45 protein-coding genes (1 of these 45 cut by a window edge) are annotated in these 57,671 nt (G+C 36.0%); 23 read left to right on the top strand and 22 right to left on the bottom strand.

Translation table 11 applies throughout. From position 1 onward, the window contains the following. Positions 1–9: 9 nt before the first annotated feature. From ftsY to ACFIJL_RS00760, 5 genes are all read left to right on the top strand, one after another. The gene (ftsY, locus tag ACFIJL_RS00780; RefSeq protein WP_375622066.1) at positions 10–1,263 is read left to right on the top strand and encodes a signal recognition particle-docking protein FtsY; all 1,254 of its coding nucleotides are present in this window, start codon (positions 10–12) and stop codon (positions 1,261–1,263) included. After that, positions 1,260–1,946, top strand: a complete 687-nt coding sequence (locus ACFIJL_RS00775) for a septation protein A (protein ID WP_375622065.1) — start codon at positions 1,260–1,262, stop codon at positions 1,944–1,946. Before ftsY ends, ACFIJL_RS00775 begins: the two co-directional genes overlap by 4 nt. A 62-nt stretch (positions 1,947–2,008) precedes the next feature. Beyond that, positions 2,009–2,770: a hydroxyacylglutathione hydrolase gene (gene gloB / locus ACFIJL_RS00770; RefSeq protein WP_375622064.1), complete on the top strand. Its 762-nt coding sequence runs from the start codon at positions 2,009–2,011 to the stop codon at positions 2,768–2,770. A gap of 2 nt (positions 2,771–2,772) precedes the next feature. Next, the gene (locus tag ACFIJL_RS00765; protein ID WP_375622063.1) at positions 2,773–3,270 is read left to right on the top strand and encodes a hypothetical protein; all 498 of its coding nucleotides are present in this window, start codon (positions 2,773–2,775) and stop codon (positions 3,268–3,270) included. Positions 3,271–3,466: 196 nt separating this feature from the next. After that, a complete protein-coding gene (locus ACFIJL_RS00760; RefSeq protein WP_375622062.1) occupies positions 3,467–3,934 on the top strand; it encodes a hypothetical protein in 468 nt (155 codons plus the stop codon). A gap of 23 nt (positions 3,935–3,957) precedes the next feature. Here ACFIJL_RS00760 and ACFIJL_RS00755 read toward each other — a convergent pair whose 3' ends face one another. The 6 genes from ACFIJL_RS00755 to rho all read right to left on the bottom strand — a co-directional run bounded on the left by ACFIJL_RS00755 (position 3,958) and on the right by rho (position 10,924). Beyond that, entirely contained in the window at positions 3,958–4,854 is an 897-nt protein-coding gene (locus ACFIJL_RS00755) for a ParB/RepB/Spo0J family partition protein (protein ID WP_375622061.1), read from the bottom strand. Positions 4,855–4,893: 39 nt separating this feature from the next. Then, complete coding sequence (locus tag ACFIJL_RS00750; RefSeq protein WP_375622060.1) at positions 4,894–5,691, bottom strand: ParA family protein; 798 nt, start codon at positions 5,689–5,691, stop codon at positions 4,894–4,896. Between the two features lie 6 nt (positions 5,692–5,697). Next, positions 5,698–6,345 carry a 16S rRNA (guanine(527)-N(7))-methyltransferase RsmG gene (gene rsmG / locus ACFIJL_RS00745; protein WP_375622059.1) on the bottom strand — a complete coding sequence of 216 codons (648 nt, stop codon included), beginning with the start codon at positions 6,343–6,345 and terminating at the stop codon, positions 5,698–5,700. Beyond that, positions 6,345–8,213: a tRNA uridine-5-carboxymethylaminomethyl(34) synthesis enzyme MnmG gene (gene mnmG, locus ACFIJL_RS00740; protein ID WP_375622058.1), complete on the bottom strand. Its 1,869-nt coding sequence runs from the start codon at positions 8,211–8,213 to the stop codon at positions 6,345–6,347. Before mnmG ends, rsmG begins: the two co-directional genes overlap by 1 nt. A gap of 106 nt (positions 8,214–8,319) precedes the next feature. Beyond that, positions 8,320–9,627, bottom strand: coding sequence for a tRNA uridine-5-carboxymethylaminomethyl(34) synthesis GTPase MnmE (mnmE, locus tag ACFIJL_RS00735; RefSeq protein ID WP_375622057.1), 1,308 nt, complete (start codon positions 9,625–9,627; stop codon positions 8,320–8,322). 31 nt (positions 9,628–9,658) lie between these two features. Then, on the bottom strand, positions 9,659–10,924 hold the full coding sequence (gene rho / locus ACFIJL_RS00730; protein ID WP_012232634.1) for a transcription termination factor Rho: 1,266 nt from the start codon (positions 10,922–10,924) through the stop codon (positions 9,659–9,661). Between the two features lie 551 nt (positions 10,925–11,475). On the opposite strand from rho, the gene ACFIJL_RS00725 reads away from it, so the two are divergent. The 6 genes from ACFIJL_RS00725 to polA all read left to right on the top strand — a co-directional run bounded on the left by ACFIJL_RS00725 (position 11,476) and on the right by polA (position 18,274). Beyond that, positions 11,476–12,315: a pyruvate, water dikinase regulatory protein gene (locus ACFIJL_RS00725; RefSeq protein WP_375622056.1), complete on the top strand. Its 840-nt coding sequence runs from the start codon at positions 11,476–11,478 to the stop codon at positions 12,313–12,315. Beyond that, positions 12,312–12,908, top strand: coding sequence for a Maf family nucleotide pyrophosphatase (locus ACFIJL_RS00720; RefSeq protein WP_375622055.1), 597 nt, complete (start codon positions 12,312–12,314; stop codon positions 12,906–12,908). The genes ACFIJL_RS00725 and ACFIJL_RS00720 overlap by 4 nt, the downstream gene beginning before the upstream one ends. After that, positions 12,901–13,773 (top strand): shikimate dehydrogenase, encoded by an 873-nt coding sequence (locus tag ACFIJL_RS00715; protein ID WP_375622054.1) that lies wholly within the window; start codon positions 12,901–12,903, stop codon positions 13,771–13,773. Before ACFIJL_RS00720 ends, ACFIJL_RS00715 begins: the two co-directional genes overlap by 8 nt. Next, positions 13,770–14,357 carry a dephospho-CoA kinase gene (gene coaE / locus ACFIJL_RS00710; protein ID WP_375622053.1) on the top strand — a complete coding sequence of 196 codons (588 nt, stop codon included), beginning with the start codon at positions 13,770–13,772 and terminating at the stop codon, positions 14,355–14,357. The genes ACFIJL_RS00715 and coaE overlap by 4 nt, the downstream gene beginning before the upstream one ends. 4 nt (positions 14,358–14,361) lie before the next feature. Continuing rightward, positions 14,362–15,069, top strand: coding sequence for a DNA polymerase III subunit epsilon (gene dnaQ, locus ACFIJL_RS00705; protein WP_375622052.1), 708 nt, complete (start codon positions 14,362–14,364; stop codon positions 15,067–15,069). Positions 15,070–15,367: 298 nt separating this feature from the next. After that, a complete protein-coding gene (gene polA, locus ACFIJL_RS00700) occupies positions 15,368–18,274 on the top strand; it encodes a DNA polymerase I (RefSeq protein WP_375622051.1) in 2,907 nt (968 codons plus the stop codon). A 5-nt stretch (positions 18,275–18,279) separates the two neighbouring features. Here polA and ACFIJL_RS00695 read toward each other — a convergent pair whose 3' ends face one another. The 7 genes from ACFIJL_RS00695 to ihfB all read right to left on the bottom strand — a co-directional run bounded on the left by ACFIJL_RS00695 (position 18,280) and on the right by ihfB (position 23,930). Next, positions 18,280–19,143: an endonuclease/exonuclease/phosphatase family protein gene (locus ACFIJL_RS00695; protein ID WP_375622050.1), complete on the bottom strand. Its 864-nt coding sequence runs from the start codon at positions 19,141–19,143 to the stop codon at positions 18,280–18,282. 112 nt (positions 19,144–19,255) lie between these two features. Further along, positions 19,256–20,029, bottom strand: a complete 774-nt coding sequence (locus ACFIJL_RS00690) for a Bax inhibitor-1/YccA family protein (RefSeq protein ID WP_375622049.1) — start codon at positions 20,027–20,029, stop codon at positions 19,256–19,258. 862 nt (positions 20,030–20,891) lie between these two features. Beyond that, positions 20,892–21,395, bottom strand: coding sequence for a signal peptidase II (gene lspA / locus ACFIJL_RS00685; protein WP_375622048.1), 504 nt, complete (start codon positions 21,393–21,395; stop codon positions 20,892–20,894). Further along, complete coding sequence (locus ACFIJL_RS00680) at positions 21,392–22,240, bottom strand: TrmH family RNA methyltransferase (protein WP_375622047.1); 849 nt, start codon at positions 22,238–22,240, stop codon at positions 21,392–21,394. The genes lspA and ACFIJL_RS00680 overlap by 4 nt, the downstream gene beginning before the upstream one ends. Positions 22,241–22,242: 2 nt before the next feature. Further along, positions 22,243–23,175, bottom strand: a complete 933-nt coding sequence (locus ACFIJL_RS00675) for a class I SAM-dependent methyltransferase (protein ID WP_375622046.1) — start codon at positions 23,173–23,175, stop codon at positions 22,243–22,245. Positions 23,176–23,347: 172 nt separating this feature from the next. Then, positions 23,348–23,644 carry a LapA family protein gene (locus ACFIJL_RS00670; protein WP_375622045.1) on the bottom strand — a complete coding sequence of 99 codons (297 nt, stop codon included), beginning with the start codon at positions 23,642–23,644 and terminating at the stop codon, positions 23,348–23,350. A 7-nt stretch (positions 23,645–23,651) separates the two neighbouring features. Next, complete coding sequence (ihfB, locus tag ACFIJL_RS00665) at positions 23,652–23,930, bottom strand: integration host factor subunit beta (RefSeq protein WP_273790186.1); 279 nt, start codon at positions 23,928–23,930, stop codon at positions 23,652–23,654. A gap of 184 nt (positions 23,931–24,114) precedes the next feature. On the opposite strand from ihfB, the gene lptC reads away from it, so the two are divergent. The 6 genes from lptC (at position 24,115) to rlmN (ending at position 31,223) form a co-directional block, all read left to right on the top strand. Then, positions 24,115–24,759 carry an LPS export ABC transporter periplasmic protein LptC gene (gene lptC, locus ACFIJL_RS00660; RefSeq protein WP_375622044.1) on the top strand — a complete coding sequence of 215 codons (645 nt, stop codon included), beginning with the start codon at positions 24,115–24,117 and terminating at the stop codon, positions 24,757–24,759. 71 nt (positions 24,760–24,830) lie between these two features. Then, a complete protein-coding gene (locus tag ACFIJL_RS00655; RefSeq protein ID WP_375622043.1) occupies positions 24,831–25,430 on the top strand; it encodes an LptA/OstA family protein in 600 nt (199 codons plus the stop codon). 6 nt (positions 25,431–25,436) lie between these two features. Next, positions 25,437–26,231 carry an LPS export ABC transporter ATP-binding protein gene (gene lptB, locus ACFIJL_RS00650; RefSeq protein ID WP_375622042.1) on the top strand — a complete coding sequence of 265 codons (795 nt, stop codon included), beginning with the start codon at positions 25,437–25,439 and terminating at the stop codon, positions 26,229–26,231. A gap of 914 nt (positions 26,232–27,145) precedes the next feature. Then, a complete protein-coding gene (gene ptsN, locus ACFIJL_RS00645; protein WP_375622041.1) occupies positions 27,146–27,610 on the top strand; it encodes a PTS IIA-like nitrogen regulatory protein PtsN in 465 nt (154 codons plus the stop codon). A 1,840-nt stretch (positions 27,611–29,450) separates the two neighbouring features. After that, positions 29,451–29,954: an invasion associated locus B family protein gene (locus ACFIJL_RS00640; protein ID WP_375622040.1), complete on the top strand. Its 504-nt coding sequence runs from the start codon at positions 29,451–29,453 to the stop codon at positions 29,952–29,954. Between the two features lie 42 nt (positions 29,955–29,996). After that, on the top strand, positions 29,997–31,223 hold the full coding sequence (rlmN, locus tag ACFIJL_RS00635; protein WP_375622039.1) for a 23S rRNA (adenine(2503)-C(2))-methyltransferase RlmN: 1,227 nt from the start codon (positions 29,997–29,999) through the stop codon (positions 31,221–31,223). Between the two features lie 786 nt (positions 31,224–32,009). Here the strand turns inward: rlmN and ACFIJL_RS00630 are convergent. Then, the gene (locus ACFIJL_RS00630; RefSeq protein WP_375622038.1) at positions 32,010–32,651 is read right to left on the bottom strand and encodes a LysE family translocator; all 642 of its coding nucleotides are present in this window, start codon (positions 32,649–32,651) and stop codon (positions 32,010–32,012) included. 171 nt (positions 32,652–32,822) lie between these two features. Here ACFIJL_RS00630 and ACFIJL_RS00625 point away from each other — a divergent pair, with 171 nt between their 5' ends. The 6 genes from ACFIJL_RS00625 (at position 32,823) to trxA (ending at position 45,149) form a co-directional block, all read left to right on the top strand. Next, positions 32,823–34,058, top strand: coding sequence for an argininosuccinate synthase (locus tag ACFIJL_RS00625; protein ID WP_375622037.1), 1,236 nt, complete (start codon positions 32,823–32,825; stop codon positions 34,056–34,058). 373 nt (positions 34,059–34,431) lie between these two features. Beyond that, the gene (locus tag ACFIJL_RS00620; protein WP_375622036.1) at positions 34,432–36,093 is read left to right on the top strand and encodes a lysine--tRNA ligase; all 1,662 of its coding nucleotides are present in this window, start codon (positions 34,432–34,434) and stop codon (positions 36,091–36,093) included. Further along, the gene (locus ACFIJL_RS00615) at positions 36,093–37,667 is read left to right on the top strand and encodes a peptide chain release factor 3 (RefSeq protein ID WP_375622035.1); all 1,575 of its coding nucleotides are present in this window, start codon (positions 36,093–36,095) and stop codon (positions 37,665–37,667) included. Before ACFIJL_RS00620 ends, ACFIJL_RS00615 begins: the two co-directional genes overlap by 1 nt. Before the next feature lie 385 nt (positions 37,668–38,052). After that, positions 38,053–41,175, top strand: coding sequence for a double-strand break repair protein AddB (addB, locus tag ACFIJL_RS00610; protein WP_375622034.1), 3,123 nt, complete (start codon positions 38,053–38,055; stop codon positions 41,173–41,175). Continuing rightward, a complete protein-coding gene (addA, locus tag ACFIJL_RS00605) occupies positions 41,172–44,648 on the top strand; it encodes a double-strand break repair helicase AddA (RefSeq protein ID WP_375612786.1) in 3,477 nt (1,158 codons plus the stop codon). Before addB ends, addA begins: the two co-directional genes overlap by 4 nt. 177 nt (positions 44,649–44,825) lie before the next feature. Next, positions 44,826–45,149 carry a thioredoxin gene (gene trxA / locus ACFIJL_RS00600; protein ID WP_273790200.1) on the top strand — a complete coding sequence of 108 codons (324 nt, stop codon included), beginning with the start codon at positions 44,826–44,828 and terminating at the stop codon, positions 45,147–45,149. A gap of 680 nt (positions 45,150–45,829) precedes the next feature. Here trxA and tsaE read toward each other — a convergent pair. From tsaE to coaBC, 8 genes are all read right to left on the bottom strand, one after another. Beyond that, on the bottom strand, positions 45,830–46,300 hold the full coding sequence (tsaE, locus tag ACFIJL_RS00595) for a tRNA (adenosine(37)-N6)-threonylcarbamoyltransferase complex ATPase subunit type 1 TsaE (protein ID WP_375612787.1): 471 nt from the start codon (positions 46,298–46,300) through the stop codon (positions 45,830–45,832). 51 nt (positions 46,301–46,351) lie between these two features. Next, positions 46,352–48,817 (bottom strand): PAS-domain containing protein, encoded by a 2,466-nt coding sequence (locus ACFIJL_RS00590; protein WP_375612788.1) that lies wholly within the window; start codon positions 48,815–48,817, stop codon positions 46,352–46,354. Positions 48,818–48,851: 34 nt separating this feature from the next. Next, a complete protein-coding gene (gene ahcY / locus ACFIJL_RS00585) occupies positions 48,852–50,249 on the bottom strand; it encodes an adenosylhomocysteinase (RefSeq protein ID WP_375622033.1) in 1,398 nt (465 codons plus the stop codon). 713 nt (positions 50,250–50,962) lie between these two features. Beyond that, positions 50,963–51,961, bottom strand: coding sequence for a complex I NDUFA9 subunit family protein (locus tag ACFIJL_RS00580; RefSeq protein ID WP_375622032.1), 999 nt, complete (start codon positions 51,959–51,961; stop codon positions 50,963–50,965). Between the two features lie 43 nt (positions 51,962–52,004). Next, positions 52,005–53,324: a bifunctional folylpolyglutamate synthase/dihydrofolate synthase gene (locus ACFIJL_RS00575; RefSeq protein ID WP_375622031.1), complete on the bottom strand. Its 1,320-nt coding sequence runs from the start codon at positions 53,322–53,324 to the stop codon at positions 52,005–52,007. Between the two features lie 4 nt (positions 53,325–53,328). Beyond that, positions 53,329–54,249: an acetyl-CoA carboxylase, carboxyltransferase subunit beta gene (accD, locus tag ACFIJL_RS00570; protein ID WP_375622030.1), complete on the bottom strand. Its 921-nt coding sequence runs from the start codon at positions 54,247–54,249 to the stop codon at positions 53,329–53,331. 985 nt (positions 54,250–55,234) lie between these two features. Beyond that, positions 55,235–55,954: a sulfate transporter family protein gene (locus ACFIJL_RS00565; protein WP_375622029.1), complete on the bottom strand. Its 720-nt coding sequence runs from the start codon at positions 55,952–55,954 to the stop codon at positions 55,235–55,237. A gap of 1,590 nt (positions 55,955–57,544) precedes the next feature. After that, positions 57,545–57,671 carry the end of a bifunctional phosphopantothenoylcysteine decarboxylase/phosphopantothenate--cysteine ligase CoaBC gene (coaBC, locus tag ACFIJL_RS00560; protein ID WP_375622028.1) on the bottom strand. Its footprint extends 1,295 nt past the window's final position, so the window shows 127 of its 1,422 coding nt (coding positions 1,296–1,422); its start codon lies off the right edge, out of view; it ends in the stop codon at positions 57,545–57,547.

Below are 57,671 nucleotides of genomic sequence, written 5' to 3'. Positions count from 1 at the left end.
AAAATTCTTATGACGAAATCTTTTATAAAAAAAATATTCTCTTTTAACAAATCTCAAGAGCAAGAAATTGAACAACAGATTTCTATTCCTGATAAAAGCGATATAATAGAAGAAAATAAAGACAAAAATGAAAAGACAAAAAATAACCAAGTTTCTATAGACACAGAAAAAGAAGAACAAACAAAAAATCCAGAGTCAATACTTACAAAATATGATGAAAAATCCTCATCTTTAGAAGCCCATTCTGATAAAATTCCCCTTTCTGGTAAAATTATTGTCACAGACAACATCCGTGAAAAAAAGAATGAAGAAATTTTATATGAACCTTCTGTTGAACAAAAAAAGGTAGCGTGGTTTGGGCGCCTAAAAAAAGGTCTATCCCTTTCTTCACAACGCTTAAGCGGATCAATTGGCGATCTCTTTGTTAAAAGAAAACTTGATGAAGATACATTGCAAGAGCTCGAAGATATTCTTATCCAAGCTGACATAGGTGTAGAGACGGCAACACGCATCACAAATACTTTATCTTCCAGCCGTTATGGAAAAGACCTCTCTCCAAATGACATTCATACTATTGTAGCTGATGAGATAAAAAAAGTTCTAGAACCTGTTGCAATACCATTAGAACTTGATCTTAGCCATAAGCCTCATGTTATTTTGCTGGTAGGTGTAAATGGCACTGGAAAAACGACAACTATTGGAAAACTTGCAGCCAAATTAACAGCAGGGGGATTAAAAGTTATGCTTGCAGCTGGTGATACTTTCCGAGCCGCTGCTATTGAGCAACTGCATATTTGGGGTGAGCGCACCGGTTCTCCTGTCATTTCGACAAAATTGGGTGCAGATGCCGCAAGTTTAGCTTTTGATGCTTTTGAGAAAGCAAAAAAAGCAAACAGTGATATATTAATTATTGATACAGCAGGACGTTTACAAAATAAATCTGAATTAATGGATGAGTTGGCAAAAATTATTCGTGTTTTAAAAAAACACACCCCCCAAGCACCCCATACAATCCTTCAAACGCTTGATGCAACAACCGGACAAAATGCACTCAACCAAGTGGATATTTTCCGCGATATTGCTGGTGTTAATGGTTTAGTCATGACAAAGCTAGATGGGACTGCACGAGGAGGAATTCTTGTCGCTATCGCAGCAAAATATAAATTACCCGTTTATTTTATCGGCATAGGAGAAGATATTGAAGATCTTCAACCCTTTTCTGCTTCTGACTTTGCCGAAACTATCGCAGGAAAACACGCATGAAACAGCCTTTGTCTAATCCTAATTCACACAATAATTCTGAAAAAAATATGAATAATAATAAGAAAGTTTCTCTCTCACCCAAATTTAAGTTTTTCTTGGAAATGGGTCCATTAGTTGCCTTCTTTTTTGCCAATTACAAAGGAGAATGGTTAATAAAAAACATTGGATTTTTTCAAAATTTTAACAAACCTATTTTCCCTGCAACAGCTATTTTCATGGGAGCGATTATTATTTCTCTAAGCTTATCATGGATACTTGTAAGACAAATTCCTATTATGCCTCTTATTTCGGGAATATTTGTTTTAGTTTTTGGCTTTTTAACTCTCTGGCTTCATAATGAAACTTTCATAAAAATGAAACCAACAATCATTAATATCTTATTTGCTTTTATACTTTTTGGTGGGATGTTTTTTAAAAAACCACTTTTACGTTATGCTTTTGATTCTACCTTAAAACTTGATGATTTAGGTTGGCAAAAACTGACCTATCGTTGGGCGTTTTTTTTCGTTTTTCTTGCTATTTTGAATGAAATCATTTGGCGCAATTTTAGCGATAATTTCTGGACTAATTTCAAAGTATTTGGTGTCATGCCTATAACAGTCCTTTTCATGCTTACCCAAATGCCTATCATTATAAAACATTCAGAAGGACTTTTTACAGAAGAGGACAAATCTGATTCTTAAAAAATTCACCACTACCGATTATTTTATAGATTCATCGCTAAACACTGTTCAGGAGAAAAAATATGTTGATTGAACAGTTTATCTGTCGAAAAGATAATTTCGGTGTACTCGTTCATGATGAAAAAAGTGGTATGACAGCTGCAATAGATGCTCCTGAAAGTAAAGCGATTCACAATGCTTTAAAGCGCCACAATTGGACACTTAACACTATTTTTGTAACCCATCATCATCACGACCATGTAGAAGCCCTATCAGAATTAAAACAAGTTTACAACGCTACGGTTATCGGGCCAGAAGCAGAAAAAGAAAAAATCAATCATCTTGATCAAACACTTCAGCCTGATGAAAGTTTTTTCTTTGGCACACACCTGCTTTTAGCTCTTTCAACACCTGGTCATACTTTAGGCGCATTATCTTACTATTTTCCTGAAAAGAGTTTACTCTTTGCTGGAGATACACTTTTTTCATTGGGCTGTGGACGTCTTTTCGAAGGAACACCAGCACAAATGCTGAATTCTTTAAAAAAACTTCGTAAACTTCCTGATAAAACACTTCTCTATTGTGGACATGAATATACAAAAAATAATGCTCTTTTCGCACTAACAATTGACCCACATAATAAAAAACTCCACCAAAGAATAGAGGAAGTTTTTTTGCTACGTGCAAAAAACGCTATGACTTTACCTGTTACTTTAGGGCAAGAAAAATCCACCAATCCCTTTCTCCGCTGGGATGATAGTGTGTTGCGAAGAAACCTTGGAATGGAAGAAGAAACAGATGAAGAAGTTTTTGCTGAAGTTCGAAGAAGAAAGGATAATTTTTAACCATGCTTAAGTTCGTATTACGTTTGTTCCTCCTTTTTCTTTTCGTGATACATATTCAACAAACAAAGGCAGAGGAAAATGAAACAGATAATTCTTCTCTTATACCATCTCTCATTGCAAATTATCCCTTAACAGAAGATTTTCTTTTAAAGCTGGAAAAAATTGAAAAAGAATGTAAAAATTTACTCCCAGAAACAAAAAATCATCTTATCACTTATGATTCTAGTATCCACTCTAGTATTGAAAACTACACTACCTATATTTCTAGTAAACCAAAACTTGTGAATATTTTAAAAGAAAATAATATCACACCGAAAGATTTTGCTGCTGGAACCTTAGCACTTAAAGAAATATCAACGCTTCTTATATTTGTACCTGAAAAGGAATATTCTACTGAGAAAAATACTATATTTCTAAACAATCTTGAATTTGTTAAAAAACATTTTTACAAAGCTACAATTCTTTTAGAGAGCTGTGAAGAACTCATTTTGAGAAACTAATCAGTTATGAGACGTTAGAAAATATCATCCCATTAATCTAATAAAAAAGTCCGTGCATTAAAAAATCACCGTGTTTTTATCATTCCTAATAATTGTTTTTATTTCGATTATATTTACAAATGTTTTTCTAACAATAAGGAATAATAGACGAGAAAATATTTATTGAAATCCAAAAAAGAAAGGATAATTTTTAGTCATGTTTAAAATTCTATTGTGCTTTTTCTGCATTTTTCCTTTTGTATCATACGCTCAAGAAAAAAAACAAGAAATAGATGATCTTTCTTTTATACCGCCTTTCATTGCAAATTATCCCTTAACAGAAGATCTTCTTTTAAAGCTGGAAAAAATCAAAGCAGAATGTAAAAATTTATCTTCAGAACCAGAACAAACAAATACAAAAAGTGATCTCAATACTTATAATGATAATATTGAAAAATACACTGCCTATATTTCTAGTAAACCAAAACTTGTAAATATTTTAACAGAAAATAATATAACACCGAAAGAATTTGTTGTGGCTCACTTCGCACTTCAAGCGACATTATATATACTTACTGATAAAGAAAATCCTACTTATGAAAAAAACTTTTTACCTTCAAGTAATATAGAATTTGCTAAAGAGCATATGTATAGAATAATAAAAATTTTAAAAGATAACTGTTAAAAAAATCTTTTTAGAACAATTGGTTAACTTTGTAAACGTCGACAAATTTCATCTAATTGTTCTAATGAAGAGTAATGTATTTTTAAATCGCCACCTTTTTTACCATGTCTAATAATAACTTTCATTCCAATCACATCTGCAAGTAATTTTTCTAAAGATTTTGTTTCAGCATCTTTCTCCATATTGGTACGTTTTTTAGTTTTAGGATTAGCTTGCTCATATGCAAGTATTTCTGTTTGACGTACAGAAAGCCCTTCACGAATAATTTTCTCAGCTAAATCTTGTGGATTATCAACGGTTATAAGACAACGTGCATGACCTGCGGAAAGTTGCCCATCAGTTAAGAATTGTTGTACCTTTTCTGGAAGTTTTAACAAACGAAGTGTATTTGCAACATGACTACGACTTTTTCCTATAACTTGTGCTAAATCTACTTGCGTATAACCGTGTTCATTTATAAGCATCTCATATCCCTTTGCTTCTTCGATAGGATTAAGATCTGCACGCTGAACATTTTCAATAATAGCCAATTCCAAAGCAGTTTTATCATCTACATCACGAACAATAACAGGTAATTGACTTAAATTTGCACGTTGTGCAGCACGCCAACGCCGTTCACCAGCGATCAATTCAAACCGATGAGGATAATCTCTTAAAGGTCTGACAATAACAGGTTGAACCACACCGTGCTGACGAATTGATTGTGCCAAATTATCAAGTTCTGTTTCAGTAAAATGACGCCGTGGATTATGAGGATTACATGAAATAGATTCAAGAGGGATAAACTGTTCAGAAATGCTACCGGATTCGGTTAATTTATCAAAACTTGGTGAACGTGCAAAATTGTTGTTTAAATTGATATCTCCAATCAATGCTGCTAATCCACGGCCTAGTCTTTTTTTTGATAGATCATCATTCATAATTTTGCTCTTTGAATTTTTAGATTATTTTTTATATTTCTAAGCAGCAGCGCGTGCTTGTTTTTCACGTTGAATCATTTCAGATGCTAGACGTAAATAAGCTTGGCTACCAGCACATTTGAGATCGTAAAGCAATACAGGTTTACCAAAAGAAGGCGCTTCTGATACTCTTACATTTCGTGGAATAACAGTACGATAAACTTTATCTCCCATAAAAGAGCGTACATCTTCAACAACTTGATTTGAAAGATTATTACGTCCATCATACATTGTTAGAACGATACCTTGAATTTCTAAAGAGGGATTAAGTACGGATCGCACTTGTTTTACTGTTTCAAGTAATTGACTTAAACCTTCAAGTGCTAAAAATTCACATTGCATAGGCACTAAAACAGAATCTGCAGCTCCCATAGCATTAAGAGTAAGAAGATTAAGCGATGGTGGACAATCAATTAAAATATAATTGAATTTTTTTTCCATTTCCGGATCATCATAGAGAGCTTTACGTAAGCGTTGTATGCGATCTTTTGATGAAGAAATTTCCATTTCCACACCTAAGAGATCAAGTGTAGAGGGAACTATATAAAGATTGGGTACGGCTGTTTTTAAAGCGGCTTGTGTAATTGAAACACCTGAAACCAAAACATCATAAGAAGATAAAGGACGGTTATTACGATCAATCCCTAAACCTGTACTAGCATTACCTTGTGGATCAACATCCATAATAAGGACATTTTCACCAATAGCCGCTAAAGCTGTAGCAAGATTAATAGCTGTGGTTGTTTTTCCGACTCCACCCTTTTGGTTTGCAATAGCGATAATTCGTGTTTCGCTCATTTTGCTCTACCCTCTATATGATCGAATATGAGAAATTTCCAAAATAACAGAATTTTCATCAACTTTACTTTTATGTTTTAACAGATCAAAGTGCCAATTGGCAGAGGCATTTTTTATTTCTGTAGCGTAATCCCGACCTTTTTGCAAAAGAGCTACGGTTTTTTCTGTTGATAAAGGAAAAATAAGTTGTAAAAGAACATTGAGTGGCGCTAATCCTCGTGCCGTTATAATATCAGATATAGGAATTTTTTGATATATATCTTCAATCCTAGCGTGATAAACTGTTGCTGGAAGATTAAGTTGAGCAATAACTGTTCGCAAAAAAGCAACTTTTTTTCCATTACTCTCAACAAGATGAATATGCCCTGCTTTTTTTTCTTTCAGAAAAATAGCAATCACAATTGCAGGAAAACCTCCTCCTGATCCTAAATCACACCAATGTAAAGAATGAGCATACAAAGGAAAAATTTGTGCTGAATCTAAAATATGTCGTGTCCATAGATCTGGTATTGTCGCAGCAGATATTAAATTAATATGCGCATTCCATTGAATGATTAAAGACTCAAACTGAATCAAATTTTCCATCGTTTCACGTGAAACAGAAGGAATAATATTTAATAGTTGTTGATATTTTTGTTCTGTAGAAAAATCCATTAAGCTGTTTTAGCCTTTTCACGTCGTTGACGTTGAATATATGTAATAATAAGTGACAAAGCAGCGGGTGTCATACCATCAATTTTTTGTGCATCAGCAATTGAACGCGGCGATATTTCTTGAATTTTTGATTTAAGTTCATTTGAAAGACCTGAAATTGCCTGAATATCAAGAGAAGAAGGAATTTCTAAACGTTCATCTCTCTGAAGAGAGGCAATATCTTGTGCTTGTTTATCTAAATAAACCGCATATTGCGCTTCAATTTCTAAAGATTCTGCTGTTTTAGAATCAATTGTTTGTAATTGTGGCCAAAAATCTGCAAGACGCTCTAAAGTCATATGAGGATAAGCAAGAAAATCATAAGCTGAACGACGAATCCCATCATGATTAACATGTAATCCACGAGCAGAAGCTTCATTAGGTGTTAAAAAGAGATTTTGACACATTGATCGTGCTTGATCAAGTCGCTGTTGTTTTTCCCGATAACAATCCCAACGTACTTTACTCACAATACCCCATTCTTGTGCCAAAGGTGTTAAACGCGTATCAGCATTATCAGATCGTAAAGATAAACGAAATTCAGCACGTGATGTAAACATTCTATAAGGTTCACAAACACCACGTGAAACCAAATCATCAACCATAACACCAATATAAGCCGTAGAACGACTTATAAGTATTTCATCTAATTTACCTACTTTACGCGCAGCATTCAATCCAGCCAAAAGACCTTGTGCAGCTGCTTCTTCATATCCTGTTGTGCCATTTATTTGTCCCGCTAAAAACAAACCCGATAAAGAACGTAATTCTAAGCTTCTTGTTAATTGTTGTGGATTAACAAAATCATATTCAATAGCATAACCAGGTTGCAAAACTTTAGCATTTTCTAATCCTTCAATGGTTTTCAATAGAGAAATTTGCACATCTTCAGGAAGAGAAGTAGAAAGACCATTCGGATAAACGGTATCATCATTTAATCCTTCTGGTTCTAAAAAAATCTGATGTCCATCACGTTCCCCAAATTTAACAATTTTATCTTCAACAGAAGGACAATAACGTGGTCCTAATCCTTCAATATTTCCAGAATATAAAGCAGAACGATAAATATTATCGCGAATAATTTGATGTGTTTTCTCATTTGTACGTGTTATTGCACATTCAATTTGTGGTTGTTCAATTTTCTCTGTTAAAAGAGAAAAGGGTATGGGATTTTCATCTGCTTGTTGTTTTTGGAGAGCTTCCCAAGCAATTGTTTTTTTACTCAAACGAGCAGGGGTTCCTGTTTTTAATCGTCCAAGTTTTATATGATATTTTTTCAAATGTTCAGCAAGTTTTACACTTGACTGATCTCCCATACGACCAGCGGCCCATGTTTTATTACCAATATGAATAAAGCCATTTAAAAACGTACCTGTTGTTAAAACAACAGCACTAGAAAAAATTGTTCCTTGTTTTTTTAAAATAACACCAGATACACAATTATCTTTAACAATCAAATCAAGTACTTCATCTTCAATAAGAGTAAGACTTTCTTGTTCTTTTAAGAGTTTTTGAATTGCTTCCTTATAGAGTTGTCTATCTGCCTGTGTCCGTGGTCCTCTTACTGCCGGTCCTTTACGTCTATTAAGGAGTCTAAACTGAATTCCAGCAGCATCTGCTGCCCTTCCCATGAGACCATCCAACGCATCTATTTCACGAACCAGATGCCCTTTTCCAAGACCACCAATAGCAGGATTACATGACATTGTTCCCAATGCGGATATTTTATGTGTAACAAGCGCTGTTTTTGCTCCTACACGTGCTGAAGCTGAAGCCGCTTCACAGCCAGCATGACCACCACCAACAATAACAACATCATATGATTGCATTTAATTCATTCCGTAGAAAATATTCTAAGGTTTCACGTGAAACAAGATATAAATTACATAATCTTTATAATCTGTCTATGAAATAATCAATGTTTCACGTGAATCATTATTTACCAACACAAAATTCTGAAAAAATAATATCAAGCAAATCTTCAACATCAATATCTCCCGTAATTTTTCCAAGAAAATCACTTGCACGTCGGAGATGTTCTGCACGTAAACTGAGATCAAGAGAATGATAATTGAGAGAATGTTCAATCTCTTTAACAGCTTCCTTTAGTAGTTGAAGTTGCCTTTTACGTGCTGGAACAAGATTTCCAACTTCAGAAGCACGATGATGGCAAAATGATTCAAGTTCTTTGATAAAACAATCAAAATTTAAACCAGTTAATGCAGAAAATTGTATAGACCAACGTTGATCATTTTTTTCATAAAGATCAAGTTTATTGCCAACACACCATATTTCAGCCGATGTTTCTGGTAAATCAACTTTCTCAGGATTTCCTATATCATAAACCAAAATAACCAAATCAGCTTCCCTAACATGCTGCTTAGCAACTTCTATTCCCATCTGTTCTATTTTATTTTCTGTTTTTCTAAAACCAGCAGTATCGGTTAAAAAAACAGGTAAACCACCAAGAATAAGTCTCATTTCTAAAGCATCACGGGTTGTTCCTGCTTCTTCTGTTACAATAGCAACAGATCTTCCTGAAAGACGATTCATAATGCTTGATTTTCCAGAATTAGGAGCACCAGCAATAACAATTTTTAATCCATCACGTAAAATACTCGCACGCTCTCCTTCAATAATATGTTCTCGAAGAGAAGTACAAAGATCTTTAACATCTTTCCAAACTTTATCAGATATTGCGTTTGGAACATCTGCTTCATCCACAAAATCAAGTTCTGCTTCAATAAAAGCACGAACCTTCATAAGTTTATGGCGCCAATCACGATAAAGCGTCGTTAAATGTCCACTTGTACCCATAACAGCTAAACGACGCTGGCTTTCCGTTTCCGCTTCTATTAAATCAGCAAGACCTTCTGCCTGAACAAGATCTAATTTTCCCTCCATAAAAGCACGGCGTGAAAATTCTCCTGCCTCTGCAATACGGCATCCAGAAAATGTCGACAATTCATCGAAAAAACGATTAACAACAGCTTTTCCTCCATGCAAATGGAATTCTGCACAATCTTCTCCCGTAAAACTATGAGGAGCAGGAAAGAAAACAGTTAAAGCAGAATCTAAAAAACTACCATCACGAGCAGTAAGGTTTCCATAATGCATAAAGCGTGCTTTAGGTAAACAACCACAAAGCGTTTTAACTATATCCACAACATGAGGACCAGAAAGCCGAATGACTGCAACCCCTGAAGGTAACAATCCACTCGAAACAGCAAAGATTGTATCCACAGGTTTTATCCTAATAAAAACTTTAATGTCTCTACGTATTCATTGAATCAAAAAACTCACTATTATTTTTTGTTTGCTTCAATTTATCAATCAAAAATTCAATTGCATCTGTTACATTCATAGGTGCTAAAATACGACGAAGAACAAAAATTTTATGCAAATCTTGTCGTGCTACCAAAAGCTCTTCCTTACGTGTTCCTGACTTTAAAATGTCCATAGCAGGGAAAATACGCTTATCAGCAACCTTACGATCAAGAACAATTTCTGAGTTACCTGTTCCTTTAAATTCTTCAAAAATAACCTCATCCATACGGCTTCCTGTATCAATCAAAGCCGTTGCTATAATGGTTAAAGATCCGCCTTCCTCAATATTACGTGCTGCACCAAAAAAACGTTTTGGGCGTTGGAGAGCATTAGCATCCACACCACCTGTCAAGACTTTACCTGAAGAAGGAACAACCGTATTATATGCACGCCCAAGACGTGTAATAGAATCGAGAAGAATAACAACATCTCGTCCATATTCAACAAGACGTTTGGCTTTTTCAATGACCATTTCTGCCACTTGTACGTGACGTATTGCAGGCTCATCAAAAGTAGAAGAAACCACTTCTCCTTTTACTGAACGCTGCATATCAGTAACTTCTTCTGGTCGTTCATCGATTAAAAGAACAATGAGATAACATTCAGGATGATTAGTGGTAATAGAATGAGCAATATTTTGAAGTAAAACTGTTTTTCCTGTCCGAGGTGGCGCAACGATTAATCCTCTTTGTCCTTTTCCCAATGGAGATATCAAATCAATCACGCGTGATGACATATCTTTCTCTGTAGGATCTTGTATTTCCATTTGGAAACGTTCATTTGAATAAAGAGGAGTAAGATTATCAAAGTGGATTTTATAACGAATCTTTTCAGGTTTTTCGAAATTAATTGTATTAATTTTAAGGAGAGCAAAATAACGTTCTCCCTCTTTTGGACTGCGTATAGGACCTTCAATTGTATCGCCTGTCTTTAAAGAAAACGACTGTATTTGTGCAGGTGAAAGATAAATATCATCAGGACCAGGAAGATAATTAGCATCAGCAGATCTCAAAAATCCAAATCCATCTTGTAAAACTTCAACAACACCTTCTCCTATAATTTCAACGTCTTGTAGAGCAAGTTTTTTCAAGATAGCAAACATTAATTCTTGTTTGCGCATAAGGGAGGCATTTTCAACTTCTAATGTTTCAGCAAAAGAAACAAGCTCAACGGGATTTTTGCTTTTAAGTTCTTGTAGTTTCATTTTTTGCATGAAATATGCTCTTTGTAATTAAGGAGAAGATTGTTTTAAAGAATTTATGGAAATTTATGAGTGAAATATTATTAAGAAAAAATATCCTACACTCAATTTTTTTAATCTGCAAGTACCATTTATATGAAATTTGTTCCTGTAATATTAAGTAATTGTATGAAAAACTTGAAAAAATATAAAATCCAAATAGTATTTAATTATTTTAATAACAAAAATGTAAGTTAAAGTTATAGCATTAATGAAATGCTATTCAAAAGTATTTTTTACAGAAATTTATATTAATAAATTTATATTAAAGAAAGGATTCTTCTTATTTATAACTGTGTTTAGTGTGGATTATTATTTATGCTCAATTTTATCCACAAAAGGAAATGAAAAAAGGATAAAAATAACACTATCTTAAAGATATTATCCCCTCTTTTTTTATAAGAGGGATAAATTATCACAAGCATTTAATTTGTGCATAAAAAAGAAAAAAATTTTCTAAATTTTAGTTTTATAAAAAATGGTGAAGATATATGCACATGTCTTAACAAGGAGTTAAAATTTTTGTGACAAAAGAAAAAAAATTCTTTCATTTACACATGCTTTCTGATGCAACGGGAGAAACATTAATCTCTGTTGGAAGAGCTGTAGCATCCCAGTATGCAATGAGTCAGGCAACAGAGCATATCTATCCTATGATTCGTAATAGAATACAGTTACAAAAAGCTCTTGATGAAATACAACAAGAGCCAGGTATTGTTCTTTACACAATGATTGATGAAGAACTTAAACTTCTTCTTCAAAAAAGATGCAAAAAAATAAAAGTTCCCTGTATTGATATATTGCATCCTGTTTTAAATGCTTTTCAGTCTTACCTCGGAATGCCAACTCATTTACGTGTTAGTGCACAACATGATCTTAATGCAGATTACTTTCGTCGTATTGAGGCACTGGATTTTACAATAGAACATGATGATGGACAGTCTTCCAGTAGCTTATCTGAAGCAGATGTGATTCTTGTAGGAATTTCAAGAACCTCTAAAACGCCAACAAGTATCTATTTAGCAAATCGCGGAATAAAAACGGCTAATATTCCTCTTATTCCTAATATTGATTTGCCAGAATCTCTTTTAGAGGCAAAAAATTCTTTAATTATTGGCTTAATCGCTTCAGCAGAAAGAATCTCACATATTCGCCAAAATAGAGATTTGGGAGAAGGTTTTGCTCTTGATAATTATACAAATCGTATCAATATAGCTGAAGAATTAATCTATGCAAAACGCATTTGTGAACGTTTTGGTTGGCCTATTATTGATGTCACAAGACGTTCTATTGAAGAAACTGCTGCTGCAATATTTGAACTGTTATCACGATTTCGTGAAGGAAATGAGAGAAAATTCTCATGAACGCAGATACTTTAATATTAGCATCTCTTAGTTTTTATCGTGCAAAATTATTGAAAAAGGCAGGTTTAAATTTTTCCATTGAAGGAGCTTCTTTTGATGAAAGAGAAGTAGAAAAAACAGCAAAAGAAAAAACACCTAAAGAACTCTGTTGTTTTCTCGCGAGTGCAAAAGCAAAAAATGTTTCAGACCGTTTTCCTGATTCTTTCGTTATTGGTTGTGATCAAGTGCTTGATTTGGAAGGTCAAGTTTTTCATAAAGCAACAAATATTAAAGAAGCACATCAACGTTTATGTGAGTTATCAGGAAAAACCCATTCTCTTCATAGTGCGGTAGCTTTATTTAAAAATGGTCAAAAAATTTGGGTTGAAGCTTTTAGTGCACATATGTCCGTCCGCTTGCTCTCGTCAGAATTTATTGAACGTTATTTAGCACGCGTAGGAAAAGATGTTCTAAACAGCGTGGGAGTATATCAAATTGAAGGGGAAGGGATTCATCTCTTTGAAAAAATTGATGGAGATTTTTTTACCATTGTTGGTTTACCTTTACTGCCTCTACTCATAAAACTGCGCCACTTAGGAATTATTGATGGTTGACTTAACAATAAAAAAAACAAATTATCCGCGTGCTTTTGTTGTTGGTTCTCCAATTCATCATTCAAAATCGCCAAAAATTCACAATTTTTGGCTTAAACAATATGGTTTACAAGGAGAATATCTTGCACAAGAAGTAACATCTGGACAGTTCAGTCATTTTATTGCTTCTTTACAAAAAATAGGCTTTTGTGGAGGAAATGTTACTTTACCTTATAAACAGGAAGCTTTTCGTTTAGCATCTTATAAAGATGAGATAGCAACAATGATTGGTGCTGTTAATACACTTTGGTATGAAGGAGATAAGCTTTGTGCCACGAATAGCGATGCCTATGGTTTTAGCGCTAATCTTGATGATTTTGCATCTGATTGGGGAGGGGAAACAGCTCTTGTTTTTGGAGCAGGTGGTGCCGCGCGCGCTATCTTATATGCCTTAAAAAAACGCGGATTTGAACAGATTTATTTAATTAACCGTACAAAACAACGCGCTGATAATTTAGCTCAGCATTTTGGAAAAATCATTAAAGTTTACGATTGGCATAAAATCCATGAAATACTTCATCAAGCTGATTTGATTGTTAATACAACCTCTATTGGCATAAAAAATTCGGAAGAAAAAAGTGATTCTTTTTTTTGTGATTTTCATAAAGCAAAAAAAACGGCGTTAGTAACAGATATTGTTTATACACCATTGATAACTCCTTTTTTACAACAGGCAAAAGCTTGTGATCTCAAGACGGTTGATGGACTTGGAATGCTTCTACATCAGGCTGTTATAGGATTTGAACAGTGGTTTGGAATAAGACCACAGGTAACAAAAGCGTTAAGGACAGCTATTTTAGAGGATATGAGTGAAAAAAGAGAATGAAGATCATAGGATTAACGGGATCAATTGCTATGGGAAAATCAACAGTTGCTGATTTTTTCAAGCAAGCGGGTATTTCTGTTTTTAGTGCTGATGAAGCAGTACAACAGCTTTATAAAAGTGAGCCAGCTTTGTCACTCATAGAGCGTATTTTTCCTGGTGTTGTTGAAAACGGTGAAGTTAATCGTTTGAAACTTTCTGAAATTTTGATTGATGATAAGGAAAAATTACAAACATTAGAAAAAATAGTTCATCCTTTGGTGCAAGAAAAAGAAAGGGAATTTATTGATATAGCGCGTGAACAAGGGAAAAAATTAGTTATTCTTGATATTCCACTTCTTTTTGAAAAAAATGGTGAAAGTCGTGTAGATAGCGTTATTGTTGTTTCAGCTCCACCAGAAATACAAAAAGAACGTGTTATGATTCGCCAAGGTATGAATGAGAAAAAATTTGCCTTTATCAATGCTCAACAAATGCCAGATGAAAAAAAACGAGAACGTGCTGATTTTGTTATTGATACAGGAAAAGATTTAGAGAATACACGTCAACAGGTTTTAAATGTGCTAAAAAATTTGCTAAAGAATTGAAGTTATGCGGGAAATTATTTTTGATACAGAAACAACAGGTTTAGATAAAGAGAAAGATCGCATAATCGAAATTGGTTGTGTAGAAATGGTTGATCGTTATCTCACAGGACGCCAATTTCATGTTTATTTAAACCCTGAAGGCGTTATTATTCCTGATGAAGTTGTAGCAATTCACGGATTAACCAATGAACGCTTGAAAAACGAGAAAAGTTTTAGTGATATTGTTGATGAATTTTTGGAATTTATCAAAGACGCGACAATGATTGCGCATAATGCGAGTTTTGATATTGGTTTTATTAATGCAGAATTAAAACGCGTCAACAAACCGCTTATCAGTGTTGATAATATTCTTGATACACTGGCTATGGCACGGCGTAAATTTCCTATGGGTCCTAATTCTCTTGATATTTTATGCAAACGTTTTGGAATTGATAACAGCCATCGTGTTCTTCATGGTGCTTTGCTTGATGCAGAGATTCTAGCCGATGTTTATATTGAGCTCATCGGTGGAAAGCAAGGTGTATTGGGTTTTGATAACAGAAGGGGTATTGATGAATATATCCAGAATGATAAAGATACATCTTATACCGTTAAAATTCGCCCGCAGGCTTTACCTTCAAGATTGAGTATGCAAGAAAAAAAGTTGCACGCTGATTTTATCAACAAGATGGGTGAAAAAGCTCTGTGGAATAACTTCAAAATTCATGAATAACATCATCTTTTATCTAAAAGAGTCACGATTGAAATTAAAGAATATCGATGTCAAAAAAACGGTCGTTGTGGGGAGGGGAACACCACAACGACCCTGTCGCTACATCGTACCTCAGCTATCATAGGAGGAGCAAAATGAAAGCTATTAATCCTGTAACAGCAAAGAAAAGCTCTAGGTACTTAATATAAAGTGCAACGACTTCATGTCTTATGAAAAGAAAAAATGGCTTTTTAGAGGCAAAATGAAAAAATATATAAGGGTAATTTGTTTTTTTAGCTGAAATGGAGAAAAAATTGTCATGAAAGCAACAGATCATCTTTTTTTGGTTGACGGATCAGGCTATGTTTTTCGTGCTTATTATGCTTTGCCGCCTTTAAAACGTAAAAAAGATGGACTTCCTGTAGGAGCGGTAGCTGGTTTTTGTAATATGTTATGGAAATTACTTTGTGATGCTCGAAATACAGCTACGGGTGTTGTTCCAACACATTTTGCTGTTATTTTTGATTATTCATCTAATACTTTTCGGAAGCAAATTTATCCTGAATATAAAGCGAATCGCGCTGAACCTCCTGAAGATCTAATTCCTCAGTTTGCGCTCATACGCCAAGCAACGAAGGCTTTTAATTTGCCTTGTATTGAAAAGGAAGGCTTTGAAGCGGATGATTTAATTGCTACCTATGCAAAATTGGCAACAAAGGTTGGGGCAAAAACAACCATTATCTCTTCTGATAAGGATCTTATGCAACTCGTAAATACGCATGTATCCTTGTATGATGGAATGAAAGACAAGCATATAGGTATCTCAGAAGTTATAGAAAAATGGGGTGTTGCACCTGAAAAAATGATTGATTTACAAGCTTTGATTGGAGATTCAACGGATAATATACCAGGTATTCCAGGCATTGGTCCCAAAACTGCAGCTCAGTTGTTAAATGAATTTGGTTCTCTTGATCTTTTATTGCAACGCGTAACAGAAATTAAACAAACAAAACGGCGTGAAAACATTCAAGCTTATAGAGAACAAGTTAAAATTTCTCGTGAACTTGTTAGGCTTAAAACAGATGTTCCTATAGATAGTGATTTAGATGATTTTATTTTGGAACCACAAGATGGTCCACGTTTAATTGCTTTTTTGAAAGCGATGGAGTTTTCAACATTAACGCGTCGCGTAGCAGAGGCAACGACATGCGATGCCGCTATTATTGATGCACTTGATATAAATGTTGAATGGGAAAAAACAAGCGATGGGCATGATTCTGATATAAAAAACATTGAACACATATCACGTCATAATTTTTCTGAAAACTCTCCACAAGTTTTTGCACAAAAGCGTAAAGATCAAGCACTGATTCAAAAAATTACAAGAGATACTTACACAACAATTCTTGATGAAGAAGTTTTAAAAGAGTGGTTATCACAAGCACAAGAGCAGGGTTTTTTTGCTTTTGATACTGAAACAACGTCTCTTGATCCGATGCAAGCAAAGCTTGTTGGTTTTTCACTTGCATTACAGCCGGGAAAGGCAGCCTATATACCTCTTGAACATTTTGAGGAAAAAGAAGATCTTTTGAGGGGCGGGCGCATTACCTCGCAAATTGAGACCCAAAAAGCTTTAGCACTTTTAAAACCGCTATTAGAGGATTCAGCACTGTTAAAAATTGGTCATAATATAAAATATGATTGGTTAGTGATGAAGCAATACGACATTATGATAAGCTCTTTTGACGACACCATGCTTTTGTCATATGCTCTAGATGCTGGAATGTTAACTCATAATATGGATGATTTGTCTGAACGTTGGCTTGAGCATAAACCAATTGCCTATAAGGATTTAACGCATAAAGGAAAAAAAATTACTTCTTTTGCACAAGTAGATTTAAAACAAGCAACCCTTTATGCGGCGGAAGATGCCGATATAACCCTACGCCTTTGGCAAATTTTGAAACCGCAACTTGTCGCTCAAGGAATGGTAAAAATTTATGAGCGCCTTGATCGACCACTTATAGAAGTTCTTGCAAGAATGGAAGAGCGAGGGATTCTTGTTGATCGGCAGATTTTGTTGCGTCTTTCAGGAGAGTTAGCGCAAGCCGCTTTGATTCTAGAAGAGGAAATTTACAAACAAGCTGATGAAAAGTTTAATCTTGCTTCGCCAAAGCAATTAGGTGATATCCTTTTTGGCAAAATGGGATTGCTCGGAGGTGCTAAGACCAAGGGTGGTCAATGGTCAACTTCTGCACAAACCTTAGAAGAGTTGGCTGCTGAAGGTCATATTTTACCGCGTAAAATTATTGAGTGGCGTCAACTTGCAAAGCTAAAATCTACCTATACAGACGCTTTGCCTTCTTATATTTTTCCAAAAACAGGGCGTGTTCATACGAATTATTCTTTGGCAATAACATCAACAGGTCGGTTATCATCATCAGAGCCAAATTTGCAAAATATTCCAGTGCGAACTGCTGAAGGACGTAAAATTCGAACAGCTTTTATTGCTCCCAAAGGACATGTGTTACTTTCTGCTGATTATAGTCAGATTGAATTGCGCATTCTTGCACATATTGCGGATATAAAAGCATTAAAAGAAGCTTTTGCTAAAGGGCATGATATTCACGCTATAACGGCATCACAAATGTTTGGCGTTGCAATAGAGGGAATGCATTCAGATATACGACGGCGTGCAAAAGCGATTAATTTTGGTATTATTTATGGTATTTCAGCTTTTGGATTAGCCAATCAATTGGGAATTTCACGCCAAGAAGCGGGTCGTTATATTCAACTGTATTTTGAAAGATTTCCAGGAATTAAAGATTATATGGAGAAAACCAAAATCTTTGCACGTGAAAATGGTTATGTAGAAACAATTTTTGGACGTCGTATCCATTATCCAGAAATAAAAGCAAAGAATGTAAAAATTCGTTCTCTTAATGAGCGAGCAGCTATCAATGCTCCAATTCAAGGTTCTGCGGCCGATATCATTCGCCGCGCTATGATACATATGGAAGATGCTTTAAAAGAAGAAAAACTATCAGCAAAAATGTTGCTGCAAGTTCATGATGAACTGATTTTTGAAGTACCAGAAGAAGAAAGTAAAAAAACCATGACTGTTGTTAAAAATGTTATGGAAAATGCTACAATACCGGTTCTATCTTTATCTGTCCCGCTTGAAGTGAAAGTCATGACGGCTCAAAATTGGGATGAGGCACATTAATTTTTTCATTTATTTTTAAGAATGTTGATTGAGTTAGAAAGATTAAGATAGGCTTTGATAGGCAAATGATCTGAAGCAATGCGTGCAAGCGGTGAATGATGATTTTCAATACTTGTTACCAATTGGTGGGGAAAAGCAAAAACGCGATCAAGGGCTAAAAAAGGAAAGCGAGAGGGGAAGCTTGGTACAACTTCAAAAGTGCTATCAAAATAGGGAGAAAAATGATTTAAAGATGAGCCTTTTCCCATCCGCCATTCATTAAAATCTCCAATGAGGAGTGTAGGCATAAGGGGGCGTTTTTGGAAAATTTCAAGGAGCATTTTTGTTTGTTGTTTACGAGAGTAACGTAATAAGCCAAAATGAGCCGCAATAATACGAATAGGGCCTGCTTCCATTTCCAATTCTACAACTACAGCCCCACGTGGCTCAATACTAGGAAGAGTGACTTGTAAAGTATCACGTACATATCCCTTTCGCAAAAAAAGAGCATTCCCATGCCAACCATGGCCATGAGGTGACATAGTATTAAGAGGTACAGGAATCAAACCGGTTTCAGCTTTTAATAGCTGAAGATTAATCAAACCAATGCGTTCTCCAAAACGTTTATCTGCTTCTTGAAGAGCAAGGATATCAACTTGTAATTCAGTAATAACACGGACAATTCTTGTAGGATTAAAAATTTTATCAACACCTACACATTTATGCACATTATAGGAAGCGACGGTCAGATCATAATTACTATTTTGATTGATGATGTTTGATTGATGATGAGAGCGGCTGTGAATTGCCTTAAAAAGGGAGCTGTGGAGTTTTTGTTGGATAAAACTGGTAAACCAAGGGAATTTTTGCTTATAAGGTATTTTTGTCATTTTACGAAAAGAATAGTCCCTAAGAGGCCAAGGGTAAAGACTTACACTAAAAACAAAAGAACCTTGTCTCTTTTAGAAACAAGGTTCTTTAATTAAGTTATGATTTTTGCAATCAATCACGGTTTGAGCCAAGAAACTGTAGCAAGAAGACAAACATATTGATGAAATCAAGATAAAGATTCAATGCGCCCATAATAACTTTACGTCCTTTGGTGTCGCTCTCATCTCCTTCATAATACATCAACTTAATGCTCTGGGTATCGTAGGCTGTTAAACCAGCAAAGATAAAAACACCAATCACAGAGATAGCAAACTGCAAAGCGCTTGATCCAAGAAAAATGTTCACAATCATGGAAAGCAACAAGCCGATCAATCCGATGAATAAGAATGAACCGATTGCTGTGAGGTCACGCTTTGTTGTGTATCCATAAAGTGAAAGAGCTCCAAAAGTTGCGGCGGAAATGACAAAGGTTTGCACAACACTTTCTGTCGTATAGCGCAAAACGATTGAAGACAGTGAAAGACCAACCAGAGCAGCATAACCAAAAAAGAGACTACGAGCAGCATTTGTGCTCAATGTATTAATTTTAAAACTGAGAAATAAGACTGCTATGAGTGGTGCAAACATAACAATATAAGAGAATGGCGATGTATAAAATGTTACTCCAAATGGTGTTAGATAAACACTGCTATTGATTTGAGCTGCTGCTTGGCTCATATCTGTTGTCGTTGCTAATGATACAATTGCATAAGCGGCAGCAGCTGTAATAAGCAAACCAATGGCCATTGCATTGTAGACACCCAACATATAGTCGCGTAATCCCTGATCAATTGATGCATCGGCATGAGAAGCAGGTGCCGAACGTAAATTTTTAAAATTAGCCATAATATAAAATCCTTTAGCATATGTTCTGTCAGGTATAGGGCTTTAAAGGTGTCTCTGTCATTACACAGATAAGTTTGGTATAAGCCTTAATTGGGCAAATACAAAAACCCTTAAGAATCACTGACAGAATTCCAGCATATATGCTCTTATTATGGAGATTTATTTAAAAATTACAAGAGATTTATATGAAGAAGGAACCTTACAAATTGGTAAGGAAATAGTTCATTTTAATAAAAAATATTTCCATTTTTTGCCATATTTTTGCAAGATAAAAAGACTATACTTAAAGGCTTTTCTATTTTCACAGAAACTATGTAATACAATCCCTTATAAGATATCCACTATTTTTGCGCTTATGAGAAGAGCGGCAAGTATCATCGCACTATTTTTCAACTTCCAATATTGCATCTGTTTTGTACGGTTATAAGAGCTATTGAATTGGATTTTTATAATAATTTAATTGATATATAATAATAAACTATCTTTTTGAGTACTAAATGATACTCTGAATATTGCAAGATTCTCTGGTTTCAAATCTGTTTATATTAATCAATATTATTAACTTGCTTGTGTCTTGCAAGAGACATGGTTTTTATGGATTCAACATGAACAGATTCCAAATAAAAGAGATTTAGGCTGTTAAGGGCTTTTATTCAATATGAAAAAAGGTAATTTCTATTTGAATCCATTTCTTTTGCATTGAGCAAGTGTAGAAATGTAAAGTTGAAAAGACAGTAAGATCGTATAGTCCCATGAAGAGAAACACGTAAAATCACGAGCAATAAGAATTGATTAAGAGGAATCAATTTGTAATCAGGCTTGTGATGATCAAGAATCCCTTGTTTTTAAGGTGATGAGAATATCAATGAGAAGATGTGCGGTTAGAATGACGTTTTGTTTTCATCCAAGTATGCAATTCTTCAATAAGGATGGTAATAACACCAAGAGTGATAAAACTATCTGCAAGGTTGAAAATAGCAAAATGAAAGATATCATCAATATGAAAAAGGATATAATCAGTGACATGATGAAAGCGAATACGATCAATAAGATTGCCTATTGCTCCCCCAATAATAAGGATAAGACCAAAGCGCATAAAAGATTTATTATATTCAGTATTTTTCCATAACCATAAAAGGAAGATAATCACAATGATTGTGATGGTAATGATTCCCCAGTGAGAAAAGGAAGAAAAGAACGAAAATGCAATGCCAGAATTTCGTACATGATAAAGTGAAAGGAAAGGAAAGAAGGGGATTTCTGTTCCTAAAGGCATATTGTGCATAACCCAGTACTTGACAGCTTGGTCAAGTCCTATTGTAAAAACTAAGCCAAGGAGAAGAAAAGGGAGTGATTTACGGATCATATTTTTTCCTCGCATGGTTCTAGTGTTAAATAAGGGCGACGTATTTCATAAAGCATAACAGCTGTTGCTACTGCTAGATTAAGCGAGTCAGCACGTCCACTTTGTGGAATACGCGCAAGTTTATCACACCGACTTGTAAGAATATCTGATAATCCCTGTTTTTCATTTCCCATTAAAAGGATAACAGGACCATTTTTGAAATCAAGAGTCCGATAATCCAGAGATCCTTTGAGGTGTGTTCCAACAATCATACCTTTAAAGTGAGAAGACCAGTTTAAAAAGGCATTTTCATCAAAACGATAAAGTGGTACAGAGAAAATTGACCCCATGGTTGCACGGACCGTTTCAGGCGAGAAAGGGTCTGTTGTTTCACCAATTAAAATAACACCTTTAGCACCTACAGCATCAGCGGTTCGAATAATGGTACCAAGGTTTCCAGGATCACGCACACGATCAAGCGCGATGTAAACATCTTTAATCTGCCCTTTTATCATTTCAAAAGAGTGCCATTTTTGCTTGAAAATACCAATAACTGTTTGTGGATTATCGCGTCTGGTAAGTGATTCCATAACCTTTTGTGAGGCTTTAATCACAAAACCACCGTTGGCTACAGCACGTGCGGCAGTATTTTCGATAGTAGCATTACCGATTTCACTTTTAGAAAAAATAAGCGTCTGTATTGTCCAGCCAAGATTGAGAGCATCAATGACCAATTTCAATCCTTCTGCCATGAAAAGACCTTCTCTATTACGGTTTTTCTTTTGGCTAAGTGCTCTAAGATCTTTTATGATGGGGTTGCTAAGAGAGGTAATTTCTTTCACTCTACCAGTTTTTGGTCTACACATATTCAAGCAATCCAACGGCTAAAAAGAGAAGTAGAAAGAGCTCGTCCTGCAACTTCTTCACGCAAAATGAGTTCTCCTGATTCGACTGTACCACCAAGATTTACAAATGCATCACGCATTAAAGCATGAAGTGCAAAGAAGGAAGCACGAATAGAATAAGCTGTAAGGACAACAGAGAGCGGTTTATCAGAGAGAAGTTTACGACAATTTGTGATCATGGCGGGTAAATGATCAAACAGTTGCCAAATTTCACCATGGGGTCCACGCCCATAAGCAGGGGGATCAAGAAGGATCATATCATAGCTTTTCTTACGACGCAGTTCACGCTCGACAAATTTCATAGCATCATCGCAAATCCAGCGAATAGAATGATCTGGTAATCCTGCTCTTTCTTGATTAGCTTTTGCCCACGCAATGGCTTTTTTAGAAGCATCAACATGGGTAACATTCGCCCCCGCTCGTGCTCCAATCAAAGAGGCAATACCTGTATAGCCAAAAAGATTCAACAATTTTATAGGGCGTTCGGCTTGAACAATTTGTTCTTCCATAGAGCGCCAATGGGCATCTTGTTCAGGAAAAACTCCTACATGACGAAAGGAAGTAAAACGGCCTAGAAAAGACAATCCATTCCAAGCAAGAGCCCATGTTTCATCAAGTGGCTTTTTAGGAAAATGCCAACGGCCAACCCCTTCTTCATCAAGATTTCCTGTGAAAATAGCATCAACATCAGCCCATTGTTTTTGTGGTAAAGCGGGTTTCCATAGTGCTTGACCTTCTGGTCGAATAATACGGTAAGCTCCATAACGTTCTAATTTTTGTCCATGACCAGAGTCAATGAGAGCATAGTTTTCGCTTACACCCGTTTCTAAAATAAGGGGCAATTTTTCCTGCGGATATCTATTGTTATGGGAGGATTGAAAGCATTGTGCGGGCATGTTTTGTATCATGGTATATGAGGTATAAAAATATATTATAAAGCTCTTAAATGTTTCGTAAAAGTGCAAAAAAGCTAAAGTCAATTAAAACATGTATAAAAAAGAAAAAGAGCACTTTTAACTCTGTACTGAATATAAAATACTAAAGATAAAAGATTTCATTTAAATACCATTACACAAGATTTGTGATAGATGTTTTCAATTTTTCAATCTCAGCTTCACTTTTTTTGAGAGCTTTTTTGTATTTGTGATAGGAAAACCAACTGATCAGATTTCCTAATAAAACACCAAAACCAAAGAAAATAAAGAGCCATATAAAGAGGGGAGCATGATAAGTAAAACTTTCAGGATTTGCTCGAAAAGGATCAAGGGTTAACGGGACCATTTGACGATTAGCCACGATAAAAACAATCAAAACCGCTGCGAGAATCACACTGATACTTGTTAGAAGAATACGTTTAATTATCATAAGTTTCTCACTGATTAAGACGGTCGCGTAAATCCTTGCCAGTTTTAAAAAAAGGAATCCACTTTTCTTCAACAGAAACGGCTTCACCTGTTCGTGGATTACGTCCATTACGGGCTGAGCGGCTTTTTACAGAAAAAGCTCCAAATCCACGAAGTTCAACGCGATTGCCATTTGCAAGTGCTGTTGCAATTTCCTCAAAAATAGCGTTTACAATATTCTCCACATCCCGTTGAAAAAGATGCGGGTTATGACGAGCAATAATTTGCACAAGCTCTGATTTTACCACAATAGCCTCACTTTCACACAAAAAAATTTTTGTAATTGTGCACTCCATGCATATTACAATATATAAACGGATAAAAGCAAAATAAAATCAAGAAAAAACAAATTGCAAGAAACAAAATTTGAAAATACCTTCTATAAAGGGTATACAGATTAAAAATGCGGAGGATTTAAGAGATCAGGAGAGTATGTCCGTACACAATCATTATAAAGCCTTTTCAACGCAATCATCTTTTGGAGATGTTTTAAAAAAAGCATCCCGTCATTCGCGTCGCATTAGCATATTAAAAATTTTTTTACCTCTTTTAGCGTTGATTTCAGCGCTGGTTTTTTGCTGGTTTACGTTTTTCTTAGTTCCCGTTACTTCTGATTCTATGCCTTTGAATAATGGAGAAAGTGGCGTGATGAATTTGACGATGCTTAATCCAAAATTAGAAGGGTATACGCGTGCTCATGAACCTTATTGGCTTAAAGCAGAAAAGGCATTTCAAGACCATACACACGCTGGAATGATTGGGTTGCAAAACATTACAGCTAGAGCATTTATGGGCCAACAAAGACAGATTTTTCTCGCAGCACAAGGGGGGGTTTACGATAACATTAATGGTTTTTTACAGTTGGACAAGCCATTCACCATTACGACGAATGATGGGATGATGGTACAATTTATGTCAGCTAGTATTAACTTATCTGAGGGACAGTTAAAAACAGATCAACGTGTTAATATTCAGCAAGCCGGTTTTCATCTTGCCGCAAACGCCTTACAAATTCGAGAAAAAGGAAAAAACATGTATTTCCATGGTGGTGTGCATTTAGTGCTTCAAAAGCAATAACGCAATATCAATACAAATCTTTAAAGGATATTTATAAAGTATGCGTATATACAAACAAAAGAATTGAAATAATGAAATCGTACAAAAGATGGATAGGTGTGATGTTGGCTTTTAGCATGGGAATGTTAGGAGGAGGAGCAGTTTTAGGATATGCTGAAGTGGCCCATTTTGGAATAAGTCTATCTAGCGATAAAGAACCGGTAGAACTTCATGCAGATTCTTTGGAAATACGTGATAAAGAAGGGATAGCGCTTTTTAAGGGTGATGTTTCAGTGGTGCAAGGTGAACGTCTTTTAAGAACGGCAGAATTAGTTGTTTACTACGATAAAGCATATAAAGAAATTGATAAAAACAAGGAAGATACAAAGGCATCATCTGTTTCTTTATTTGGTTCGTCGAGTATACAAAAAATGGAAGCTTTAGGAAAAGTTTATATAAAAATTGCTACGCAAGTTGCTACGGGTGATAAAGGCGTTTTTGATGGAAAGTCAAAAATGATGAGTTTGACAGGGAATCATGTTGTGTTAACTGATGGTGACAATGTGGCAACGGGGTGCAAACTAACGGCAAATATGGAAAGCGGAAAGGCTTTTTTAGAAGGCTGTGAGACGCCTAAGAAAAAAGGTCGTGTTTCTATTATTTTAAAACAAAATCAAAAGAATGGCCATTAAGATTTCATGTTTGGAATCAAAAGAGAAAAACAGACCGATAGATATAATCTTGAAAGTGAATCTTCAAAAAATCCCTTAAAAGGGACTTTGATTGCCAGTAATTTGATTAAAGTTTATCGAGGAAGACGAACTGTTAATGGTGTTTCTTTTGGTATTCGTACGGGAGAAGCCGTTGGCATTTTAGGGCCCAATGGGGCAGGTAAAACAACTTGTTTTTATATGGTTACGGGGCTCATAAAATCTGATGGAGGATCCATTACAATTGATGGATTTGATATTACGCATCTTCCGATGTATCGACGTGCGCGTTTAGGTATTGGATATCTTCCACAGGAAGCGTCTATTTTTCGTGGTCTTTCAGTAGAAAATAACATTAAAGCTGTTTTAGAGGTCGTTGAAAAAGATCGCCTTAAACAGCGTGAAGAGTTAGATAGCCTTTTACATGAATTTAAAATTGATCATTTACGTAAAATGTCTGCACTTTCGTTATCTGGAGGTGAACGTCGGCGACTTGAAATTGCGCGTGCTTTAGCTTCTCGTCCCCATTTTATGTTACTTGATGAACCATTTGCAGGAATTGATCCTATCGCTATTTTCGATATTCAACAACTTATTCGTCATTTAACGAAGCGTGGCATTGGTGTTTTAATAACAGATCATAATGTGCGTGAGACATTAGGGCTTGTCGATCGCGCTTATATTATTCATACAGGGCGGGTGTTAGTTCACGGTTGTCCTAATGATATTATCAACAACGTTGATGTACGCAGAATTTATTTAGGAAATCAGTTTTCTCTTTGATTTTACAGCTTTCACGAGTTTCCATTTAAGTTTAACCAAACATTATTACTGAAAATCTCCTTATTTATGCCAAAACTTCTTTTATGACTATAACCTTAGAATGTTTTTATTGAGTGGTGAAAAAAGCTTCATCATTAAAGAGTTAGTTTGTTTTTTATAAGTTTAGCTTACTCATGATCGTATCATAGAAAATATATCACTAGATTAACGTGATAATGAGTGATAAACGAAACTCTCAATAAGTGCGTGTGTTATTGAAAGGTAAGAGGTATTTATCATATTTTTCTCTGTCGAATCAAATAATATATCGATGATGCTGTTTTAGGTATTTTAATAGGATCACCGGTTATATATTGCGGTTATTCAATAGGAGTTGTCGTATTTTATTGGTTTATATAGCCCTATTTAAAAATAGGAGCTTGGCTACAGATATCAGGCTAAATCTATAAATCTTTTAAAATAACCATTAAATCTCTAAAAACCTTTATATTCTTGTTATAAGGCGGTATTCAAGCTATACAGTAATTTCCAAAATAAAGGTCCATTTTGCTCAGTATGCTTTTCATCTTAATTTAAGGGATCATTTTTAAAGAAAGAAAAACTCTGATGGCGAATTATACATCAATTCTTATGACAAGTTTAATAAATTTATGAATAATGACCTTTGTCTAGAGTCGTAAGGAAATTAACTTTATGAGCAACTTCATTTCTTTGTTTTCTCATGCCGTTAATGAGAAGCTAAATACCATTTATCGTTGTGTTAAAAGTGATATGACATGTATTGAGTTATCATCCGTTCTAAATTGAAAAATAACAGCATATGCGATGTTGCGAAAAGTGAAAGAACATTAAATATCTATACCGTTTATAGGTTTATTGATGAGCATTTGAGCGTGTAAGAGGAAAATTAAAGTATGAATTTGAGTGAGTTAATAGCACCGGAAGCGATCATTCCGGCTCTTAAGGCTAATTCGAAAAAACAAGTTCTACAAATTTTAGCCGAAAAAGCGTCACAGCTGACAGGTCTTAGTGAGCATGTAATTTTTGATGTTGTTTTGCAACGCGAGAAGCTTGGTTCAACGGGTTTGGGTGGTGGTATTGCGATTCCTCATGGGAAATTACCTGATATTGATCGGATTGTTGGTATATTTGCGCGTCTTGAAAGTCCTGTTGATTTTGAAGCTCTCGATGACGAACCTATAGATCTCGTTTTTCTCCTTTTGGCACCTGAAAATGCTGGTGCAGATCACTTAAAAGCTTTATCACAGATTGCACGTGTTTTGCGTCATGCTGATGTTGTACAAAAGTTGCGCAATACGCATAATGCCAATGCGCTTTATGCTTTATTGATTCAGACTTCAGAATCAAATGCGGCTTAAAAGGTATTATGAGCGTATAAATTGCGATGTATGCACCACAGAGCATAGGAAATAATATAATTTGCATCTTAAGACTAATAACAAAAGGTTACGTCATGAGATTTTAAAAGTCATTTCTAAGTGAATCTTCTTTTTAAAGAGCGAGCAACAAAAACGAAGGGCTTGTTCTTTCTTATTCTTGTATATTAAAGCATCCAATTATTATGGTCATGAATTTTTTTATCCTATTATACTGTAAAAACATTAGCATTTGAGGTGTGGTGAGATAAAACCTGTAAGTCTTCTTAATATATTAAGTGCTTTTAGAGTGCGTGGTAAATATTCTTAAGCAGGACTTATTTGTAGAGCCTTTAGTTAAGTGAATCACATTAGAGGGAAGGCAAGAGGAACTCGGCTCAACAAGAATCCAAACTTTTTATACACCAGATTGGGTTAAGAATCTTCGCTCTTTGAGGGTGGGAAAGACATCAATAGAAAAGTTTATTCGTGCATTGAATTTTTTTGTAAATTAATTTTAAGTATTTAGGGATAATATTATTAAGATTCAGGTAGAAAATAAGGGATACTGTATCCTGTGTGTATCAATATCTTGATTTATAAAGATAATTCACATATTTTACATGTTGAATGAGAGCCCCGAATATCATAAGATTCCCTCATGCCGAACCTATTTATGTTGAATCAATCAAAACCATTCACTTACACGATTACAATCGAGGAAAGCCGTGTGGATAAGACTGTATGAGAAATGAGTAAAAATGCTTCTTATGAACAGTCTCAAGTGCCAAGGGCTATAGCAATATTGGAAGCTGGCAAAGTGTGATTAAGTATGATTTAGATGTCAGCTGTTATATAGAGCTCATACTAAAAAATAATTTTGTACGGTAAGAATGAAAACTATACCTTTAGGTTGGATGAAAGAGTTTTTGTGCATAAGAAGATTTATTCAAGTGTCATTAATTGATTAAAATGTTGTTAAAAAAACGCTAATGTTAGAACTGCTATAGAAAAAAGTTTATATTTCTTTTTATGAATTACTTAGAAATAAGATAAGGGGACTTGTCAAAAAATTCTTAAAACGTTTTTGGTAACAGAAAGAAAGGAATTGTCTAATACATTCAAAATAATATGTTTAAGCTATTATAAGCGACTAGAATCACTTTAGAACTTAAAAATTGGAGATGAAATATATAGGAAGAATTAATAGGAGCAAAAGAAACAAAGTGACATGTAGTTGTTGAGACAGAATCTAAGTACTTTATGTTTCATGACCAATGTAGTGATAATAGTCTATTATTTTTTTAAGATATTTTGAAGATTATGAAAAGGCGATATGGGGACGATGTTGAATACGAAGTATGAATACACTATAATGGGTAAAAGGTGAGGTATTTACGAACATAAATGCATTAAATATGTGAAGTCGAGAAGTGATATTCGCAAGGCTGTGAAATTTTTGGGGAGTGCAGGGTGTGTTTGCAAAATTTTGCAGCAGATTTCTTGTGATATTAAAGAGTATAGTTTATTTCTTAACGGAGTGGTGGTGTATTTTCATCTCGTTTTGGAGTCCTATTGCTTAAAGAAATCGTTTTTTACAAAAACGAAATGAGTAGCATAAAGTGAAAATGTTATTTTTTAATGGGGTTATTGAATAAGAAGTTTATATTTTGGTAACACCTAAAAGGTCACAATGAAACGTAGAGATCTATTTTGATTGGTGTGAAGGTATTTTGCTTATTGGAGGAATTAGAACAGTGATACATGAGTATCGAGAAATTTTTGTTGAACTTTTCCAGTGAAGAAAATCTTGTTAGAGACTAAAGAAGAGAGCTAAATAAAGATGTTTGAAAAGACTGTTATTGCTGCATCTGTAATGGTTCTGGTTACAGCTGGGGCCGCATATGCACAAACGCCAAATCGTTTAAATCAATTTGAAGCATGGGGGGCCTATTCTTATAAATCGCCCAAAAATACGATTTGCTATGTGTTATCGGTACCTTTGAAGGCTCTTCCAACGACGGTTAATCATGGTGATAACTTTTTCTTAATTACCAAGCGTTCTCATTCACCTGTTTTGTTTGAACCGCAGTTCATGGCTGGTTATACGCTTCAAGAAGGGTCGAGAGTGACAGTGACCATTGGAAATAAGGACTTTGATTTTTTCACGAAGGATTCCTCAGCTTGGTTGGCGTCATCAGAGCTAGAAAAGCAGCTTGTTTCTGCTATGCGTGCTGGAAACAATATGACAGTGCAAGCGATATCAAAAAGAGGAACGCATACCACCTATACTTATTCCTTAAAAGGGGTCACTGCTGCATTAAATGCAGCTCAAAAGTGCCATTAAGGTTTTGATAACTTCTAAAATAGTGATGTGAATTGGAAAGCAATGGCCATTTCTTATGACCTTAGACCAGTTGGTTCATGTTTTGCACGAAAAACAGATAATGTGGTCGTGAAGGAGAGTTCTAAGCTCTCTTTAATTGGTTTGTCGCAAGATGAAATGGCGCAAGCTTTAAAGACAGTTGGTGTACCAGAGCATCAAACGCGTATGCGTGTCCGTCAACTTTGGCATTGGCTTTATGTACGTGGCGTTTCAAATTTTGATGAGATGCTGAATATTTCTAAAGCAATGCAAGAAACACTTAAGTGCCATTTTTCCATTGCGCGCCCAGAAATTGTTGGAGAACAAATATCAAAAGACGGTACACGTAAATGGCTTTTACGTTTTCCTGCACGTGGAGCTGGAAGACCTGTTGAAATTGAAACAGTTTATATCCCTGAAGAAGGGCGTGGTACTTTATGTCTTTCATCGCAAGTAGGGTGTACGTTAACCTGCTCTTTTTGCCATACAGGAACGCAGGTGCTTGTTCGTAATCTGACCGCAGAAGAGATTTTGGCACAACTACTGGTTGCACGTGATTGTTTGGGTGATTTTCCTGATAAGAATACCCCTGATGGGGCAATTGTTCCTGTTGAAGGGCGCAAAATTACCAATATTGTTATGATGGGAATGGGGGAACCTCTTTATAATTTTGAAGCTGTAAAAAAAGCTTTATTAATTGCTTCTGATGGCGATGGGCTTTCTTTATCAAAACGTCGGATTACGCTTTCGACCAGTGGAGTGGTTCCTGGAATTATCCGAACTGGGGAAGAAATTGGTGTTATGTTAGCAATTTCACTCCACGCAGTACACGATACACTAAGGGATATGCTTGTTCCCATTAATAAAAAATATCCGCTTGCTTTACTAATGGATGCTTGCCGTAATTATCCTGGTCTTTCCAATGCAAAACGAATCACATTTGAATATGTTATGCTAAAAGATATCAATGATAGTTTAGATGATGCTAAGCGATTGATTCAGTTATTGAAAGGGATTCCTGCTAAGATTAATTTAATCCCTTTTAATCCGTGGCCAGGGAGTAATTATCAGTGTTCTGATTGGGAGCAAATCGAGCGTTTTGCCGATGTCGTTAATCAAGCGGGCTATGCTTCTCCTATTCGGATACCGCGTGGACGCGATATTTTAGCGGCATGTGGACAGCTTAAATCGGCTTCAGAGCGCTTACGGAAATCTGAACGTTTGCGATTTGAAGATGCCGTTGGTCATTAGTTAACGCTATTTTCAGTGATATAGTGATATAAAGCCTGTGCTTTTTTATTTGTAATTTAATATCCAAACCTCATGCGATGGGATATGTGAGATAGAGATTAAGATGGATAAGTACTAGACGAACAGTTCCAGCTTTTATATGTTAAATAGGGGGAAAGATATTCTTTACAGTCTGTTTTGTAATCTCTGAAAAAAGGAGAAAGCCTAATTTAGAGGGAACATAAAGTCTTAAGGATCGTAACTAATTATCATACTCTTTAATTCGGTTTTATGATTTTTAAAAACATCTACGATAATATTTTTTAAGAGTGGAAATTGCACATTGCCTCATACTTTTGTTTATGACGTTCTTTAATAAGATCACGCTTCATATGCAAAACAGAGGATCTAAAATATAAATACCATTGAGTTGTCCATTGATATGTTTTTTAAGTATCTCTTAGTGCACTCCTCATATCACGATAATGCCTGAGGAATATAACATAAAAGCTTCTGTGACAATGTATATGCTATCCCATCTTTACGTTTAATAAAAGCGTAAGTTAGTAGCACCATTCTATTTTTCAGCTCCCAATATTGTAACAGTTTTTGGCACTTAAGATGGTTCATAAGAGGTATTTTTATTCTTTTCTTAGATAGTTTTTATCCATACGAAAATTCCAGCTTTGCTTGTGATTACTAAGGGGAAAGGTGTTGTTTAATTCAACATAAACAGTTCCAGAATGAGAGAATCTTACAATATTTGATGTTTTATTTAAATTAAAAGCGATACATTACACGTATAAATCAATGTTTTGTAACTATAAGGAGATGGAGGGCAAAGCTGGTAAAAATACCAGCGATAAGCCAGTCGAGAATACGAATATAAAGAGGTTTTTTTTTGAGAATTTTGGTAAGTTTATGCGCTGTAAAAACAATTGAAATTGTAATGGGGAAAGAAATAGGGATATAGGAGAGTCCTAAGAAGAGTAACTTTTGTGTTGCCATAGGATCATTCGCATTGATAAATTGTGGTAAGAATGTCGCGTTAAAGAGTATAACTTTAGGATTGAGAAGATTAATTCCAATACCAGCAAGATAGTTACGTTTAGAGCTTTGAGATTTAGAAGATGTTGGTTCAAAGGAAAATGTCGGATTTCTCCGTAACGTTTGAAAGGAAAACCATAAAAGGTAAAAGGCGCCAACAATTTTCAGAAGAACAAAAGTATGTGGCGTAGTAAAGATAAGTGCTGATAAGCCAAGTGCTACGGCGGTAACCTGAATAGCAAACCCTGTTGCACTTCCCAAGGCGCACATAATTCCAGCTTTTTTGCTTTGCGTAATGGTTCGTCCTACAGAAAGCATCATATCAGGTCCTGGAATAAGTGCTAAAATCAACGATGCTAAAGCAAATTGTACAACAATAGACCACTCCGGTAGAAATGACACGTAAATCTCCTCTTATTTTTAAGCAGTGTTCACTATTTATACTTTGAGGCACCTTTATTTACGCTTTTTGCGTCTTTTTAATGTTGCTTAAAAAGAATTTATTTTTATATTTCTTGCATCGTTTTGATTTTTGGGTAGAAATACAAAAAGTAGCTCATATAGAACGTTAAAATGAAAAAGTGGCAAAATATTAGAAAAGTTGTTTTGGCTTATTCAGGTGGATTGGATACGTCAATTATTCTCAAATGGTTACAAAGTGCGCTAGGTGTTGAAGTTGTAACTTTTACAGCAGATTTGGGGCAGGGGGAAGAGCTAGAACTTGCTCGTCGTAAAGCTGAAATGCTAGGTGTTAAAGAAATCTACATTGAAGATTTGCGCGAAGAATTTGTGCGTGATTTTGTGTTTCCGATGTTTCGAGCCAATACCGTTTATGAAGGGACTTATCTTTTAGGAACATCAATTGCACGTCCACTTATTTCAAAACGTCTTATTGAAATTGCTAAGGAAACAGGGGCAGATGCAATTGCTCATGGAGCAACGGGCAAAGGCAATGATCAGGTACGCTTTGAGCTTTCCGCTTATGCGCTTAATCCTGATATAAAGATTATTGCTCCATGGCGTGATTGGGATTTTAAGAGTCGGACAGATCTGTTTGAATTTGCGCGTATGCATCAAATTCCTATAGAAAAGGATAAGCAAGGCGAAGCACCTTTTTCAGTGGATGCAAATTTATTACATTCTTCATCAGAAGGAAAGATTTTAGAAGATCCGGCATTTCCTGCTCCTGAATATGTCCATATGCGTACTCTTTCGCCGGAAGATGCTCCAGATCAAGCGACCATCATCACTCTTGGCTTTAAAAAAGGCGATGCTGTCTCAATCAATGGAAAAAATTTATCTCCTGCAACTTTACTTGCAGAATTGAATCATTATGGGCGGGATAATGGTATTGGTCGGTTGGATTTGGTAGAAAATCGTTTTGTAGGTATGAAATCGCGGGGTATTTATGAAACACCAGGGGGGACCATTCTTTTGACGGCTCACAGAGCTATAGAATCTTTAACGCTAGATCGGGGTGCCGCTCATTTGAAAGATGAATTGATGCCGCGTTATGCAGAACTCATTTATTATGGCTTTTGGTTTTCTCCCGAACGTAAGATGTTACAGGCAGCGATTGATTTATCTCAAGAACATGTTGAAGGTGAAGTCACGTTAAAGCTCTATAAGGGGAACGTGATTGTTGAAGGGCGCCAAAGTAAAAAATCACTTTATTCGAGTGAATTGGTAACTTTTGAGGATGATCAAGGTGTTTATGATCAAAGAGATGCAACTGGTTTTATTAAATTAAATGCCCTACGTTTACGTACATTAGCAAAGCGTCATCAAGGTGATAAAGAAAAGAAATAAAAAATACTTTGATAAGTATCATGTGGGGCAATGCTTTTGTATGAAATGCCTAGTTTAAGCATTTTTTCTGTTGGTTTTTACAGTTCTTTCGTTCAATACTAGAAGCTTATCTTTTGCGCTAATAAATATAATAAGCAAAACCCATGATAATCATAGCAATGAAGGCTTCGATAATCAAAACAAGTCAATTTTGCTTTATAATATTGAATGTTTTTGATTTTTATCAGAACAAAATATGTTTATAACGAAGGCGGTTTTTGTATTGTGACTTAAGAGTATAAAGAAATTTTCATCTTTTTGCTTGCTATTATTGACGAATAAATTCAAGAACCATACACCCTACTTTGAAAGATTATAATTTTTAGGATAAATAATGATGCGTAATCAGTGTGATGCCCTTAGCCTTACGCCTGAATTAAAGGATGCGGCTGCTCAATCGAGAACTTGGCCATTTGAAGAAGCACGTAAGATTATCAAACGGTATGAAAAGACGGGTTATCCAGACAGTGTAATATTTGAGACCGGTTATGGACCTTCTGGTTTACCGCATATTGGAACTTTTGGAGAAGTTGCACGTACGACCATGGTGCGTCATGCATTTCATATTCTCACGGAGAATAAAGTAAAAACAAAATTGCTTTGTTTTTCTGATGATATGGATGGTTTGCGCAAGGTTCCTGAAAATGTACCAGATCGCAAAAAGATGGAACATTATCTTGGTCAACCTTTGAGCCGTGTACCTGATCCTTTTGGAGATGATTATCCTTCTTTTGGGGCGGCAAATAATGCACGTTTACGGGCTTTTCTTGATCGTTTTTGTTTTGATTATGAATTTGCAAGTGCTACGGATTATTACAGTTCCGGTCGTTTTGATGAAACACTTTTAAAAATCCTTGCTTGTTATGACAAGGTGATGGCAATTATTTTACCAACATTGGGTGAAGAGCGACAGGCGACCTATTCTCTCTTTTTACCGATTTCCCCTTTTTCTGGAAAAGTATTACAGGTGCCGATGATTGCGCGGAATGTTGAAAAAGGTACAGTCACTTATATTGAACCTGAAACAGGAGAAACTATAGAAACAGAGGTTACGGGGGGAAAAGTTAAGTGTCAGTGGAAGGTTGATTGGGCAATGCGCTGGACAGCGCTTGGCATTGATTATGAAATGGCAGGAAAAGATCTTATCGATTCCACAAATCTTTCTTCTAAAATTTGTAAAGTACTAGGTGGAAAGCCTCCAGAAGGATTTAATTATGAGCTCTTTTTAGATGAGAAAGGGCAGAAAATTTCCAAATCCAAGGGAAATGGCTTAACCATTGATGAATGGCTTACTTATGCCCCAACAGAGAGTTTAGGGCTTTATATGTTTTCAAAACCCAAAACAGCAAAAAGGCTTTATTTTGATGTTATTCCCAAAGCTGTGGATGAATATTATGCGCATCTTTCTGCTTATGGTCGTCAAAGTTGGCAAGAACGGCTCAATAATCCTGTATGGCATATTCATAATGGTTGTCCACCGCAGGTTGATTTGCCTGTATCCTTTGCGATGCTTTTAAATTTGGTAAGTGCTTCAAATGCGGAGAATGCAGAAGTTCTTTGGGGTTTTATTTCTCGTTACGCTAAAGGAGCAAATGCACAAACGTATCCAGAACTTGATCAATTGGTGAAGTTTGCCATTAAGTATTTTGATGTTTTTGTTAAACCAAACAAAAAATTTCGTATACCAGATGACAGCGAACGAGCAACATTAGCACAAATTGATGAAAAATTAGCTCATTTACCTGAAACTGTTGATGGCAACATATTACAAAATATGCTTCTTGATGTTGCACGGTTAACGGAACGCTATCAAGATCATAGCAAAAAAAGCCCTGAAGGTGGGCCTGGTGTTTCCAATGTTTTTTTTCAAATGTTGTATGAAGTCCTTCTTGGACAAGAGCGAGGTCCACGATGGGGATCATTTATAGCGCTTTATGGGATTAATGAAATGCGTGCACTGATTGCTGAAACACTTGCACGACCTATGGAGGAATAATGGAACGAAGAGTGCAGGAAGTAAAGCGACGCCGTACATTTGCAATTATTGCTCACCCAGATGCTGGGAAAACAACATTGACGGAAAAGCTTTTATTGTTTGGTGGTGCTATTCAACTTGCAGGAGAAGTAAAAGCCAAAAAAGATCGTATTCAAACCCGTTCTGACTGGATGAATATTGAGCGTGATCGTGGTATTTCTGTTGTGACTTCTGTGATGACGTTTGAATATGAAAATCATATTTTTAATCTCCTAGATACCCCAGGCCATGAAGATTTTGCAGACGATACTTATCGCACGCTTACAGCTGTTGATAGTGCTATCATGGTATTGGATGGGGCCCGCGGGATTGAGCCTAGAACACTAAAACTGTTTGAAGTGTGTCGGATGCGGGATATTCCTATTGTTACTTTTATCAATAAAATGGATCGTGAGGCACGTGATCCTATAGAGCTTTTAGATGAAATTGAAGAAAAGCTTGCTCTTGATACCGCCCCCATAACATGGCCCATTGGGTCGGGTAAAGATTTTGTCGGGACCTATGACCTTCATCATAATCGGTTTCGTCAAAAAGATGATGAGATAACACAGAAAATAGTTTCAAATCCCAGAGAGGTTGTCCATTTACTCCCTGAATATCAACGTTCCACTTTTATTGAAGGGGTAGAACTTGCTCAAAGTGTTTGCAAGAATTTTGATCTTCAAGCTTTCCGTGAAGGTCATATGACACCGGTTTATTTTGGTTCAGCTTTACGAAATTTTGGTGTTCGTGATTTGATCAATGCGCTTATAGATTTTGGTCAAAGTCCTCGTGATCAAAGTGCAGATCAGCGCAATGTCATAGCAACTGAACCTAAAATGACGGGATTTGTTTTTAAAATTCAAGCGAATATGGATCCTAATCATCGTGATCGTATTGCATTTTTTCGGGTATGTTCGGGAACACTTGAACGTGGTATGAAAACAAAGTTGGTCCGAACAGGAAAACCGATGACACTTTCGGCTCCACAATTTTTCTTTGCGCGTTCGCGCCAAATTGCTGATCAAGCCTATGCTGGTGATATCGTAGGGATTCCTAATCATGGAACATTGCGTATTGGCGATACTTTGACTGAAGGAGAAGATATCCTCTTTAAGGGGGTACCCAATTTTGCACCAGAGATTTTGCGTCGTGTTTGTTTGGGCGATCCAATGAAAGCAAAAAAGCTCAAAGAAGCTTTGCAACAAATGGCTGAAGAAGGGGTTGTGCAATTGTTTATTCCTGATGATGGGTCGCCTTCTCTCATTGGTGTTATTGGTGCTTTGCAAATTGATGTTTTAAAAGAGCGATTAAAAATAGAATATTCTTTGCCAGTGAATTTTGAGTCTGCACGCTTTAATTTATGCCGTTGGATTTCAGCGCAGAGCAAAGATGAGTTGCAAAAGTTTCTCAGCAATCACCGCTCTGCTATTGCGTATGATTTAGAAGGTGATCCAGTTTTTTTAGCGGAGAACCATTTTTCATTAAATTATGAAGCAGAAAGAGCTCCTAAGATAAAATTTTCTACTTTTAAAGATTATCAAGTAAGCTTTTAATGTAAAGAAGAATTTTTTATGTAACAATTTGGTTGATAATGATTTTTCATATTGAGTTGGGGATCTGAATATTGTTATTTTTTCTGAAAACAAAAGGAGTCTGTAAAGAACACTTTCAGATTGCACTGTATAAAGAATACGGTAAATTTATTTATAATATTCAATAATTTATAATATATTTGTAATTGTAACGTCTTTTAAAATTTTGATATATTTTTTCACAATAGCTTAAGACAAGGTCATATATTTCAGTATTTTGAATGTCAGCTAAAAATCTCCTGTATAAATAGAGCTTTTCAGTTTTTTCTTGTATGAAAATTGTATACAGTCAAAATAATACAAATAATCAATAAGCTAAAATTTGTTATTCCCAATATGAGATCATATGACGTATAAACCACGTGTCTTTTCTATATCTTCTGGAATGGCTTTTTTGCCTCACTTTGTTGAGGCACTGCTCTCCGGTACCCTTATTGATAATTTCGCTACCAATGGAGATATTCAAACTGCTCTTGCCGATAGCCTTATTTATGTTCCGACACGTCGTGCTGCTCGCGCTTTACGTTTAGCCTTTGTTGAAAGAAGCGATACACAATCAACTTTCTTACCAACCATTCGTGCTCTAGGAGATGTCGATGAAGACAGTTTCCTTTTTGTTGAAAATCATACCAGCACTCTGAATCCACCCATTGGAAAAAGTGAACGCTTACTGCTTTTAGCGCGCCTTATTCGCCCATGGCGTGAAAATTTACCTGCGCATCTGCGTGCCATGTTTGGTACAGAAGATGTGCTTATTCCGGCTCATAGTGCTGATGCAATTTGGCTTGCTCAAGATTTAGCACATTTGATGGATGAAATTGAAACAGAAGGAGCAGATTGGTCGAAGCTTAAAGATATTGCACCTGACATGGTCGCTGAATGGTGGCAAATAACGCTCGACTTTCTGACTATTGTTACGCAAAATTGGCCACAAATCTTGACCGAAAGGCAACGAAGCAATCCCGCTGAATGGCGTAATCAAGTACTCACAATGCATGCAGAGACTTTGCGATGCATGCAGCCTGATAAACCTATCATTGCTGCTGGTGTGTCAGGTTCTATGCCCGCAGTTTCTCATCTTTTAAAGGTTATAGCTTCTCTGCCCAAAGGGGCTGTTGTTCTTCCTGGTCTTGATCTTCATATGGATGAAGAACAATGGAATGCATTAAGCACAAGCAATAAAGAAAAAACAGCTTGCGATTTTTTTGATCCTGCAGAAAATGTTTTTAGCCATCCTCAATATCATTTAAAAAAACTTCTTTCTCTCATGGAGTGTCAACGTCATCATGTTTGCGAAATTGGCCAACAGAGTAGCACAAAGAAAAGACGCATGGCTCTTTTATCAGAAGCACTCCGACCAGCTTCTACAACAGATAAATGGGTACAAATTGTCCGTGATGATTATGAGACTCTTTGTGCAGACTGGTCATTTATTGAAGCTATAAACGAACGTGAAGAAGCTCTTGCTATTGCTGTTGCTTTACGCAAAGCTATTGAAGAACCCAAAAAAACTGCAGCCCTTATTACAAATGACCGTAATTTAGCACGCCGTGTTTCTGCGGAATTACAACGATTTGGAATTGAAGCAAATGATTCAGGTGGTATACCACTTGCACAAACATTGCCTGTAACGCTTTTGCGGCTTATCTTAGAAAATGTATTGCAACCTGATGATCCTATTGCTTTTCTTTCTCTTCTTAAACATCCCCTTACAACACTTCAACAAAACCGTCATCGTTTACGAGAAATGGCAGAAAATTTTGAACTTTTTGTTCTTCGAGGGAATACAGGGCGTATTAATCTTTGCGAATGTGATCAATTTCTTGAAAAATGGATTGAAACATCTTTTCATAATAGTTCTGAAAATAACACCCTTGATCAGCAGAAATGTGAAGAAGCACGTCTCTTTTGTCATCTTTTAAAAAAAGCTGTTGAGCCTTTAACGTCTCTTATGAAACAAGAGAAAGAATGCACCATCAATGAGGCTGCAATAGCAACTGTTGAGGTTTTTGAAAATTTTGGTCGCAATGAGGATAATTCTCTTGCACATCTTTATCAACATGAAGCTGGACAAGCCCTATCAAATTTTTTGCGTGAATTGGTCAGTGATCAATCAGGATTAACATTTCATCTTTGCGAATGGCCTGCTATGTTTTCTGCCATAATAGCAACCCGTTCCGTCGCACCTTCGCCTGGAGGACATCCACGTTTATTCATCTGGGGTACTTTGGAATCGCGTTTGCAAACGGTTGATACAGTGGTCATTGGTGGTCTTAATGAAGGATCATGGCCGATATCAACCCGAAATGATGCTTTTTTATCGCGACCGATGAAAATGATGTTAACTCTGGAACCACCAGAACAGCGTATTGGTCTTTCCGCGCATGATTTTCAATGGGCGATGGGAATGGATAAAGTGGTGATGAGCCGAGCACTACGAGTTGATCATGTTCCTTCTCTCCCTTCACGCTGGCTACAACGCTTAGAAACTGTCGTAGGACAACAAGTTTGGAAACAAATCCGTGCACGAGGTGAAAAGATACGCCATTGGGCAAAGATGCTTGACAATACGGACATGTCTGCTTGTGCAACACGCCCTTGCCCTGTGCCACCCATTGCAGTGCGTCCACGTCATTTTTCCATCACCGAAATAACAACGTTACGCCATGACCCTTATGCCATTTATGCTAAAAAAATCTTAAGGCTCAAACCACTTAAAGCCCTTATTCATGACCTTGGTGCTTCTGAACGCGGAACACTTTATCACGCTATTCTTGCAGATTTTTGCACACAAATAAAAAATCTAAATGCTGCAAATGCATTAGATGTGTTGCTCGCTATTGGACGTAAAGAATTTGATAAGTTTAATTTGCCTGCTGATGTTGAAACAATCTGGTGGAATACATTTGAAAATCTTGCTCCCTTTATTTTGCAATGGGAACAAAGTCTAGAACCCCGAATACGACATTCGGAAGTGGAATCGCAAAAAATACCCATAGGTACAACAGGGGTAACTCTTTCAGGACGTGCTGATCGTATTGATATATTGCCAAACAAAACGGTTGAAATACTTGATTTTAAAACGAGTACACCCCCTTCATCAAAACAGGTTCGCGAATTATTATTTCCACAATTAGCATTGGAAACCGCTCTATTAATGAGAGGAGCTTTTACAGATTTTCAAAATCTGTCCCCCTCAAAACTATTTTATATTCCTCTTAATGGAAAAGGTAAGATTACTCCTCAATTAATTCTTTCAGAAAAAGCGGAAAAAGATCACCAAAATGTTATTAATCTTGGTGAAAGGGCGTGGGAACATCTTATCGCGTTAATGGAGTATTATCAAAATCCACAACAAGGCTATCTTTCACACGCAGTCCCTATGTTAAAACAATATGAAAGTGACTATGATCATCTGGCACGCTTATGGGAATGGTCAAATGGATTTCATAAAGGAGATCAATCATGACTCTTTTTTCTATTCCTGAAGCAGCCCTTGATGCACAAGCAACAGCAACACATCCAAAAACACATGTATGGGTTTCTGCAAATGCAGGATCTGGAAAAACCCATGTTCTAACCGAACGCGTTATTCGTTTGCTTTTAAACGGTACTTCTCCAGCACGTATTTTATGCCTTACTTACACGAGAGCCGCCGCCGCTGTTATGCAATCGCGGATTTTTCGCACACTCTCCAGCTGGAATGAACTCGATGATGCACAGCTTAAAGAAATCTTATCGAAGTTTGAAAACAAACCTATCAGTGCAACAAAAATAACCTATGCGCGCCAACTCTTTGCTCGTGCTTTAGAAACACCTGGTGGTTTGAAAATACAGACTATTCACGCATTTTGCGAATCTCTCTTGCATCAATTTATGCTAGAAGCCAATATTGCTGGACATTTTGAACTCATAGATGATATCAACCGCAAGAAATTACTACAAGAAGCCCGCTGCCAACTTTTAAAGCATCATGATATACAACCCGCTCTAAAACAGCTGCTTAAGGTTATCAGTGAACATACTTTTAACCAATTGCTGTATGAAGCAGCTGAAAAGCAACATAAACTGTCTGATTTTTTGTCTTCTCTTCTGTCTGAAAATGGAGAAGAGAAATTGCGGGCGCTGTTTAATTTAGCACCTGATGATACAAATCAGCAATTACTAGAAAAAATTCAACAGACTGCTCGTCTTCCTCTTTATGCTCTTAACCATTGTGAAACCCATGGGAATAAAAACACTAAGAGTATCATTGAAAAACTTCCTCAATTAGAAACTGCTTGTGATGAAGAAACTATCATTGATATTGTTTCAAATATTTATTTTACAACAGAAGGTAAACCTCGTAATTTTGCACTTATATCGTCTAAAAAATCAGATGAAATTTGGCCTTTTATTCAACAATTGATTAAAGATAAACAAAGCAAGCTTTCTGTTCTTTTAGAAAAATATCACTGTGCAAAAGTTGCCACCCTCAATATGGCTGCTTTTCAGCTTTGTGCCCTTTATCTCAAAATTTATGCAAATTTAAAAAAAGCCAATGGTTTTTTAAACTTTGATGATCTCATTGAGCGCACACTCCATTTGTTACAGCGCAAAGGTGCAAGCCAATGGGTGCACTATAAACTTGATAAGGGTCTTGATCATATTTTGCTTGATGAAGCACAAGATACGAACCCTGATCAATGGAAAATTATTCAACTTTTAGCGCAAGAATTTTTTACAGGTCATAGTCAACGTGACAATATACGTACTCTTTTCGCTGTTGGAGATGAAAAACAGTCTATTTATTCCTTTCAGGGCGCTGCACCAGAAAATTTTGCTGCAAATGGCAAAATTATTCAAAAAAAAGCACAACAAGCAAAGCAGAAATTTGAAAAAATACAATTGAATTACTCTTTTCGCTCCACAGCCGATGTTCTTAAAAGTGTGGATCTTGTCTTTGAAACACCAGAGAATTATAAAGGGCTTTCAGCAGAAAATACAAAAACCATACACGAAGCTATCCGTACTCACAGTCCAGGTGAAGTTATTTTATGGGATGCCATTTCTAAAGAAAAAGACGAATTTCCTGATGATTGGCATGTAACTGTTGATCATTTAGATATACCAGCAGTACGTTTGGCAGAAAAAGTTGCTGAAACGATTGCAGGCTGGTTACACAAAGGAGAAATGCTTCCAGCAAAAGGGCGGTTATTGCGTGCTAGTGATATTATGGTTTTGGTTCGTAAGCGTGATCAATTTGCCCTAGCGCTTTCTCGTGCCCTTAAACAACGCAATATACCCGTCGCTGGTGCAGACCGTTTACAGCTTATAAAACATATGAGTGTGCGTGATTTAATGGCACTCGGACGTTTTGTTTTGCAACCACAAGACGATTTGTCTCTTGCTTGTGTTTTAAAAAGTCCACTCTTTGCGCTTAGCGAAGAGGAACTTTATCAACTTGCCGCTCACCGTACAGGCTCTCTTTGGAAAAGCCTTTGTGAACAGGCATCGTCGCATATTCCTTTTAAAGATACTTTTGAAAGCTTGAGTCAATATCGTACTTTAGTGGATAAAATACCAGTCTTCGAATTCTATAGTCATATCTTAAATGATGATAAGGGACGACAAAAAATTTTAGCGCGCTTAGGCTCGGAAGCCAATGATGTGCTTGATGCTTTTATGGACTACACACTCGCGATTCAAAAAACGGGGTTACCAGGATTACAAGCTTTTTTGGAAACATTAAGTGTCAGTGAACCAGAAATTAAACGTGAGTTTGACCAAAATCATGAAGAAATTCGCATCATGACTGTTCACGCCGCAAAAGGACTGGAGGCTGCTGTTGTATTTTTAGTTGATCCCGGTAGTGCGATTTGGCATCCCCAGCATTCACCTCACTTGCTTGAAGTTCCCTTGAACAATGCATATTTGAGTGACCAACAAGCTTTTATCTGGCGCCCTAATGCAGAATTCGATACAATGCCTTCTAAACAAGCAATTTTGCGTTTAAAAGAGCGTGCTGAAGAGGAGTATAGGCGCCTTCTTTATGTAGGAATGACACGCGCTGAAGATCGCTTGTTTGTTTGCGGGTATAAAGGTCCGAAAACGCCATCTCATACATGGTTACAACTGGTAAAGAGAGCTCTCGAACCACATGCGGTAGCTATAAAAGGTCCTGCGGAAGATATTGCAGCTTGGCGTTATTGCATTACACCGCCTTCTTCTACTTCTATAAACCAAAAAATTTCTTCCGTTGAGTGCCAAACACTTCCACCTCTACCAGACTTTTTCTCCCATAAAGTACCAGCAGAACCAGTGTTACCAAAACCGTTAAAACCGTCAGTGGCGAGCCTTTCCATTGAAGCTGATACAGAGCTGTCCTCAAGTCCAAAACAGCTTACCACTTCACCTGTTTTAGGAGCCATGAACACAAACAGAGCTTTTTCCATTGAATATGGTAATCTCGTTCACCGATTGTTACAGTATTTACCCGATTGTCCCCCACAAAAACGTCGAGATTATGCTCGAAACTATCTCAATATCAAAGCCTCTCATTGGCATGAGAGCCAAAGAGAAGATGCTCTTTGCCATATTTGGAAAATATTAGATCATGTTTATCTCAAACCCCTTTTCTCTGAGCATTCACGTGCTGAGGTCTCCTTAATGGGTATTGTGAAAATTCGTGGAAAAGAACAAGCAATCTCTGGTCAAATTGACCGTCTCTACATCACGCAAAACAGCGTTATCTTTGCAGATTTTAAAACAGGAACCCCGCCAGAAAATGAAGCTGCTATTGCTTCTCATCATTGGTTGCAAATGGCTCTTTATCGAAAGTTATTGCAAGCTATTCATCCCGATAAAGATATACAGGCTCTGCTTATCTACAGTAAAGAAGCCAAAATTTTTAAACTTCCTCCAGAAAAACTTGAGGCATTTCTTAGTGAAGTTGCCTTATAAGTTACTCTTTTCCCTGCAAAGCATTTTTACATTTTATTTACTTTCATAAAATCGCTCAAACAAACACAACGCACAATCCCTAGTGTAAAAAAGTCCTTTAATAATTTATCTTTGCAATAACTTGATATGAATTGTTATTATACCAATCTATAAAAGGTGAATATAAAGGATAAATCAATGACGTGTATAAAAGTTGATAAGGACAATTTCGAAAGTGAAGTTCTAACTTCTTCCACCCCTGTTGTGGTTGATTTTTGGGCAGAATGGTGTGGCCCTTGCAAAGTGATTGCTCCAATGTTGGATGAAATTTCAATAGAAATGCAAAATCAAGTTAAAATTGCTAAGGTAAATATTGATGAAAATCCGGAACTGGCTACCCAATACGGAGTACGTTCTATCCCTACATTATTAATGTTTAAAAATGGAAATATTTCATCGAATATGGTTGGCGCTACCTCTAAAGGACGTCTTTCTGAATGGATAAAAGATGGGCTTAGTTAATTCCACGTATAATTACTATAAAGGAGAGAAATTTTGTCTCTCCTTTTGACTTTTTTAAAATATTCTTTTTTGCATTATGTTATAATGAAAAGACAATAAAAATCAAAATTTTAAATGAATTTAAGAATTCGTGCTTTTATGCATGATTCAATTGGCCATTTTTTATAAAAAATTGCTTTGTATGAAGAATATATGCAATTCTTTCCTTATAGGCGCGTTAAAAATATTGGGTGAATGATAATTTCATTAAAGGTATTTCTTCTTAGATAAGACTATTGAGATAGATAGTGTTTTCAACACATAAAGGGAGATTTTAAGCAAAAACTTTGCAAATTACTTTTCTGAAGCTCACAATTTTTAAGCAGAAAGAGACAAGCAATTCACTACAGGTTATATAATGCTCTTCTAAAGGGTTATCACTTCAATTTAAAATTCTCTTATACTATTCTCTAAAATCAAAATTGTAGGTATCAGATTCTCTAAAATAAATTGATGAATTTCTATAAATTAACGGCTGTCCTTTGCAATTTATGTCATTGTTATATAAAAGAGTCATCATTTCGTTTCATCTTCCATGGTTGGTGCCTCCATGAAGCCTTCTTTATGTTGTCTATCATCTCAGATTTCATAGGTAGTACTGAGGTATTATCAAATTAAAAAATGATGATGTTCATGTTTTTTTAAAATGTACGAATTGTAAAAGACTGTTGCAAACATTCAATGGAATGTTGCGCTGATCTAACTGTTACATGACGCCCATGTTCTTTATAGTGTAAGGTGAGTGCAAAAGTGGCGAGTTCTAAAAGAGCTGTATTTCTTTCTGGCCATTCAACAAGTAAAATATTTTTCTCACGAGCTTCATGAAGCCCTAATTCATCAATTTCTTCTGCCATAGAAAGGCGATAAAGATCAGCATGAATAATTTCAAACTTTGGAAGTTGATAGCTTTGCACAAGAGTAAAAGTAGGGCTTGGAACATCCATAGTGTTATCGTTCGCAAGTGTTTGAATGATTGTACGTGCAATGGTTGATTTTCCAGTTCCAAGATCTCCTTGCAGCGTTACAAGATCTCCTGGCTTTAAAGAAAGAGCTAAATTTTGTGCAAAAAGCTTTGTTGCCTCTTCATTTTCAAGAAAAAAACTAAAATTCATTAAAAGTTCCATGAAATGGATGAAAAATTTTTGTTATCATAAAGGTTAAAATTAAAAAATCGTATCTCCTTTGGAGAGTGGGAAAAAACATTTAACTGTTGTTCCTTTTCCAGAACCGGTAAGAATTTCAACATGTCCACCGTGTAGTTCAACGAAACTTTTTACAAGGGAAAGGCCAAGACCCGCTCCCGCACGCCCACCATGGTGTGAATGGGAAGAAAAACGTTTAAAAATACGATCAAGAACGTCTTCTGGGATGTCAGAGCCCTGATTGTGAACGCTAAAGACAATGTTATCATCTTGTTCATCGACGCAAAATTCAATAGTACTCGCCTCCGTTGCAAAATTAATAGCATTACTCAGTACATTCACAAAAATTTGATGCAAGCGCTTTTCATCAGCAGAAATAGAATTTAAGGAAGGAGAAATTTGTTGTAAAAGCGTAATATGCCGTCCATTAAGGCGATCTTCTACACGTGCTACTGCTTGTATCATAGCATCTGCAATATTAACCGATTTTATGTCCAACTCCATAATGCCTGCATCAAGGGTAGCAAGATCAAGAATATCGTTAACAATATTTAAAAGAGTTCCTGATTCTGAATGAATATGCCCAAGATATTCTTGTTGACGTTTATTGATAGAGCCGAAAATTTGATCACGTAAAATATCGGAAAATCCAATAATATTGGTGAGAGGTGTACGCAATTCATAGGAAACATGTTGGACAAATTCATTACGCAAACGATCAGCACTTTCTAATGCTTCATTTCTTTCTTGAAGAGCACGTGCAACATGGACAGTATCTGTAACATTCACAAAAGTAAGCATTGTTTGTCCATCGGGAAGAGGAACCAGAGTATAGTCAATAATCATATCATTTTTAAGATCTATACGACCTGAATATGTTTCACGTTTTTCAGCAAAACCGGTAATGAATTTGGTAAATTGATCCCATTCTTGTCCTAAGGTTAAGGCTGAACAATGGCTTTGTAACTGTGTAATATGGGTCCCTTCTACCAGTAAATTATAAGGAAGAGACCACAATTTCGACAAGGCAGGATTCGATAAACGAAGGCGTCCATCAGTACCAAAAACAACCACGCCTTCGGAAAGTTTATCAAGTGTTTCACCTTGTATTTTAATAAGTGTATTATAACGGCGTTCAAGATCAATTTTTTCTGTAAGGTTTTCGTAAAGCCAAGTGACACCTCCTTGTGGATGAGGGTTCGAGATAACACGCACCGTACGCCCATCTGGAAGATTCCAAATTTGTTGGTTCGATTCTGTTTGTCGATAGGCTTTAAAAAGTTCTTCTTTCCATGCGCGCCAATCGGGGTGTTCAGCAATGAGCCCTTTTTCACGTAGACGTTCAAGAAATAATGTATGGCTTGGTTCACTTTCTAAAAAGGAAGTCTCCAACGGCCATAAAATTTTAAAAGCATGATTACAGAATTTTAATTTTTGGTTTGTATCAAAAATAGCTACAGCTGTTGAAATTTGGTCAAGTGTTTCACAATGGCTTTGAAGAACATAACTTAATTCATGAGCAAGATTTTCATATGCGCTGTCATCACGCGCAAAAGCTGCCATCCCTTCGGCTGTTGTAATACGTGTGAGATGAAAACGATGTCGTTCTCCATCAATAACTGTGTGAACATGTTCTTGAAAAATTGTTTCTATTTCATCTGTTTTGCGTTGTGTATTTTCATTGAAAAGATCCCCCACTTCATCACTGCCTTCACGAAAATCTGTCATTTCTCTAAAGGCGCGATTGATAAAACAAACTTTTCCTTCACAATCTTTTATCCATACGGGCTCTTGAATAAGATCAAGAAGATTACGCTGCATTCTCAGTTCAGTAAGAAGGCGGGCGATATCTTTCTGTAAACGAGCATTTTCACTCTGTTGTTTTGAGATATCTTGAAAACGAGCAATAGCGACTGTTCCTGCGATGACTCCTGTAACTTGCAGCAATACATTGTTTGTGGTGGTGATAGAAAGATCAAAAGGGTGACATTTACAACGTAGTTGAGTCAATGCATAATCAAGTTCTCGCAGAGAATTTTCTTCAACCCAGAGCTCAAAACGCTGAAAATCTTTCTGGTCGATTCCTATTTTTTGCAATGCAGAAAGGGCACCAACGACACGGGGTAAGGTTGTTGGATTTTCCCAAATAAGAAGGAATTGCTCGGTTTCTTCCAGAAGCCATTCATAATATTTAAGTTTTTCAGAAAAATTTGCCTGAATTATCTTCAAAGGCTTCTGTGCAGTTTTTTTTGCACGCATAATAACAGCTAGGCACGTGAGAAGTGAAGCACAAGAAATTCCTCCACACAGCGCTAAAAGCAGCCATGGACCATTCGGCAAAGTGAAGAAAAATGGTAAATAACCTTCCAATGACTGAGCAAAAGCGCATGTTGGAGAAAAAAAGAAAAAAAGGCAAAATATATACGTATAGATTCGGATCTCTTTTTGAGCTTTTTCTTTGGGGTTATAGTCACCAAAGCTGAGCACGGCATCTTTCCCTTTTTTAACCCAAGGAAACGTATTAGTAACGATAATGGTTTGGTTTATAAGGTCCTTGTGGTGAGACTCCAATATAAGCGGCTTGTTCTTCTGATAAAACACTTAATTTTATTCCTAACCGATCCAGATGTAGACGTGCAACCTTTTCATCAAGATGTTTAGGCAAAACAGTGACTTCATTTGTATAGTGTTCTGAACGGGTAAAAAGTTCAATTTGCGCTAAAACTTGATTAGTAAACGAGGCTGACATGACAAAAGAAGGATGCCCAGTCGCATTCCCGAGGTTTAACAAACGCCCTTCAGAGAGCAAAATGATGCGTTTTCCATCGGGAAAGGTGATCATATCAACTTGTGGTTTAATATTTGTCCATGGCAAATTTCTAAGGGCAGCGACTTGGATTTCGTTATCAAAATGACCAATATTTCCAAGAATACACATATCCTTTACTTGTCGCATATGATCTAAACGAACAACATCTTTATTGCCTGTTGTCGTGATGATAATATCAGCACTGGAAGCAGCATCATCCAAATTAACAACTTCATAGCCATCCATAGCGGCTTGAAGAGCGCAAATAGGATCAATTTCTGTTATTTTAACACGAGCCCCAGCACCAGAAAGAGATGCTGCTGAACCTTTTCCTACATCACCATAACCACAGACAATGGCAGTTTTACCAGCGATCATCACGTCTGTTCCACGTCGAATACCATCGACCAATGATTCTTTACATCCATATTTATTATCAAACTTTGATTTAGTGACGCTGTCATTGACATTAATAGCAGGAAAAGGGAGAAGCCCTTCTTTTTGTAATTGATAAAGACGGTTTACACCTGTTGTAGTTTCTTCACTTACACCTTTGATTGCTGTGCATTGTCGTGTAAAAAATCCTGGTGTTGCATCCATACGTTTTTGTATTTGTTTGAAAAAAATTTCTTCTTCTTCTGTTTTTGGATGCGAGAGGATATCTTTATTTTGTTCTGCACGACTTCCCATTAAAATATAGTTTGTGGCATCAGCGCCATCATCTAAAATAAGATTGGAAGGATGACCATCTGGCCATTGGAAGATTGCATCTATATAAGTCCAATATTCTTCCAATGTTTCACCCTTAACTGCGAATACAGGAATACCAGTTGCGGCGATAGCTGCTGCTGCATGGTCTTGTGTAGAAAAAATATTGCTAGAGCTCCATCGTATATCGGCGCCAATCGCTTTTAATGTTTCAATTAAAACGGCTGTTTGAATTGTCATGTGCAATGAGCCAGAAATACGCGCTCCACGCAAAGGCTGACTAGAGGAAAACTCCTTGCGACAAGCCATCAAACCAGGCATTTCAGTTTCAGCAATGTCAAGTTCTTTACGACCATAAGCGGCAAGAGCAATATCTTTGACAACAAAATCTTGAGCTGCCATTCTTTATTCCTTTAAAATAAGTTTTTCCAAGACGGTAGGAGAAATTAAAAAAAAATGCAAGACAAGAAGAGGACTTCTTTATGTGAAAAAGCCCTTTTAAAATCTCCATAAATTTGTGCAACAAATATGCATTTATGGATCTGAGTAATGATGTTACTGACAGAATAAGAGATCTTCATGATAAGTCTTATTATATAAACAAAATTCTATCCTTTTCACGTAACTTTAAAGCTTTTAAAAATCTCCAGAGGGAATACCTTTTAAATAATAAAAATGGTGCATGTGCTTCACAGTTTTTATATCGATTTTTTATGGGATAATATCGAAAGTATATACTCGTATTCTACTCACTTATGCGGTTGTTAAAAAAGGAAGAGTTACTTTGAATTGCATTATTAAGCTTTTTAGCAAAATAATATAATGCAAAGCCATAGATTATCATATTTATGAATAGGCAATTCAGAATCGGTTCTTTAGGATTCCAATGTTGCAGCTGCTCTTGGATAAAGACAGTTTATAAGAAGTACTTTTCTCCTGTTTTCAACGATTTTATCAAAATCCTATAGATATACGATTAAACATTTTTTGTGATACTGAACAGAGCATTAAAAATGTATAAACATCACTCTATTGAACACTCTGATTTTAAAACCGCTAACAACGCGCTATGAATTATAAATCAAATAATTAACTCAGTTTTGGAAGGATTTGTTCTAAACGAGTAGGTTTTGGGAAAATTGACCATGTGGACGAAATCGCCAGAGATAACTTGGCAAGAATGCAGACATTGCTCTGGGAGTAATTCCCACCCCTTCTAAAGTACATCCATTTTTAATAGCTTCTTGAGAAACTATGTTATCTATTTGCAAAAAGCGTATCTGATTGGCTGTTACAAGTGTTGGTACAAAAGGCAGTTTACCAATTGTTCCTAAAATTCCTCCAATCAATAGACCGGCAGAAAGAGGCATGGATAGGAGTGTTTTTTTACGATGAATGATTTTGAGTATATTTTCAAGAGCATTTTGGAAGGTGATAATTTGGGGACCACCAAGATCATAATTTTTTCCCCAAGTAACCTGTCCATTTAAAGCGCGTGCGATAAACTCAGCAACGTCACCAACATACACGGGTTGCAATTTACTTTGTCCACCTCCAAAAAGAGGCATAATTGGTAAAAAACGCGACAAATCAGCTAAGGTGTTAAAGAAACAATCCTCTGGTCCAAAGATAACGGATGGACGGATAATAATTGCCTGAGGATGCTTGTTATGAATGATTTGCTCACCCATAAACTTAACACGTGCATAAAAACATGAAGCATTCTCGTTAGCCACAAGTGTTGACATATAGATGAGCGGAATACCAGTTTCTGCTGTTAATTCAGCAACATTGTAAACACCATCAATTTGTGTGTTTTTAAAATTCGATTGACTTGCTTGTTTTAAGCTACCAGGCAAAAACACTGCTGCATCAGCTCCAAGCAATGCGCGTGCAACAGAAGCACGATGCTTGATATCTGTTTTAAGCATTTGGGTTTGTCCTACTTCTCCTATTTGAAGCATGTAATAAGCTTTTTGTGGACAACGAACAGCGATGCGAACGCGATATCCCTGCTTAGTCAAAGTTTCAACGACATGCCGTCCTACAAAACCAGATCCGCCAAAAACAGTAATGAGTTTAGGATGTTGATAAAGTGCACAATCAAGTCGCATGATCAAAAAGTCTATCTTTCAAAGTTTTAAAAATGGCTAATTTTTAGCATGGTGGTGTTTTATTGTCACGCAAAATATCGCCCGCAAGATAAAGAGAACCACCAATAAGAACAATCGCTTCTTTATATTCCTCCTTCATCTTATGCAAAGCATCTTGTAGGTGCGCTTTTGGGGCAGCAAGGATTCCTACTTTTTGGGCTGATTCAGCTAAGTTTGTTGGAGAGATACTGGCATTATTGTCACGCAGCGGTATCGTATATACTTTATCGACAAGGTTAGCTAAAGGACGAAAATAACCTACAGCATCTTTGGTATTAAGCATGCCAGCAATCATAATAATGGGACGATCTGTTTTTTTTCTCCATTGTGTAAGTTCTGCTGCAATAACTTTTCCTGCAGCAGGATTATGACCTCCATCCAACCATAAATCAATATTAGGAGACAGTTGATCAACTAAATGTCCATGAGTAAGATGTTGCATTCGTGCGGGCCAATAAATATTTTTCAAAGCATCCTTTATGGTTTGTTCTGAAAGTTGAAAACCCGCTTGATAGACTGCTTCAAGAGATGCACCAGCATTGGCAATTTGGTGGTCTCCAATAAGGTTAGGAAGGGGGAGATCCATGAGACCTTGATTGTTTTGAAAAACCATACGTCCATGTTCTTTATAGCTTTGATAATCTTGATCACATAGAGAATAAGATGCTTTATTTTTATCGGCAAGGGGTATTAAAGTAGCAAGAGTTTCTTGATAGTTTTGCTTCCCGATAACCACAGGAACGTTTGGTTTGATAATCCCTCCTTTTTGAAAAGCGATTTGAGCAATTGTATTTCCAAGAAAGATCTCATGATCATAATCAATGGGCATAATAAGCGATACAGCTGGTTTGTTAACGACATTGGTAGCATCAAAACGTCCTCCCAATCCAACTTCTAGAATGACTACATCAGCTGGATGTACACTAAACAGCATAAAGGCAGCGGCTGTAAAAATTTCAAAAATAGTAATTGGTTCTTGATGATTTACTTTTATAATTTCACGGATTGTTTCAGCCAATTGGCTCTCTGTAACAAATTGACCACTTCCTTTTTGACCTAATCGGCAACGTTCATTCCAGTTGACGAGATGAGGTGAGCTATAGACATGAACGCGGTAGCCTGCACTTTCCAAAAGAGCACGGCAAATTGCTGAGGCAGATCCTTTGCCATTTGTTCCAGCGATGTGAATAACAGGTGCAAGTTTTAAATGTGGATTACCAAGACGCTCTAAAAGGTGAACAATACGCTCTAAAGAAAGATCAAATTTTTTCGGATAATTTTTCAGTAAACCATCTACCACCTTTTGTACTTGGTTTTGTTGCATGAATTTAAGCTGCTTTTGTTGTAGAAAGCGATGTTTGAGAGTCTGTTGGGGATGGATCGGAAGGATGAAAAACAGCAGGGCGTTTCATCATCAAGCGTAAAAGACGTGCAATGGTTGTTTTCATTTCTAAACGCGATACAACCATATCAATCATACCATGTTCAAGCAGATATTCACTACTTTGAAAACCTTCTGGTAGAGTTTCGCGTATAGTTTGTTGAATCACACGTGGACCAGCAAAACCAATCATAGCGCCAGGTTCGGCAATGTGAATATCACCAAGCATGGCGTAAGAAGCAGTAACACCACCGGTGGTTGGATTGGTCAGCACGACAATATAGGGAAGTTTTGCTTCTTTCAACATTTCAATCGCTACTGTTGTACGGGGCATTTGCATCAATGACAGTGTTCCTTCTTGCATGCGTGCACCACCAGAAGCAGCAAAAAGAACCAGCGGACGTCTTTCAGCAATAGCAGTATCGAAAGCTTTGATAATAGCTTCTCCTGAAGCCATACCGAGTGATCCACCCATAAAGGCGAAATCTTGAACGGTTACAATAATTGGCAAACCCTCAATCGTGCCGCGTGCACTTAAAATATTGTCATCAACACCAAGTTTAGAACGATAATCTTTTAACCGGTCAATATAGCGTTTTTCGTCACGAAATTTTAAAGGGTCTGTTACAACTTTTGGATTTTCAAGAGTTGTATAAACACCATCATCAAAAAAATGCATGAGACGATTTTTAGCACTGATACGCATATGATAGCCAGAATTGGGAGCCACAAATTGATTGGCTTCCAGATCTTTATGGAAGATCATTTCACCACTGGTAGGATCTTTAATCCATAGATTTTCTGGAATTTCACGGCGTCCCAATATAGAGTTAATTTTAGGACGAACATAATTCGTAATCCAGTTCATCTTTATAGCCTTCCTTTAAATATTATACATCTTTTGCATGATTTGAAAAAATATAGAACTTAAGCAGTCACATTTGCTTTGCCGGTTGAACAAAGAAGTCTATTTAATACTTTTATTAGTGTGCGTATAGCTTGTTTTTTAATTTTTTAATTTCCCCATATCATAACAATCATATGTATCATAAAGAGTATTCCCTATAACAAATTTCTCATAAGTTTTAAGAACTTACATGTTTTTATTTTTTACTTTGGTATTAAAATTTACTCCTTGCGATGGTTAACAAACGCCTTATTTTTTAATAAAAATGAATATCCAATTAATCATTCGTATCAACAGTTTTGAAAAAAAAGAAACCTTATAATATAAGGCGCTAACAAGGCTAAAATAATCCATAAAGATAATGGATATGATAACGCTATATTAGCGAAACGCTAACATCAGAGCAAGATTTTTTTCAAAAGGTCTCTTTAAAGCGCGCGCTTTTTACAATTAAAATTGAATACGCTCAAAATACTATTATATTACTATGTGCTTGTTTTACACAGATATCTTTCAATAATTCCCAAAACACTCTTATGACGGTGCTCATAAAGAGTATATACTCTCCATGAATGGTATAAAATACATTATGCTCTCCATTTTTACTGAAATATAAGGTACAAACCGATCACCCTACTCTTTGCCAGTTTCCAATGTGACAATAATTCTTGCATTTAAGAGGGGTCATGAAAAGTATTTTACACTTTTTTAAGTGCTTTTGTCCACACACCAACTCTGCTTGTACATATTAATAAACGATTTCAATTGATCCAATATGAATAGGATTAAAATGAGAAAACCGCATAATATTTAGTTTTTTACTTATGTTGTAAAATAATAAATTATCGTTATATATCAATACGTTGCCTTAATAAAAGGAAAAGCATAAAATTTTATCGTATGCTTTTTTTACTGGCAGGTTTGATTCGCTTAAAGTTAAGGAGCATTATTTTTGTGTAATGCGTGCTATGGTTTTTTGGGAAAGCATTTTATGTAAATATGTCATAAAGGCGGCTGCAAAAAGCGGTGTTGCTAAATTAAGAATTGGAATCGAAACAAAAAGCGCTATCAATAATCCTGCACCAAAAACCGTTGTGTAATGAGTATGTAAAAAAGCACGCGCATTTTGCTCTGTTCGAAAACGGTAAGCAGCAAACAAGAAATATTCGTGACCAAGCAAATAACCATTAATAACATAAAAAGCAATCAAATTAACACCTGGTATGAAGAATAAAATAAAAGCAATTCCATTCCCAAGAAGGCTTAAAATAACAAATTTAAAGGAAATAATAAGAGAACGCTTAAATGACAAAGCTTGTCCAATAGGCTCGTTTGGATAATCCTCCTTTTCAATGATTTCAGCAGCAGAATCAATGAAAAAACCACCAATCATAGCTGTGATGGGTGCAATCAAAAAAGCCAACAAAAGAGCCAACCCAAGGTTAAAGATGATAAGCATGCTAAAACCAATCCATCCCGCCCAACTAGGAAGTCCAGGAAGAAATTGAGCAATCCAGGGCCAAAAGTAAGACACAAAAAGTTGGTGCACACATAACCATAAAATGGTGAGAATGAAAAAAGTAACCCCTAATGCTTTCAGTATCATAGTACGATATTGCGAGGTCAGAAGACGTTGTAAAGCACGATAAGCAGCAGTAAAAATCATAGATTAATAAACTAAGGAAAGAAGCAAAAAAAACAAGAAATATATTTAAAGAATGTACAGTGTAATTTTTTCTTTCTTGAATTATAAGAGCTATTTTCACTAACACTAAAGAAATACATCGATATTATTTTGTAAAAAAAGAGAATTTTTCACTTTTATATTATTATTAAAATCAGGCTAAATTCTTCTTATAGAATGGATAAAATAAAAAATAACTAAGGCTTCTTCGTTTAAAATAAAATTTCAATTAATAGAAATTTTAGGTTTAAAAAAACGAGAAAAATGTAAGAAGCAGCTGTTGTAGAAGAACTTTTAAATATCTTTGTACAGAGTTTAGCTTATTGCGTTTACATAATGTATATAAAAAAAATTAAGGTGGTAGGAGATATTGAGGGGGAAGTTTTTTACTTCCATTTATCCAGTATCGCTGCCTAATTTCGTTTATCTATATCCTTAATTTGTTTTGCACGATATCCTAATCTGTACTTTTTTATCGCTTGGCATGGCGCATCTTGGTTTTCGCGTCTATTTAAAATACTATTGAGGTTAATGGAATAAGGGTAAAGTTTACGTATTAGTTACGGAAATATTCTGATTTTAGGCAACAGAATGATTCATGTAATATCACAATAGGAAAATAAAAAATTTCAAACGATTAACTATAAGTATTTCATAACAGGCAGTTTTTTGAGAAGAAGTAAAGAAAGAGAGATGTCACTGATGCTTAAAAATGATGAGATTTTGAACTTTAAGAGCTATAAGTGCAATAAAGTAAGAATTCATTGAAGCACTTTTCATACAAGTGGTGCACTGTATCAAATAATTTTTAGATAATAACACCATTAATTTATGAAGAGAATTTATCATCTTTAATTTGAATAAGAATCACCAATATGGAAATTAAATCTTCACTGTCAAAATCAAAACAATCATTTATTTGCACATCATAAATAGGACAAATATAGAGATAAAAAACATTTAAGAAAAAAATGCTTTTTATAAATTTTCCTCAATGCAAGAGCTTTCTTAAAACTGAAGGATAGCAAACGATGATTCCAGCTTGTTTTTTATAAGCTGGAGAGACAGGGGTGCAAAGATTCTATTTTTTATGAAGATTAGGGTAAGATGGGATTTTTTTAAGAAACATCTCTCAACGCTCGTCACCCCCATTTCGCAACAGTGCCCGTGAATTGTATAAGGATAAGGCTCCCATGAAGATTATAAAATTTAAGGGGGTAGCCACTATCTTTATGCTTAACAAAAGAGCATGCTGGCACATCATATACTTACCCTCAATGTTGCGACAAGTCTTAGCTTTTGAAACGGTTCATTATAGGGCGATAGTCCTTTCTCAAACGTTTTGTATTTATACGGTTGTCCTTGTTTGCAACGTGCAAGAAAATGATTTTTATTGTTTCAACATGAGAGAGAGTTGAAATGAGAGAATCTTACGATATTTGGGATTCTAATTTAATATGAACAATGCTAGATTATCATTATAAATCAAAATATTATATACTAATAGAGATAGATACCTATTGTCAGTTCTATTTTATAAGGTGTTTTAATATCAACGCGTTTGAAGAGTTATTATTTGCAAAGTGGTATATTTCCCTCATGAGGAGTAGGTGTTTGGGGGGCAAAAAATGATACAATCACGTTTGCTAATTTTTGCGCTACGTGTTGTTTACTCATATGTTGCCATTGTTCAACTTTT

Source organism: Bartonella sp. TT119HLJHH, assembly GCF_042193385.1.
Taxonomy (GTDB): Bacteria; Pseudomonadota; Alphaproteobacteria; order Rhizobiales; family Rhizobiaceae; genus Bartonella.
Note: the sequence above shows the minus strand (reverse complement) of the source record. Positions and strands in the feature narration are given on the sequence as shown.

Bases quoted from the DNA above. Each gene is read 5' to 3' on its own strand.
- ftsY (WP_375622066.1), top strand. From the start codon at position 10: ATGACGAAATCTTTTATAAAAAAAATATTCTCTTTTAACAAATCTCAA.
- ACFIJL_RS00775 (WP_375622065.1), top strand. From the start codon at position 1,260: ATGAAACAGCCTTTGTCTAATCCTAATTCACACAATAATTCTGAAAAA.
- gloB (WP_375622064.1), top strand. From the start codon at position 2,009: ATGTTGATTGAACAGTTTATCTGTCGAAAAGATAATTTCGGTGTACTC.
- ACFIJL_RS00765 (WP_375622063.1), top strand. From the start codon at position 2,773: ATGCTTAAGTTCGTATTACGTTTGTTCCTCCTTTTTCTTTTCGTGATA.
- ACFIJL_RS00760 (WP_375622062.1), top strand. From the start codon at position 3,467: ATGTTTAAAATTCTATTGTGCTTTTTCTGCATTTTTCCTTTTGTATCA.
- ACFIJL_RS00755 (WP_375622061.1), bottom strand. From the start codon at position 4,854: ATGAATGATGATCTATCAAAAAAAAGACTAGGCCGTGGATTAGCAGCA.
- ACFIJL_RS00750 (WP_375622060.1), bottom strand. From the start codon at position 5,691: ATGAGCGAAACACGAATTATCGCTATTGCAAACCAAAAGGGTGGAGTC.
- rsmG (WP_375622059.1), bottom strand. From the start codon at position 6,345: ATGGATTTTTCTACAGAACAAAAATATCAACAACTATTAAATATTATT.
- mnmG (WP_375622058.1), bottom strand. From the start codon at position 8,213: ATGCAATCATATGATGTTGTTATTGTTGGTGGTGGTCATGCTGGCTGT.
- rho (WP_012232634.1), bottom strand. From the start codon at position 10,924: ATGCAAAAAATGAAACTACAAGAACTTAAAAGCAAAAATCCCGTTGAG.
- ACFIJL_RS00720 (WP_375622055.1), top strand. From the start codon at position 12,312: ATGAACGCAGATACTTTAATATTAGCATCTCTTAGTTTTTATCGTGCA.
- ACFIJL_RS00715 (WP_375622054.1), top strand. From the start codon at position 12,901: ATGGTTGACTTAACAATAAAAAAAACAAATTATCCGCGTGCTTTTGTT.
- coaE (WP_375622053.1), top strand. From the start codon at position 13,770: ATGAAGATCATAGGATTAACGGGATCAATTGCTATGGGAAAATCAACA.
- dnaQ (WP_375622052.1), top strand. From the start codon at position 14,362: ATGCGGGAAATTATTTTTGATACAGAAACAACAGGTTTAGATAAAGAG.
- polA (WP_375622051.1), top strand. From the start codon at position 15,368: ATGAAAGCAACAGATCATCTTTTTTTGGTTGACGGATCAGGCTATGTT.
- ACFIJL_RS00695 (WP_375622050.1), bottom strand. From the start codon at position 19,143: ATGACAAAAATACCTTATAAGCAAAAATTCCCTTGGTTTACCAGTTTT.
- ACFIJL_RS00690 (WP_375622049.1), bottom strand. From the start codon at position 20,029: ATGGCTAATTTTAAAAATTTACGTTCGGCACCTGCTTCTCATGCCGAT.
- lspA (WP_375622048.1), bottom strand. From the start codon at position 21,395: ATGATCCGTAAATCACTCCCTTTTCTTCTCCTTGGCTTAGTTTTTACA.
- ACFIJL_RS00680 (WP_375622047.1), bottom strand. From the start codon at position 22,240: ATGTGTAGACCAAAAACTGGTAGAGTGAAAGAAATTACCTCTCTTAGC.
- ACFIJL_RS00675 (WP_375622046.1), bottom strand. From the start codon at position 23,175: ATGCCCGCACAATGCTTTCAATCCTCCCATAACAATAGATATCCGCAG.
- ACFIJL_RS00670 (WP_375622045.1), bottom strand. From the start codon at position 23,644: ATGATAATTAAACGTATTCTTCTAACAAGTATCAGTGTGATTCTCGCA.
- lptC (WP_375622044.1), top strand. From the start codon at position 24,115: ATGTCCGTACACAATCATTATAAAGCCTTTTCAACGCAATCATCTTTT.
- ACFIJL_RS00655 (WP_375622043.1), top strand. From the start codon at position 24,831: ATGAAATCGTACAAAAGATGGATAGGTGTGATGTTGGCTTTTAGCATG.
- lptB (WP_375622042.1), top strand. From the start codon at position 25,437: ATGTTTGGAATCAAAAGAGAAAAACAGACCGATAGATATAATCTTGAA.
- ptsN (WP_375622041.1), top strand. From the start codon at position 27,146: ATGAATTTGAGTGAGTTAATAGCACCGGAAGCGATCATTCCGGCTCTT.
- ACFIJL_RS00640 (WP_375622040.1), top strand. From the start codon at position 29,451: ATGTTTGAAAAGACTGTTATTGCTGCATCTGTAATGGTTCTGGTTACA.
- rlmN (WP_375622039.1), top strand. From the start codon at position 29,997: ATGGCCATTTCTTATGACCTTAGACCAGTTGGTTCATGTTTTGCACGA.
- ACFIJL_RS00625 (WP_375622037.1), top strand. From the start codon at position 32,823: ATGAAAAAGTGGCAAAATATTAGAAAAGTTGTTTTGGCTTATTCAGGT.
- ACFIJL_RS00620 (WP_375622036.1), top strand. From the start codon at position 34,432: ATGATGCGTAATCAGTGTGATGCCCTTAGCCTTACGCCTGAATTAAAG.
- ACFIJL_RS00615 (WP_375622035.1), top strand. From the start codon at position 36,093: ATGGAACGAAGAGTGCAGGAAGTAAAGCGACGCCGTACATTTGCAATT.
- addB (WP_375622034.1), top strand. From the start codon at position 38,053: ATGACGTATAAACCACGTGTCTTTTCTATATCTTCTGGAATGGCTTTT.
- addA (WP_375612786.1), top strand. From the start codon at position 41,172: ATGACTCTTTTTTCTATTCCTGAAGCAGCCCTTGATGCACAAGCAACA.
- trxA (WP_273790200.1), top strand. From the start codon at position 44,826: ATGACGTGTATAAAAGTTGATAAGGACAATTTCGAAAGTGAAGTTCTA.
- tsaE (WP_375612787.1), bottom strand. From the start codon at position 46,300: ATGAATTTTAGTTTTTTTCTTGAAAATGAAGAGGCAACAAAGCTTTTT.
- ahcY (WP_375622033.1), bottom strand. From the start codon at position 50,249: ATGGCAGCTCAAGATTTTGTTGTCAAAGATATTGCTCTTGCCGCTTAT.
- ACFIJL_RS00580 (WP_375622032.1), bottom strand. From the start codon at position 51,961: ATGCGACTTGATTGTGCACTTTATCAACATCCTAAACTCATTACTGTT.
- ACFIJL_RS00575 (WP_375622031.1), bottom strand. From the start codon at position 53,324: ATGCAACAAAACCAAGTACAAAAGGTGGTAGATGGTTTACTGAAAAAT.
- accD (WP_375622030.1), bottom strand. From the start codon at position 54,249: ATGAACTGGATTACGAATTATGTTCGTCCTAAAATTAACTCTATATTG.
- ACFIJL_RS00565 (WP_375622029.1), bottom strand. From the start codon at position 55,954: ATGATTTTTACTGCTGCTTATCGTGCTTTACAACGTCTTCTGACCTCG.